We start from the raw sequence: 57,221 nt of genomic DNA on the forward strand, positions 1-57,221 counted from the left end.
GGAGATCGAAGCGTTCTCCATCCCCTCGTGGACGAAGGTCACCGGCTCGCCGGCCTCCTGGAGGGCGAGCGCGTAGACCATGGGGAGGTAGTGGTCCAGCGTCGGCACCGCCAGGGACGCGCTCGGGCCCAGACTCTCGAAGGCCACCAGGTCCCGATGGTTGCCGGAGACCAGGCACTGCCTGACCCGCTCGTCGAACTCCACGGCCCAGGGGTTGGGGGCGGGCGTCCATGTCCCAGTCGATGCGGGCCACAGGTTGTGGACGATGTTCCCGCTCCCCACCACGAGCACCCCCTGCTCCCGCAGGGGCGCGAGCTCCCGGGCGAGGTCGTAGTGGTGTTGCACGGGCTTGGGGTGCCAGTCGTTGAAGGAGTAGTCCAGGCTCAGCTGGAAGACCGGGATTTCGGCCGCGGGGAGAGGTGCCGGAGTACCGACCAGGCCCCGTGGTCCAGGCCCCACTCCCGGTCGCACGCGATGGAGACCCGACGCACGGTCCGGGTGACGCGCTCCGCCACCTCGGGGGCGCCGGGGCTCGGGTACGCGGCGGCGTAAAGCTGCGGGGGGAACCCGTAGAAGTGTGGATGGTGCGCGGCCGCTCCGTGCACGAGACGAAGGTTTCGTCCGTGAGCCAGTGGGCCGAGGCCACCAGGATCGCCCGGGGCCGGGGGAGGCGCCGGCCCCAGGCCGCCAGGCTCCGGGTGAAGGAGATAGATACGTCATGATTTCGAGAATGCCAGCCGAGACGCGTCCTCTGGTGCAGGTCCGGGGGCCATGGTAAGCTGTCATACACATGTCATGCAGGAGGCAAGCCATGGGAGCTAGGACGATCCGTCTGGACGAACACGACGAGCAGGTGCTCGCCGCCGTCAGGGCGCGCACCGGCCTTTCGGTGTCGGAGGCGTTGCGCAGGGGCCTCCTGGCACTGAGCGCCCACCTCGACGAGGATCAGGCCATCACGCCCTATGACGTGTTCCAAGAGCTCGACCCGGGTCCCGGGGGAGAGGCCCTGGCGCCGGGCCGGACTGCCAAGGAAGCGATACGGGCCGTCCTGAAGAAGAAGGCAGGGCGATGATCCTGGTGGACACCGGCCCCATCGTGGCTCTCTTCGACAGGAGGGATCCGGACCATGCGGGCTGCGAAACCTTCCTGCGCGGCATACGAGAGCCCCTGCTCACCACCGTGCCCGTACTCACCGAGGCTTTCCACCTCCTCTCGCCCGGAGGCCGCGCCGCCGTGGCCCTTGCGGAGTTCGTGCGTCGGCGCGGCCTGCGGGTCCACTTCCTCGACGAAGCGGCCTTGGGCCGTGCCTTGGAGCTCATGGACGAGTATGCGGATCGTCCGATGGACCTCGCCGACGCGTCCCTCGTCGTTGCGGCCGAGGCCCATCGGTGCCTCACGGTGTGGACCATCGACCGGGGCGACTTCGCCGCGTACCGCGCCCGAGTTGGCAAAGGGCACAAGGCCTTCTCGGTCGTACGTTGACGGCCGCTCGCGGCCCCGGAGCAACAGATGCCCCTCGAACCCAAGCCGCTGTTTCGCGCCCACATCGTCGAGGCGGCCATGGCCGGTTTCCGCCTGCCGGGAGCTCACCCGTGCCTACTACGACCGCTACGCCGCGCTTCGCCGCGAGCTTCTCGACGGACTCCTGGCGGCCAATCCGACGCTCGCGCCGCTCCTCGTGCTGCGGGCCGCTCAAACCCTGCTGGACCGCGTGCTCTTCTGCGCCTTCAGCGAGGACCGGGGGCTCCTGCCGCCCGACACCCTCAAGGCCGCCTTCGAGCACCGGGATCCCTACAACCCGCGCCCGCTGTGGGAGAACTTCCAGGGCCTCTTCCGGGCCATTGACCAGGGGAGCCGCGCGCTCCTGATCCCGGCCTACAACAGCGGCCTCTTCGCCTTCGATCCGGCGGTGGACGGCCTCACCGTCCCGGACGACCTGTGCGCGCTCTTCCGGGAGCTCGGCGAGTACGACTACGGGAGGCCCGCCGCGGCCGTGAACAAGCCGAATGCCGCCCGCCCCGTGGTGGACGTCGATCTCCTGGGCCGGCTCTTCGAGCGCTCGCTGACCGATCTGGAGGAGCTCCAGGCAGAGCTCGGCGGGACCTACCCCCCACCCCGACCCTCCCCCGCGAGGGGGAGGGGGAAGTCGCGGAGCATCCTCACCCACAACCTCTACGCCGTGGACCTGAACGAAGAGGCCATCGAGCTCTGCCGGCTCTCCATCTGGATCAAGACCGCGAAGCATGGCCGGCCGCTCACCGCGCTCGACCACAACTTCCGGGTGGGCAACAGCCTCGTGGCCGACCCGGCCGCCGACGCACGGGCCTTCGACTGGCACGCCGCGTTTCTCGAGGTCTTCGCCGCGGGCGGTTTCGACGCCGTGGTCGGCAACCCGCCCTACGTGCGCCAGGAGCTCCTGGGGTCCCTCAAGCCCTACCTCGCCAAGAGGTTCACCGCGTATCACGGCATGGCCGACCTCTACGTCTATTTCTACGAGCTCGGCCTGCAGATTCTGCGGCCCGGGGGGCGGCTCGCCTACGTCGTCACCAACAAGTGGCTCAAGGCCGGCTACGGCGAGCCCCTGCGCCGCCACCTCGGCGAGGCCGCCTGGGTCGAGGCGCTCGTGGACCTGGGCCACGCGAAGCAGGTGTTCGAAGACGCCGACGTGTTCCCGAGCCTTCTCGTGGCCCGCAAGCCCGATGCCGGGCCGGAGCCCGAGGAGGTGCGGGTGGCCGTGATCCCCCACGACGAACTTGCGACCGAGGACCTCGGCGTCCAGGTGGAGGCCTGGAGCTTCCCCGTGCCCCGCCGAAGCCTCGGCGCCACGGCCTGGTCCCTGGAACCGCCCGCGGTGGCGACGCTCTTGGAGAAGATCCGGGCGGCCGGTGTGCCCCTGCGGGAGTACGCGGGCGTGAAGCCGCTCTATGGGGTCACGCGCCCTGCCTCGTGGTCGTTCCCGTCAGGAGGCCGGTGGGACGCACACGAAGCCCGCCGTGGCGAAGTGGGCGTCGAAGGCAAAGGCGGTCGAGATCCCTCGCTGGCGCATGAGCGCGAAGCTCACGGCGTCGGTCAGGCTGAAGTCCTGGTCGTCATAGCGCCGCAGGATCTCCTCGGCCTCTCCGTGTAGATCCGGGGTCGCATAGACGGTTTCGATCCTCGGGCTGGCGTGCAGGTGCGTTAGGAACGCGGTCGCAGGGCCGTGCCCAAGCTCCAGACGCAACAGGATGTAGCACTCGGCCACGACCAGATTCGTGGTCACGAGGCGCCGGTGGTCCTTGAGGAGTTGGGGGAGGGCGTTGGCGGCCCGGGCGTGGTGCCGGTCGTCTTCGTCGGCGAGGGCCACCCAGGCCCCCGTGTCCACGAAGAGCTCGGCCGCCATCAGCGCCGCGCGGCCCGCGCCAGGTGCCGATCGTGCTCCGTCGCGAGGTCCGACCGGCCCGAGCGGCCGAGGCCGATCACGTTCAAGGCGGGATCGTCGCCGGGCGGGATCTCGGAGAGGACCAGGTCCACGCCGTGGCGGATGAGCTCGGCCAAGGACTTGTCCTGCCGCGCGGCCAGGGCGCGCAGGGCCTGGTCCTGGTCGGGCCGAAGGTAGATTTGGAGCGGCTTGCCGGTCACAGGGCTCCCTCCATCACGATTGTTGATGTAGGTCTTGTATACGCCGCGGCCTCTTCCGCGTCAACCCGCGGACTCCCCTCCCGGTCTGACGCGCCAACCGCGGTGGGAGCTCCGCTGAGACCTTGGCGGCGACACCTCCTGGCCGCGCGGGAGCTCCGTGGGGTAGACCCCGCCCCAGCGCCCCCTCGCCCCCCTGGCGCGACGGGGCACGCCCCGTCCCCTGGCCGCCGCGCCCTGGTCAGGTGTGGACTTTGGCGCTGCCCGGCTGAGCGGCTCGCGATGCCGTCTTGTTGTAGATCACGGGCATCTGCCCCTTCCACCTGCGCCAGGCGTCGTCGTCGGCAATGAGCTCGGCCATGAAGTGGGCCACGTTCACGCCGCTCGTCTTGCCGGGGTCGAAGATGGCGCTGCGGGTCGGCGACGGATGTACCTCGTACGCGGTGACCCGGTTCTCATCCGTCAAGGTGTCGGGCCGAACCACGACCCACTCGACGGCCGTGTCCTGCGGGCCGATGCCCGTTCGCAGGTACTCCGCGGCCTCCTCGTTGTCCGCGTGGGGAGGCAGCAGCCTGCGAAGGAGCCCGACCAGGCAGGCTTCCCCGAACGAGAGGGGTTCGGGCAGGTCCCGATTCCGGTTGCCGGCCGTGTTCATGAGGACGAATTTGGTTGGCGCCTCTGCCTGGTTTGCCCGGATGGCGCGGCACAGTCGGCGGGTGGCCTCGGTGACGAGCCTTCGGGGGTGGCCGAAGATGCCCCGCCAAGTCAGGTTGTGCCCCAGGCACGAAGCCACCGCCGAACACCCCTCGACGTGCCCCGCCAGCTCCTCGTCGCCGAGGGTCAGGGGGCTTGCCTGGATTGCGGACAGGCGGCCGTGATTCTGGATGGGTTGGGGAAGCCCGTCGGGCGATCGCACGATCGCCTTGACGATTTCTCCACGGTGGAGCAGCTGCTCCACGAGCAGCCGTCCGGTTGCCCCGCTCGCGCCCACCACAAGGATCGCCATCGTGCTCCTCGTCTGCGGACCGCCGCTCTCCGCGTTGAGCGGCCGGGGGTACTGATGCCCGGCCGGCGTACGCCCCCCGGGAGGTGACTACTTCACCATCCCACACCGGCCGGGACGGCCTCGGGGTTTGCGACACGGGTCAAAAGGCGAAGCAGTCGCAGCCCAGCCCCCAGAAATCGCCGTAGCGGGGGGCTCCGGCCCGAAGGCCGTTTGGCAGCCGGTGGGCGGCGTGCCCGCAGCCGTGGGACTGGCACGTGGTGGAGTGCCGGTGGCTGGGAACCGGGATGCCCGCCCGGGCGGCCTTGCGGGTGTCCAGGGGCGCCCCGTAGCCCCCGTACACCTTGACGGGGGACCACTCCGGGAGCACGGGGAGCGGGGCCGGGCCGTGGTTGCGAAACTCCCCGGCGCCGTAGACGACCCTGCCGCCGACGATCGTCAGGACCGACTCGAGCCCCTTGATCCTCTCCTCCGGCACTGAGAAGTAGTCCTCGGTAAGCACGGCGAGATCCGCGAGCTGGCCCGGGGCGATGGCGCCCTTCTTGCCGCTCTCGCCGGAGAACCAGCTGCTGCCCTGGGTGTAGAGCCGCAGGGCCTCTTCCCGGCCGAGCCGGTTCGCCTCGGGGTAGAGCACGGCGCCCCCGGCGGTCTTGCCCGCGACGAGCCAGTAGAGGGAGAGCCAGGGGTTGTAGCTGGAAACCCGGGTCGCGTCGGTGCCCGCCCCCACGGGGATGCCCAGCGCGAGCATGCGGCGCACCGGGGGCGTGCGCTCCGCCGCCTTCGCCCCGTAGCGGGCGAGGAAGTACTCCCCCTGGAAGGCCATGCGGTTCTGGATGGCGATGCCGCCCCCCAGGGCCTTGACGCGCTCCAGGCTCCGGTCGGAGATGGTCTCGCAGTGGTCGAAGAACCAGCTCCCTTCCCGGAAGGGGATCTCCCGGCTCACCTCTTCAAAGACGTCGAGCATGCGGGAGATGCTCTCGTCGTAGGTGGCGTGCAGGCGAAAGGGCCAGCCGTGGGCCGCGAGCACCGAGACGACCTCCTTCAGATCCTTCTCCATGCGGGGCGACAGATCGGGGCGGGGCTCCAGGAAGTCCTCGAAGTCGGCCGCCGAGTAGACGAGCATCTCGCCCGCGCCGTTGCAGCGGTAGAAGTCGTCCCCGGCGCCGGGCGCGGTGAGCTTCATGCAGCGCAGAAAGTCCTCCCGCTCCTCCCGGGGCTTCTGGGTGAAGATGTTGTAAGCCATGCGCACGGTGAGCTCCCCGCGCCGGTGGAGCTCCTCCACGATGGCGTAGTCGTCGGGGTAGATCTGCGAGCCACCGCCCGCGTCCACCAGGCTCGTGAGGCCCAGGCGGTTGAGCTCGCGCAGGAAGTGGCAAGACGAGTTCCTCTGGTGCTCGGGGGGGAGCTTGGGCTGCTTGCCCACGGTGGCGTAGAGGATGCCGGCGTTGGGGCGGGCGATGAGGAGCCCCGTGGGGTTGCCGCTGGCGTCGCGCTGGATCTCGCCCCCGGGAGGGTCCGGCGTGTCCCGGGTGTAGCCGCAGGCCCGTAGCGCCGCCTTGTTCAGGAGGCCCCGGCAGTAGAGGTGGAGGAGGAAGACCGGCGTGTCGGGGGAGACCGCGTTGACCTCCTCCAGGGTGGGCATGCGCCGCTCGGCGAACTGGAACTCGCTCCACCCGCCGATGACCCGCACCCACTGGCCCGGGGGCGTGCGCCGGGCCTGCTCCTGGAGCATGCGCAGGCCGTCGGCGAGGGAGGGCACGCCGTCCCACCGAAGCTCCAGGTTGTAGGAGAGGCCCCCGCGGATCACGTGCATGTGGGAGTCGTTGAGGCCGGGAATGACCCTGCGGCCCCCGAGGTCGATGACCCGGGTCTCGGGCCCCCGGTGGCCCAGGACCTCGGCCTCGGAGCCCACGGCCAGGAACCGGCCGTCCCGGACGGCCAGTGCCGAGGCCTCCGGGCTGCCGGGGGTGAGGGTGGCGATCTTGCCGTTGGTGAGGAGGAGTTCGGCGGTCGCAACGCGCGCGTTCGTCATCTCAGGGCTCCTTTCGGCTCGGCCCCTTCCGCCCCGCGGGGGAGGGATACGGCCAAGAAGTGCGACACGGCCGGCGGCTCGCCCCCCAGGTGGAAGGCCGCCGCCCGCTCCTGGACCGCACGGTCGGCCACGGTGACGCGCTCGTGCTGGCGCAGGTGCCCCAGCCAGGAGTCCACGAGGAAGAGCTCCACGAAGCGGGACGGGTCGGCGGCGTCCTGGACGAGGGACCAGGAGAGCGCCCCCTCCCGTCGGCGCATCCGGCGAAGCTCCGCCATGGCCCGGGCGAACTCCGCGGCCCGCTCGGGCGCTACCCGGTACTCGGTGGTCACCAGGACCGGCCCCCGCTCCCAGCCGGGCTCCCCGGCCACGGCGGGCTCGCCCCAGTGGCCCGACGGCGAGAGGTCCGGCTCCTCCTCGGCCAGGCGAAACCCGCGGGTCGCGAGGACGCCCCCAGCCAGGCCCGCGGCCGCCGCCGCCAGGGCCTCGGGGGTCCCGAACCGCGAGGCCACGGCGCCCCACAGGGCGCTCCCGGCGGCCATGCTCCCGAAGAAGACGGCCAGGTAGACCGAGAGCGCCCTCGCCCGCACCCAGTGGGGCACCGCCCGCTGGGCGGCCACGTTGAGGGACGAGAGCACGGCGATCCAGGCGGCTCCGGCCACCAGGGCCGCCCCGCAGGCGGCGGGGAAGCTGCCGGCGAGGCCGAGCGCCAGGGTGCACGCCGCGAAGACGAGGCTCGCGGCCGCCACCAGGGTATCGGCCGGGAGGCAGCCTCGCAGGCGGGGCAGGAACCCGGCGCCGCCCAGCGCCCCGAGGCCGAGCAGGGCAAGCAGGGTCCCGTAGCCGCCCGGCCCCTGCCCTAGCTCCACCCGCGCCAGGACGGGCAGCAGGGCCATGGTGGCGCTGGCAAAGAGAAAGAACCCGCCCGCCCGCACCAGCACGGCGCGAAGCGGCGGCGAGCCGCGCACGTAGCGAAGCCCCGCGCCCAGGGCCCCGACGAACCGCTCCGCGGGCAGGGGGCCTTCCCTTGGGGGCCGCCGCCACCAAGAGAGAACGCCGAGGACGCCCACGAAGGACAGGGCATTGAGGGCGAAGGCGGGAACGGCACCGGCGGCGGCGAGCACTGCCCCGCCCAGGGCCGGCCCGATGGACCGGGAGACGTTGACGGCGGCGCTGTTCAGGGCGACGGCCGCCCCGAGCTCCTCCCGCGGAACGAGCTCGGGGGTGGTAGCCTGCCAGGCCGGGGCCGTGAGCGCCGCCGTGACGCCCAGGCTGAAGACGAACAGCAGCAGCACCGCCGGCGTCAGGGCCCCGAGGTAGGCGGCCGCGGCCAGGGCCGCCGCGGCCGCCATGGCGGCGGCCTGGACGGCCAGGAGGTAGCGCCGACGGTCCACGATGTCGGCCAGGGCGCCCGCAGGAAGGGCCAGGAGGAACATGGGCGCCGTGGTCGCCGCCTGGACGAGGGCGACCATCATCGGGTCGGGCGTAAGGGAGGTCATCACCCACGCCGCCGCCACGTCGTTCATCCAGGTGCCGACGTTGGAGACGATGGTCGCCGCCCACAGCGCCCGAAACACCGGCCGCCGCAGGGGGGACGGGCCCGACGGCCTCGAAGGGCCCGGAGGGTTCGCCGCAGCCTCGGCCCCGCCGGGGCTCGTCATCGGCCCCCTCCGGTCCTGGCCATGGCCCTACCCGCCGTGGCCGCCGAACATGGTCTTGGCATAGAGCACCCCGAGCCCGTAGGCCCCCGCGTGCTCCCGCACGACCCGCAGCACGGCATCGTAGGTCTCCTGGCGCGCCCAGTCGCGCTGGAGCTCGAGCAGGAACTGCACCCAGGTCACGGGGACCGCTCCGGCCTGGACCATCCGCTGCATGGCCATCTGGTGAGCCTCGGCGGTGGTGGCCCCAGAGGCGTCCGAGACCGCGTACACCTCGTAACCCGCCTCCAGGGCCTGGAGGACGGGAAAGGTCAGGCACACCTCGGTCCACAGCGCCGCCATGACGAGCTTCTTGCGTCCGGTCTTTCGCACGGCGGCCACCACGTTGGCGTCTTCCCAGGCGTTCATGGTGGTCCGGTCGATGGGCTTCTGGTCCGGGAACACCGCCTGGAGCTCCGGGACGAGCGGCCCGCTGAAGCTCTCGGCGGCCACCGTGGTGAGGATCGTCGGCACCTGGAAGACCTTCGCCGCCTTGGCCAGCCCCAGCACGTTGTTCACCAGCGTCTGCCGGTCGTGGGACTGGACACCGAAGAACATCTGGGGCTGGTGATCGATGAGGATCAGCGCGCAGTTGGAGGGGTCGAGAAGACTCTGGCTCTGCTTTCTCGTGTCGGTCATGACGTGCTCCTTTCTGCGAGCGCTTGCTCCGCCGGGGGGCCCGGGGGCCGGCCCCGGCATGGGGAAGAGCTCCACGGTATCACCCCCGAACCCCCTGTCGAGCCGGGTGGCGCCTGCACCCCCGGTGCGCGTCGATTCCCCAACGCGCCCGGGACCTCGCCTTCTCACCGGGAGATCCTGGGCGCCTCAGCCCCGTCCCTTCCGGAACTGCACCGCGATCTCGGCCACCCGCCGGCCGTAGGCCTCGGCCGTGGCCAGGTCGCCGGCGGCGGGCGCCTCGGGGGGGTTCACTTGGAAGCTCGCCGACATGGGGCCGAGAAATGACCCGACGCGGTTGGTGACCTCGGAGCCGGGGCCGGCCACCGAGGCCATGGAGTCGGGCTTGCTCGCGGCCGGAAACATCCCCGTACCCACAAGGAAGTCCTGACCAAGAACCGGATCGCCGTGGCCCGAGACCTCATGGCCGCCGGCAAGCTCTCGGTCACCGAGGCGGCGGGAGCGGTGGGCTACGCCTCCCTCTCCCAGTTCATCAGAACGTTCCGGCAGACTACGGGCCGGCTCCCCTCGGACGTGACGCGCTTCGGCTCGTGAGGGCGCCCCCCGCTCCCGGCCGCGATCGCAGTTACAGGAGCAGTTCCCAGATCCCGTCGGGGGTCCGGCACGCCACACCCACGGAGTGGAGCTCTCCGCTGGGTTCCGCCACCGAGTGGCGAAACTCGCGGCATCGCTCCTCGCCGCCGAGGTCGCGGGTCGGCGTCACCGCGGATCGGGCGCCGGAGCGGGGATCGGTCCACGTGGAGGTCTCGCCCACGGCGTTCTCCTCGAGGGCACGGGCCACGGGAGGATGGGCGACCCCTCGCAACGCCTCACGCTCCTCCGAAACGCCCGCCGCCCAAGCGCGCTCCCTCTCGGGGTCGTACACCACTGCACCTCGCCCTTCTCCGCGGTGCACCCGCGCTCCCCCGGCCCCCCGGTAGGGATCCATCCCTCCGAGCGGACCTGGGTAGACCGGCACCGGTACGTACTGCTCGTAGATCCGCACCTGGACCGGCGACGAGCCGAAGAACTGCGGGCGACTGCCGAAGCGGAAACGCTTCACCGGAGGATGCGTGTCGGGGAACACGTTGTGCCCGCGGAAGAAGTACGGGTGGACGGGGCCTCCGGGAAACCCGTGTCCACGAAGGGCCGGGCCGGTTCCCAACGTCCCGGTCGCCGACCCGAAGGCCAAGCTGCCCTCGAACCTCGCCGCTCCCCGAGGCTCCGGAGCTTCCTCGGCCCACCACGCCCCTTCCCTCCCGAACGCCCCGGTACGCCCTCCCCCGCGCCCTCCGGCCCCTGCCGACGCCGCCAGGGATGCGGCCAGGGCAATCGCGATAACTCTCCAAGTTTTCGTACGCACGTGCCTCACCCCCTTTCCCTGCGTCTGTTCGATGCTCGGCGGGGCTGGCAGGGTTCGCCCTCGGGGTGGTCCTTGAGCGCTTCCAGTTCTCCCGTCTTGGAGAGTCGTGACCGCACTTTCCGCGATTTCCGGATGGCGATCGAGAAGGGCGAGAGTCGATCTCGATCTCGATTCCGATTTGGTCTTGGATGGGGGTCCGTGGTCAGGAACGAAGGCCCGGACAGGTATGCGCGTTGGGCGGTCGGGCGCTGCCAGACGCCCGCAGTCGGGCCCCTCACCCCCGGAAATCAGCCCTCTCGAGGCCGTGCTTTCCCATCTTGTAGCGCAGGAGCTGGCGGGAGAGGCCCAGGCGGCGGGCGGCCGCGGAGACGTTCCCCCGGGTCTCGGCCAGGGCCTCTTCGATGGCGGAGCGCTCCCTGGCCTCCTGCTCGCCGCGCAGGTCCGCCGGGGGCGCCCCGGTGCCTGGAAGCCGCGTGGAAGAACGCACGGGGGCGGCGGGTGCCACGGCAGATTCAGGGCCGAGGGAGGGAGAGCCGGTGCCCCCGGGGCGCCGGGCACGTACGAGATAGGGGGGCAGATCCGCCAGTTGGATGGATCTTCGCTCTCCCACCACGTTCATCGCCCCCTCCACCACATGCTCGAGCTCCCGCACGTTGCCCGGCCAGTCGTAGGTGGAGAAGAGCCCCATCACCTCGTCGGCGATCCGCTCCACTTGCCTGCCGAGCTCGGCGTTGTGCTTTTCCAGGAAGTAGCGGGTGAGGATCGGGATGTCGGTGCGCCGCTCGCGAAGCGGCGGGATGCGCAGGAGCACCACGCCGAGCCGGTAGAAGAGGTCCAGACGCAGGCGCCCGCGCTCGATGGCGGCGTGGGGATCTTCGTTCACCGAGCTCAGCATCTTCACGTCGACCTCGCGCTCCTCCAGCGAACCCACCCGGCGGACCCGACGCTCTTGCACCACGCGCAGGAGCTTGGCCTGGAGGCCGATCGGCATCGAGTTCACCTCGTCGAGGAAGAGGCTTCCCCCGCTCGCTTTCTCCAGGAGCCCCGGCTTGTCCACCGCCCCGGTGAAGGCGCCCTTCACCGTGCCGAAGAGGATGCCCTCCAGGAGGTTCTCCGGGATCGCCGCGCAATTGATGGCCACGTAGGGCTCGGCGCTGCGGGGTCCGTAGTTGTGGATCGCCTGGGCAAAGAGCTCCTTTCCCGTGCCCGTCTCCCCGTGGACCATCACGGGGGAGGGAGTGAGCGCCGCCATCTTGGCCGTCTTCACGCACGCCAGGAATCCAGGGGCAGTGCCCAGGAGGTGGTCGAAGGAAAACCGGGTGCCGCCGCCTGGCGCGGGGCGATCCTCGGGGCGACCCGAGCCGCAGATGGAGGTGATGGTGTTCTCCACCAGGTTGTAGTCGCGCACGAAACAGACCGCGCCCACGAGCCCCTCGCCGGTGAAGAGCGGGAAGACGCTGCACAGGCTGTTGGCGATGCGCCCCGAGCGCGTCCGGTACAAGAGGTGCCGGTTCACGATCGCCTGCCGGGTGCGCAGGCTCTGCATGATGAGGCTGGTGTCGTCGGTGAGGTCGTACACCTCGGTGGTGCGCCGACCCAGCACCTCTGCCGGGGGGGTGCGGTCGATGCGGGCCTGGGTTTCGTTGTAGAACATGATCCGGCCCTCCGCGTCGGTGATGATGACGCCCTCGTCGAAGACGCGGAAGATGTCGAGGTAGTTGACCACCGACCGGAGGAATTTCTCCCGTGCAGCAGTCCCGGCCGATGGAGGCGCGTGCTTGGGCATGGGGTCTCGCAAGACCGTCGGGCAAAGGAAGCGGTTGGCATATACCGTAGCACCCCCCCGGGGGATCGATCCACCTCGGACGGCCGGCCCGCCGCCTCGCGGGAGGAACCACGCGTCCAGTCGGGAGGCAGTCCCCGAGGGACCACATGGTGCGCTCGAGGCCTCATCCACATCGAAATCGGAATCGACCCCGATCGCGATTTCGATTTCGATCGGGCAAGGCATAGGGGCGGCAGCATTCGTTATTCGCTCCAACCGCGCCCGTTTCGGCCCCTGCCGGCGTGCGCCTCTGCCCGCCCGTTGACGGGGATTGGGGTGGGTGTTAGAAGGGCGTCGACCCCGGCGCACCGGGGTGCCTTCGTCCGCCAAGCACGGGAGGTCCGCCATGACGGTCCACACCCGCAAAGCCGCCTGTCTCGCCCTGGCCCTGGCCGCCGCGTTCCTGGCTGCCCTTCCCCGAGGGGCGTTTTCGGACTCCGGGGGGGGCGATTTCGTGGGTTCGGTGATCTTCTCGAAGGGAGCGCAGGTGGTCGCGGAGATTCCGGGAGGGGCCGTGGAACGGGAGCGGATGACGGTGGTGGGGGGCGACCTGCGGCCCAAGGCCTTTGCGGCGGTGGTTCAGCCCCTGGCGGACGGCACGTTCGTGCTGCGCGTGATCGGCTCCGGCTCTGCGGCCGTGGGCGATCGGCTTGCCCGGGAGACGGAGCCGGAGGCAGCGGCCCGGGTCCTCCGGGAGAACCGGGTCGATGGGTATCGGGAGTTCCTGGACCTCTACCCCAAGAGCCCGTATCGGGAGCGCATCGGGCGCGAGATGTTCCGGCTGGCGATGTCGGAGGCGTTCCCGTCTCCCGAAGGCTCGGTGTTTCGGGGAAAGGTGCGCCTGATCGAGAACCTGGGCCGGGAGCTTCCCCTGCGCGGGGCCACCGTGACCCTGGACCGCTTCGTGCTGCCCCCGACGGACGCCGACGGGGGGGTTCGCCTGGAAGGCATTCCGGTGCTGGAAGAACCGGTCACGGTCCGGCTGCGCCTGCGCGATCCGCGGTTCGAGATGGCGTCGGAGGTGGAGGTGGCCCTGCCGGCCGGGACGTCCGCCCAGGTAACGGCCGACGTGCCCGTTCGGGTGGTGCCCGCCGTGCTGGCGGGAAAGGTAGTGGACGGCCGGGGCGCCCCCCTGCCCGGCGCGGAGGTGTGGACTTCGCCCTACACGACCGAGGTGCTCTCCGGCGACGACGGTACGTACCGGATCTTCCGGCGCAAGCTCCTGGCCCCCACGGAAGGCGCCGCCGCCGACGAGCCGCTCTTCGGGGGCGATTTCGAGGTCTACGCCCGCAGAAAGGGGCACGCCGTCGAGCGGGTCTGGGTCTCCGCCGAGAGCCACCGGGAGAACCCGGTGCCCCTCCTCCAGTTGCCGGCCCAAGACCCCCGCCAGGAGGACCTGCCGGACCTCGCCCTGGACCTGCGCCGTCACCTCTGGGTGAGCACGCCGCTCCGGTAAGGAAGGGGTTGCCCTATGCCCGTGCCCCATCTTCTTCCACCGCTTCGATCCATCCGTTGGGCTGAACGGCGAGGTCCAGCATCTGCCCGCCGTCCACCTGCACGAGGGGGCGGAGCCGATCGGGGGCGCCGGCTTCCAGTACGACGGCGGCCCGGCCGTCCCACAGGCGCACGCGCCGGCCGGGCGCCAGGAACTCCAGGAGACCGGCAAACGCGCCCACGCAGATGGGGTGGAGGTACCCCCTGCGCATGTCCTGGAGGAGGGCGTTGAAGGCCACCTCGGCGCTTCGAGCCGGCCGGTAGGGCCGGATGGTGCGCAGGGCGTCGTAGACGTCGGCCACCGAGACGAGCAGGCTCGCCGGGTGGCACGGCCCCGCGGCTGCCGAGGCCGGATATCCCTGCCCGTCGGCGCCCCGGTGGTGCTGGTACGCCACCACGGGCAGGAGGGGGTGCGGACTGCCGAGGCCCAGGAGCATGCGCGCCCCATCCACCGGGTGGCGGTCCATGACGAGGCGCTCCTCGGAGGTGAGGCGTCCGGGCTTGTTGAGGATCTCGGCCGGGACCTTCTCCTTGCCCAGGTCGTGGCACATGCCTGCCAGGGCCACGGCGTTGACCCCTTCTTCCGGCAGGCCCTGGGTCTCGGCCATGGCCGCCGCGAGCACGCACACGTTGAGGGCATGGGTGAAGGTGTACTGGTCGTGGGACTTGAGCTCCCGAATCGGTCGAAAGAGCTCTTCGCCCGCCGCGAGCCGTGTGGCGATGGCGCGCACCATCTCTTCGGCGCGCCGCAGGCTCACGCTCTTGCCCGCCGCGAGCCCCTGGAGGGTCTCCTCCACGCCGGGAAGGAGCGCCAGGTACCCGGCGGCCAGCTCGGCCATCTCCGGGTCGATGCCCGGGGCGTCCAGGGCCAGCACCCCCGCCCGGATGGCGCCCCCCAGGGGGAACTCCGCCCCGGTGACCAGCCGCTCCACCCACTCCTCCAGTTCCTCCGCCCCGGCCCCCGGCTCGACCTGCACCGACTCGTGGCCCCGGGCGCCCATCTCGCGCAGGAGGGCCGCCAGGGCCGGAGGCGGCTCCGCCAGGGTGCAGTCTTCGACCACGAGGTCGTCGCCGAGCCGGGCAATGCGCACGGTGCCCCCCACCCGGGCCAGGCTCGCCGCCGCCTTCTGGGCCGCCGCTCGGATGAGCTCGTTTCCCGCCGGGTAGAGCCGGCGGGACCGGTACAGACCGGCGAGGTCCCGTAGGAACACCCCTACCTCGCTCCTCACGGACTGGCCCATCACGCCACCCCCGTGCCGGCAGCCAGCACCCGCCTGGCCAGCTCCTGCTCCGCAGCCGTCCCCAAGCGGCCGCGGTCCACGTCGACCAGCGCCGCCTGGGCCGCCAGGGTGTCGAGACTCCCGAGCGCCAGCACCGCCTCCCGGCGCACCTTCGGGTGTTCATGGCCAAGAAGCGCGCGCAGCGCCGGCACCACCCGCGCCTCGCCTCGCCGCCCCAGAGCGACGGCGAGATTGCGGGTCACGTACCAGGGAGAGCTGCGCAGCCGCGCCACGATGGCAGGGGTTGCGGCGTGGGAGAACGCGCAGAGCACGTCCACCAGGAATCGCCGCACCGAGATCCGCTCCTCCGCCCCCAGGGCCCGGAGCACCGGGGCAAGGAGCGCTCCTTCGTGGCGGACCGCAAACGCCAGAAACTGGTCGCGGGTGAGGCGGTCCAGATCGCGCAGCCGGCCCGCGACCGCCTGGAACAGGCGCTCAAGAGCCTCCGGCCGGCCGTCGAGGAACCCCGGCAGGTCGGCGTCCACCCTGGCCAGGAGCTCGAGCATCGGTCCGGGCGAGAGCTCCGCGGCGCGCGCCTCGAGGCGCGCGAGCAGCGCCCCCGCCCACCCCTGCGGGTCGTCCGCTGCGAGGCACACGAGCACCCGGTCCAGGTGCCCGGAGGGTTCCTCGTCCAGGTGGAGGATCTCTCCAGACGGCGCCTCCTCGGGGGCCCGGGCGCCGAGCTCCTCCAGGGAGGCGGCATACTCCTCTCCCAGGAAGGGGTCCTCCTTGAGCTCCAGAAGGAAGGCCTCCACCGCCCTCCAGATCTGGTTGACCAGGAGGCCCTGGCGGGCCGACCCCAGGCGGGCCCGCACCATGGGCAGGAGCTCGTCGGCCCCCGCGGGGGGGGCAAACCGGCGAAATACGTCCGCGAGCCGCCGGGTGCTTCGCCCCTCGGCCGCCGCCAGCGCTGCCAAGAGCTCCACGAGGCGCTCCCCCGCCAGGTCCCGGGTGAGGGCGGCCACCGCCGGCCCGTGCAGCCCCCCCGTCCGGTCGGCCTGACCCACCACGGCGGCCAGCTCCCGCGCCGACAGCCCGTCGCCCAGACGACCGATCTCGTCCTCCAGGGCGTCCCTGCGCGCCTCGGGCAGCACTTCCAGCACCTGGGTGAGCCGCTCGCCCAGGCGAACGAGCACCAGGGCCAGGGACACGGCTTCCTCGGGCACCAGGACCCCCCTCGAACCTGCCCCCCCCAGGGGCAGCACCGAGGTCAGGGCATCGGCAATTTCCTCCGCCGCCACCCCTTCTTGCAGCAGCCACTCCCACCCCTCCCGGCCGCGCCCCTCCCTGGAAGCCGTGTCGTGCCCCCCCTCCCGGAAGGTGTCGTGGAGGCGGGCCAGATCCAGGAGGTCGATCCCGATGGTGGGGATGCCCCCCTCGGCGACCGCCCGCCGGAGCTCTTCTCCCTGGAGGGCGGGATCGGCCAGCAGATCGGCGAACCGGAAGACGTGGCCGGGGGTCACCTCCCCGGCCCAGATGAGGCGCAGCACCCTGCGGGCGTGGAGGTGGGCCGCGAGCTGCCCCGCCCGGGTGTTTCGCCCCCCTGCGTAGGCGGCCCCGACCTGGATTTCACCGGGGAGGACGCCCACCTCGAGGGGTTCCGGGAGCTCCCGGTGTACCAGGGCCAGCAGGCGCCCGGCCAGGTCCGTCAGGTACGGATGACCCGGCGGGTACACCCGCACGCCGCGCACCAGGGCCAGGAGGTCCCGGGCAAAGGCCTCGAGGGCAAGGGAGGTGTCGCGGTGGCCTCCCGGCGGGGGGTGGTTAAACGGGCGCATCCCTTTGCGTATCGGCCCAATGGGCAGAGAGGATGAGGGTGGCCGTCGAGCCCGGGCCGGCTTCGCGTAGGCCCGGCACCTGCTTGACGTTCCGGCAAGGTGGGGCTGTACTGGGCTCGTCACGTGACGCCCGGCTTCGACTTCCCCCGGGCGAGAGGAGCCCGCCATGGCCAACAGCATCGTCAACGTGCCCGAGCCCCGAAACGAGCCTCCCCTGACCTACGCGCCGGGTTCCCCCGAGAAGGCGGCCCTCAAGGCAAAGATTGCCGAGCTGGGGGGAAGGGAGGTGGAGATCCCCCTGGCGATCGGGGGCCGCGAGGTGCGCACCGGGCGCCTGGGGGAGTGCCGGGTGCCCCACCGGCACGCCCACCGGCTGGCGGTGTTCCACGAAGGGGCAGCCCCAGAGGTCGCCGCCGCGGTGGAAGCGGCCCTGGCCGCCCGGTCCGAGTGGGCCGCAACGGCCTGGTACGAGCGGGCGGCCATCTTCCTCAAGGCCGCCGATCTCCTGGCAGGGGGGTGGCGGCAGGTCCTCAACGGTGCGACCCTGCTCGGCCAGAGCAAGAGCCCCTTCCAGGCCGAGATCGACGCGGCCTGCGAGCTCATCGACTTCTGGCGCTTCAACGCCTACTTCATGCAGGTGATGTTCGGCCACCAGCCCCGGTCGGCGCCGGGCATCTGGGACCGGGTGGAGCACCGGGCGCTGGAGGGGTTCGTGTTCGCCGTCACCCCCTTCAACTTCACTTCCATCGCGGGCAACCTCCCCACGGCCCCGGCCATGCTGGGCAACGTGGTGGTGTGGAAGCCCTCCCCCAAGGCCATGTTCTCGGCCCACTACCTGATGGAGCTCCTGCGAGCGGCGGGCCTCCCCCCCGGGGTGGTCAACCTGGTCTCGGGCCCGGCCGCCGACATCGCCCAGGCCGCCCTGGCGCGCCCCGAGCTCGCCGGGGTGCACTTCACGGGGAGCACCGCGGTCTTTCGGGGCATGTGGCGCACGGTGGGCGAACACATCGGGCGCTACCGCTCCTACCCCCGGCTCGTGGGAGAGACGGGGGGCAAGGACTTCGTGTTCGCCCACCCCTCGGCGGACCCCGCCGCCCTGGTCACCGCGCTCGTGCGCGGCGCCTTCGAGTACCAGGGGCAGAAGTGCTCCGCCGCCTCCCGGGCGTACGTGCCCGAGAGCCTGTGGCCCGAGGTGCGCCGCCGCCTCCTGGACGACGTGGGGCGCATCCGGATGGGGGACGTGGCCGACTTTCGCACCTTCCTGGGGGCGCTCATCGACGCCGAGGCCTTTGCCAAGGTGAAGGGGTACGTGGAGTACGCGAAGACGGCCGATGGCCTCACGGTGCTGGCCGGGGGCGGGTGCGACGACCGGGAGGGGTACTTCGTGGAACCCACGGTGGTGCTCTCGGCCGATCCCCGGTCCCGGCTCATGGAGGAGGAGATCTTCGGGCCCGTGCTCACGGTGTACGTGTACCGCGACGCCGACCTGGAGGAAGCCCTCACCCTGTGCGACACCACCTCGCCCTACGCGCTCACCGGGTCGGTCTTCGCCACGGACCGCCGGGCCATCGGCCACCTCTCCCGGCGGCTGCGGGACGCGGCAGGCAACTTCTACGTGAACGACAAGCCCACCGGGGCCGTGGTGGGGCAGCAGCCCTTCGGCGGGGCCCGGGCCTCGGGCACCAACGACAAGGCAGGGAGCCTCTGGAACCTCCAGCGCTGGGTCTCCCAGCGCACCATCAAGGAGACCTTCTGCCCCCCCACCCGCTTCGAGTACCCCCACATGCGCGAGGAGTAAGCGGCAGCCCGGTCTAGCGAGGCTGCGCTTCAGACCGTCGAGGCATGGGCGGGCCGGGGGCCTCCCCTGCGGCGGCGCAGGATCCCGTGAGCTCTCGGATGGTCCGTGGCATTCCAGCAAGGCAGGGGAAGGGCATTGCGCGCCCGCTGGGGCGTCGCCAAAGCCGCCTGCCCCGCCTCCGGGGAGGCCCCCGGCCCGCCCCCCGAACCTTGCGCGGCAACCGGTGGATCAAGCGAAGCGGACCCACCATTTCTCGGGCGCGAAACTTGACGCATTGTTCCAGATTCCCGGTCCTCAAGGATTTCTAGCCCGCACCGCCTCGCAGAACCTCGGCCGGGAGGCCGCTGAGGCGGGCGGCGAGGAGGGCGCCCAGCAGATTCTCGGGAAAGGGCTCCTCGAACCGGCCCAGGTCCTCCTCCTCCCCGTCCACGGCCAGGCGCACCCGCCCCCGGCGGAGCCACGCGCCCTGCTCCACCGGGCCCCGGGCCGAGACGAAGAAGGTCCGGCCCGCGTGCTTTCGGGCCAGGGGGCGCAGGCGCGGGTCGTCGGCGTTGAGGATGAGCGCGTCGTCGGGCCGGTGGTTCATGAAGATCCGGCTCTTGATCCGCACGTACTCGGCCAGGGTCCGGTGGCGGTCCAGGTGGGCCTCGGCCAGGTTGAGCATGACGGCCACCCGGGGGCGAAAGCGCACCACGCTCTCCAACTGGAAGCTCGAGACCGCGAGCACGAAGGTCGGCGGCTCCCCGCCCGGACTTCCCCGGTCGGCCGCGAGCACAAGGGTCGCGAGCGGCGTCCCCCGGTTTCCCCCCACCGCCACGGCTCGCCCCCCCTGTCGAAAGAGAGCGCCGATCCGCTCCGCGGTGGTGCGCTTTCCCACGGTTCCGGTCACGGCGACGATGGGGTTCGTGCACAGGGCCGACGCCATCTCCAGGGCGCTCATCACGGGGATGCCCCGGGCGTGGAGCGCCCCGCGGATGGCCGCGCCGGTGGGGACGCCGGGGCTCACCACCACCAGGTCGCAGGGTTCCAGGAACCCGATCGTGTGCCCCCCGGCCTCCAGGTCGTCGGCCGGCAGGCCAATCTCGGGTACGTGCGCCGCCGCGTCCGAGGCCCGCACCCGATGGCCCCGGCTCCGCAGGAGGGCGGCCGCCGCGCGCCCGGTCTCCCCCAACCCCAGCACGCCCACGGTGAGTGGCCCCCCCCGCTCGAAGGGCGGCGGGGCCACATGGCTTCGCAGCTCTTCGAGCACCCGCAGGGACTCGGCCGCCGGCAGGCCGTCCACGGTGGGCTCGCGGCGCCCGGTGACCCCGTCCACGGCGCCGCCGACCTCCACCACCTTTTCGAGGTCGGCAGTCAGCTTGCCGCCCGCGGGCAGGAGATCGCGTCCTTCCAGCACCGAGAGGGCTCCCACCAGGCCCAGGGCCCCCCAGTTGGAGACCCCCGCCACGATGCAGTAGTCCGTGGGGACGACGGTGGCGACGAGCCGGCCGTGGCAGACGGCGGTGCGGGCCGCGGTGAACACGCGGCCCATGCCGACCTCGTTGCCGCCGTCGCCGATGCCGAGGGTGGTGAGGCCCCGGCGGCCCCCCTCCAGGAAGAGCTCGTCCAGGGGTGCCGTGGTCTCGGAGACGTCGGCGCCCCGCATGTTGCGGTAGCGCCCGTCGGCGCCCCGGCCCAGGCGCTCCACGGCGACCAGGTGGGTGGGCCGGCGCTCGTCCAGATAATGGGCGCAGGCGGCCGCCACCTCGGCCGGGCTCCCGTCCAGGACCCGGGGCTCCTCTCCCAGGGCATGGAAGAGGGGTGCGTTGCGCGCGTCGGTGACGAGGTCCACCGGAATGCCCAGCGCCCGGAGCGCTTCCGCCAGGGCGTGGGCCCCGGGGGGGCCGTCGGTCTCGCCGGCGCCGGCCCCGGTTACGAAGAACCCGCTCACGATGGCCGCCCGCCGGGCCAGCCGCAGGGACTGGGCCGCGAGTCGGAGCTGGTCGGCGATGGCCAGGCCGAACACGTTTCGCCCGCCGGGATCGCGGGCGATGAGGTTTTCCATGGAGGCGATGCGCGGATTCATCCGTCTCCCGCGCACCGCGCCGCGACGCCGGCTGCTTCCATGAGGGCCTCGCCGAAGGTGGGGTGGGCGTGGACGGTGCGGGCCAGGGCCTGGGCGCTCGCGCCCAGCTCCACGGCCAGCACGGCCTCGGCCAGGAGGTCCGAGGCCCGGGGCCCGACGATGTGGACCCCCAGCAGGCGGCCGCTGGCCTGGTGGGCCAGCACCTTGACGAACCCCTCCGCCTCCCCCGCGCACCGGGCTCGCCCGTTGCCCCCGAAGGGGTAGACCCCCGAGCAGTAGGCAACTCCCCGGGCCTTCACCTGCTCCTCGGTCAGCCCCACGCTCGCCACCTCGGGGTGGGTGTAGATGACCGAGGGAACGGCGTCGTAGCTCACCTCTCCCGGGAGCCCCGCGAGCCCCTCCACCGCGGCGATCCCCTCGGCCGAAGCCTTGTGGGCCAGCATGGGCCCGTCCACCAGGTCGCCCACCGCGTACACCGTGGGCACGCTCGTGCGATAGGCCGCGTCCACCCGCACCCGCCCCGTCTTGTCGTCCACCCGCACCCCCGCCTCCTCGAGCCCGAGGCCCCGGGTCAAGGGCCGGCGCCCCACCGCCACCAGGAGCCGGTCGAAAAAAAAGCTCTCCTGCTTCCCCTCTTCCCCCTCCACCACGGCCTTCACGCCCCGCGCCGAGGCCTTGGCCTCCACCACCCGGGTCTTCACCCGAAAGGAAAGGCCCTGCTTCTTCAGGCTCCGCTCCAGGGCCCGGCCCACCTGGCCGTCCGCCGTGGAGGCGATCCGGGGCAGGGCCTCGATCACCGTCACCTCCGACCCCAGGCGCGCCCATACCGAGCCGAGTTCCAGCCCGATGTACCCGCCCCCCACGATCCCCAGCCGCTTGGGCACCGCGTCGAAGGCCAGGGCCTCGGTGGAGGTGACGATGCGCTTGCCGTCGGCCGGGAAGGCCCGGACGTCCACCGGCTCGCTCCCCGTAGCCAGGAGGACGGCCTTGGCTTCCAGGGTCGCTGCCCCCTTGCTCCTGCCCTTCCCCCCCGCCGACTCCACCGCCACCCCATTGGGTCCCGCGAGGCGCGCGTTTCCCCGCACGATCTCCACCCCGGCGCGCTCCAGGAGGGTCTGCACGGCGCCCGTGAGGTCGGCCACCACCCGGTCCTTGCGCGCCAGCATGGTCTTGAGGTCCAGGCGGACCTTGCCCACCCCGACCCCGTGCTCCGCCAGCCGCTCTCCGGCCGCGGCGTAGAGCTCGCTCGAGTCGAGCAGCGCCTTGCTCGGGATGCACCCCACCCGCAGGCAGACCCCGCCAAGGCGCTCCTCCCGCTCCACGCAGGCCACTTTCATCCCGAGCTGCGCCGCCCGGGCCGCCGCCACATAGCCCCCCGGGCCCGCGCCGATCACCACCAGGTCGAAGCCGGCCATCTCACACCTCCAGCCAGAGCCGCTCGGGCTCCTCCACCAGGTCCTTGATCCGCACCAGGAACTGCACGGCGTCCCGGCCGTCCACGAGCCGGTGGTCGTAGGTGAGCGCCACGTACATCATGGGGCGCACGATCACCTGGCCGTCGCGCACCACCGGGCGCGGCTCCACCTTGTGGAGGCCGAGAATCGCGCTCTGGGGAGGGTTGAGGATGGGGGTGGAGAGGAGCGAACCGAAGACTCCCCCGTTGGTGATGGAAAAGGTGCCCCCCTCCAGGTCGGAGAGCTCGAGCTTGTTTTCGCGCACCTTGTCGGCGAACCCAGCGATGGCCCGCTCGATGGCGGGGGCGCCCATGGCCTGCGCGTGCCGGAGCACGGGCACCACCAGTCCCCGCTCGGCCCCGATGGCGATGCCCATGTGGACGAAGTCGTGATAGACGACCTCGTCGCCCTCGATGAAGGCGTTGAGCGCCGGGAAGGCGTGCAGCGCCCGCACGGCAGCGAGCACGAAGAACGACGTGATCCCAAGCCCCACCCCGTGCTGGGCCAGAAAGGCCCCCTTGTGCCGCTTGCGGAGCTCCATCACCGCCCCCATGTCCACCTCGTTGAAGGTGGTGAGCATGGCGGTGTCGCGCTTGGCCTCCAGGAGCCGCTCCGCGATGCGCCGGCGGATGGGGCTCAGGGGCTTGCGGGTGACCCCTTCGGGGCCCTCGGCAGCGGCGGGCTTTGGCGTTTCCGGTGCCTTCTTCGCGGGGGTCTTTTGGGCAGGCTCGGCCTGCCCCGAGGGCTCCGGCGCGGCCCGTTTCGCGGGCGGAGCGTCGGGAGCCTTGCCCGCGTGCTCCTCGATATAGAGGCGCACATCTCCCCGGGTGAGCCGCCCCTCCGGCCCCGTGGCGGGGATCTTGGCGGCATCGAGCCCGTGCTCTTCCACGAGCCGCCGCACCGACGGGGCCAGGGCCTCTGGCTTCGGGGGCGCCTCCGCCCGGGGAGGCGCAGGCTCTGCGGCGGCGGCGGGCCTGTCGGACGCGTCAGACCTGTCAGACCTGTCAGACCTGTCGGACTGGTCGGACTTGTCGGACGTGTCGGTCCGACCGGCGCCCCCGCCCTCCGACACGATCTTGCCCACCACGTCGCCGACCGCCACGGTCTGGCCCGCCTTCACCAGGATGCGCAAGGTCCCGGAGGCTTCCGCCGGGACCTCCAGGGTGATCTTGTCGGTCTCCAGGAGGAAGACGGGCTCGTCCACCTTCACCGCCGCGCCGTCGGCGGCGAACCACTCGGCCAGGAGGGCCTCCCGTACCGACTCCCCCACCTCGGGTACCCGAACCTCGGTCTCCATCGCGCGCTCCTCCTCGGGTCTGCAGAAACAGCCAGGGGGCGCCCCCTTCCCACCCCAAATCCAGCCAGGGTGCGGGAGGCGCCCATACTCTTCAGCCTTCTCCCAACGCCTCTCGCACCAAGGCTTCCTGTTCCTGTCGATGCAGGAAGGAAAAACCCGTGGCCGGGCTCGCCGCCGCGGGGCGCCCCACGTAGCCCACCTCTGCACCGCCCTTCGCGCCCCTAGCGCCCGGGGCCCGCAGCCGGGGCGCCACGAAGGCCCAGGCCCCCATGTTGGCCGGCTCCTCCTGCACCCAGCGCCACTCTTTAACGCCGCGCAGGGGCGCCAGGGCCTCTTCCAGGGCCGCCTCCGGGAAGGGGGCGAGCTGCTCCAGGCGCACCAGGGCCACGCCCTTGATCCCGGCCTTCTTCCGGGCGGCCAGGAGGTCATAGTAGATCTTGCCGGTGCACAGGAGCACCCGGCGGGGTTTGCCCCTGACCGGCTGCGGGTCCGGCAGCACCGTGCGGAACCGGCCCTCGGCCAGCTCCGTCAGGGGGGAAACCGCTTCGGGGTGGCGCAGGAGGCTCTTGGGGGTCAGGACCACCAGGGGCTTGCGCCAGGGAGCTTTGGCCTGCCGCCGCAGGAGGTGGAAGTACTGAGCGGGGGTCGTGGGCTGGCACACCTGGAGGTTGTCCTCGGCGAAGAGCTGGAGGAACCGCTCGGGCCGGGCCGTGGAGTGGTCGGGCCCCTGCCCCTCGTAGCCGTGGGGCAGGAGCAGCACGAGCCCGTTGGGCCTTTGCCACTTGGCCTCGGCGCTCGCCACGAACTGGTCGACGATCACCTGGGCCCCGTTGGCGAAGTCGCCGTACTGGGCTTCCCAGAGCACCAGGGTACGGGGCGCCACCGCCGCGTACCCGTACTCGAACCCCACTACGGCCGCCTCGGAAAGCGGGCTGTCGAACACCTGGAACCGCGCCTGTCCCCGCTTCACGTGGTCGAGCGGCACCCAGGGCTCGCCGCTGGCGGTGTCGAACCACACGCAGTGGCGCTGGCTGAAGGTGCCCCGCCGGCTGTCCTCCCCGCTCAGACGCACCGGAACGCCTTCCGACAAGAGGCCCCCGAAGGCCAGGGCCTCGGCCCCGGCCCAGTCCAGCCCCGTCCCCCCCTCCCCCGACTGTGCCGCTTCCACTCTGCGCTCCAGGATCTTCCGCAGCTTGGGATGGAGCGAGAAGCCGTCGGGCACCCGGGCGAGGGCCCGGTGGAGGTCCTGCAGCTCCCCCTCCGGGACGCCCGTGTCCGGTCCGGGCTCCTCCGGCCGGCCTCCCAGGCCCTCCCACCCGTCCCAGGGCTCCGGGGGCGACCAGACGCAGGGCTGGGAGCGCGCCGCCTGGTACGCCTCCTCCAGGGCGGCGTCCACCTCGCGGTTGAGCTCCTCCAGGAGGGCGGCGCCTTCTGCCTCCGGCGCCGCTTCTCGCGCGTAGAGCTCGTGCACCGGGGGGCGGTCGCGAATCCGCTCGTAGAGCAGCGGCTGGGTGAAGTAAGGCTCGTCTCCCTCGTTGTGGCCGTGGCGCCGGTAGCACACCAGGTCCACCACCGCGTCCTTGCCGAACTCCAGGCGGTACGCCAGCGCGAGCCGCGTGGCGAAGAGCACCGCCTCCGGGTTCTCCCCGTGGACGTGGAAGATCGGCACCATGAGCATCTTGGCCAGGTCGGTGGCGTAGCGGGTGGACCGGGCGTTCTCGGGCACCGTGGTGTACCCGATCTGGTTGTTGAGCACGATGTGGAGCGTGCCCCCCGTGGCATACCCGGGCAGGCGCGAGAGATTCAGGGTCTCGGCCACGATGCCCTGCCCCGGGAAGGCCGCGTCGCCGTGGATGAGGAGCGGGAGGACGGCCCGGGGCCCGCCCTCCCCCCGCCGGTCCTGAAGAGCCCGGGCCATGCCCTCCACCACCGGGTTCACCGCCTCCAGGTGGCTCGGGTTCTCGGGGAGTACCACCCGCACGGGCCCCGCCCCGGTCTCGAGGCGGCCCGCGTAGCCGCTGTGATACTTCACATCGCCCCCCCCCGGCAGCTCCTCCGGGTCGTAGGTCGCCTCGAACTGGCAGAAGACCTCCTCGTAGCTCTTCCCGAGCAGGTTCACGTGCACGTTGAGGCGCCCCCGGTGGGCCATCCCGAGCACCACTTCCTCGACTCCCTGCTCGGCGGCCGACCGGAGCAGGTCTCGGAGCTGGGGGATCAGGACCTCTGCTCCTTCCAGGGAGAACCGGGTCTGCCCCAGGTATCGTTTGTGGAGGAAGGCTTCGAACCGGGCAGCCCGGACGAGCCACCGCAGCACCTCCCGGCGCCGGTCGGGCCCCAGGGCGAGCCGGTTGCGCACGGGCTCCATGCGGTCTTGCAGCCAGCGGCGCTCGTCCGGGTCTTGCAGGTGCTGGTACTCCACCCCCACCGCCCGGCAGTAGGTCTCCCGCAGGGCGTCGACCACGGTGCCCAGGGGGACCGCCTCCCCGCCGAGCTCCGGGGCCCAGACCGGCTTCTCCAGGTCTTCCGGCCCGAGCCCGAAGCCTTCCAGATCCAGGAGGGGATGGGAGGTGGGGCAGACGCTGAGGGGATCGAGGCAGGCCAGCAGGTGCCCCAGCTCCCGGTACCGGGCGATCAGGGCGTCCGCCTTGGCCTGGAGTTCGGCCCCGGCGGCCGCCCCCTCGCCCGGCAGGCGTCGGGAGCCGAGCTCGAACCCCTCGAAAAACGCTCGCCACTCGGCGGAGACCCCCTCGGGGTCCGCCCGCCAGCGGGCGTACTGATCGTCGATGTACTGGGCGTTCCCGACCGCGGAAACACGCATGGGGGCTCCTCCGCAGCGATGGATGGGGCCGGCTCAGGGTAGCGGGCCGAACCGGGAAAGCAAGGGCGCCGGAAGTCCTGGGAGCCGAGCGGTTTGAAACGGGACCCCAGGTGGTTACAATGGCGCTTCTTTGTTCCCTCTCTTGCGGAGGAGGCCCGGATGACCCCCCCCTTGGAACCCCTGAGGCTTCGCCGGCGGGTGGACCCCGCCGCATTCCCCTTCGAGACCACCGCCGACATCGAGCCCATGCGCAAGCCCCTGGGGCAGGGGCGGGTTCTGCGGGCCCTGGACTTCGGCATCGGGGTCGAGAGTCAGGGTTACAACATCTTCGTTCTCGGGCAGCCCGGGGCCGGCAAGCGCACCACGGTGCTCGACCTGCTCCAGGAGGCCGCCGCCCACCGCCCCGTGCCCGAGGACTGGGCGTGCGTCTTCAACTTCCAGGACGAGGAGCGCCCCCTGGCCCTGTCGCTGCCGGCCGGGAGCGCCGAGGGTCTGCGCCAGGACATGGAGGCCCTGGTAAAGAGCCTGCTCGCCGAGATTCCCAAGGCGTTCTCGGGGGACGGCTACGAAAAGGAGAAGGCGGCAGCCGTCAAGGCCGCCCAGGAGGAGAAGACCCAGGTCTTCCGGGAGCTCGAAACCGTGGCCAACGCCCACGGGTTCCTGGTGCAGCGAAGCGCCGAAGGACTCGCACTCATCTACACCCACGAGGGCTCCCCCGTGAGCCAGGAAGACTTCGAGAAGCTCCCCGAGGCGGAGCAGGAAGCCGTGCGCAAGGCCCGCGAGGTGCTCCAGTCGAAGCTTCGGGAGACCATCGAGGCGGTCAAGGCCATCGAGCACCGGGCCAAGGAGACGGTGAAGGACTTGGAGCGCCGGATCGCCCTGGCCGCGGTGGGCCACGAGATCGAGGCGCTGGTGCGGAAGTACGCGGCGCTCGCCCGGGTGGTGGAGTACCTCAAGGCCGTGGAAAAAGACGTCATCGACAACCTGGACGAGTTTCGCTCCGGCGGCCAGGAAGGCCCCACCCTGCCCTTTCCCTTTCGGGCGGCCCTCACCGAGAACCGCACCAAGCGCTATCAGGTGAACGTGCTCGTGAACAACAAGGGGCTGGAGGCCTCCCCGGTGGTGCACGAGTCGAACCCCACCTACCACAACCTCATCGGGCGCATCGAGCACCACGTGCAGCTCGGGGCCTTCACCACCGACTTCACCCTGGTCAAGGCGGGCGCCTTCCACCGGGCCAACGGGGGCTACCTGGTGCTCGACGCCCGGGACGTGCTCGTCAACCCCTTCGCCTACGATGCGTTGAAGCGGGTGCTCAAGGAGCGGGAGATCCGCATCGAGGAGATCGGCGAGCAGTTCCGCCTCATCTCCACCACCACACTCAAACCCGAGCCCATCCCCGCGCGGCTCAAGGTGGTGCTCCTGGGCACGCCCTGGATCTACTACCTGCTCCACCACTACGACGAGGACTTCGCCCAGCTCTTCAAGGTCAAGGGCGAGTTCTCCGACGACATGCCCCTTACCGACGAGAACCGGGAGAGCTACGCCTTCCTGGTGGCCCACCACTGCACCGAAGAGGGGCTCCTGCCCTTCCATCGGGATGCGGTGGCCGGGGTGGTGGAGGAGGGCCTGCGCTTCGCCGAGCACCAGGAGCGCCTCGCCAGCCACCACCAGGAGCTGGTGGACCTGGTGCGCGAGGCCCACCACTGGGCACGGGCCGCCGGGGCGCCGGTGGTGGGCGCCGAGCACGTGGCGCGGGCCGTGTCGGAGAAGATCGGGCGCAACAACTATCTGGAAGAGATCATCGGCCGCCTCATCGAGGAGGGCACCATCGTCATCGAGGCCGAGGGCGAGGCCGTGGGCCAGGTGAACGGGCTCTCGGTGTACGACCTGGGGGACTACGCCTTCGGCAAGCCCTCCCGCGTCACGGCCAAGGTCTTCCTGGGCAAGGAGGGGGTGGTCAACATCGAGCGCGAAAGCGAGCTCGGGGGCCGCATCCACAACAAGGGCATGCTCATCCTCCAGGGCTACTTCGGCTCCCGCTACGCCCGGCGTTTCCCCATCGCGTTCGCCGCGACCCTATGTTTCGAGCAGTCCTACGGCGGGGTGGAGGGCGACAGCGCCTCCACGGCCGAGCTGCTGGCCCTGATCTCGGCCCTGGGCGAGGTCCCCCTGCGCCAGGACCTGGCCATCACGGGATCGGTGGACCAGCGGGGCAGCATACAGGCCATCGGGGGCGTGAACCTCAAGATCGAGGGCTTCTACAAGACCTGCGTGGTCAAGGGCCTCACCGGCACCCAAGGGGTCGTCATCCCCCGGGCCAACCTGAAGAACCTCATGCTCGACTCCGAGGTGGTGGCGGCGGTGGAGGCGGGCCGATTCCACGTGTACGCCGTCGCCACCGTGGACGAGGCGCTGGAGCTCTTCACGAGGCTGCCGGCGGGAGCCGAGGACGCCTACGGCAACTACCCCGAAGGCAGCGTCAACGCCAAGGTGATGCGCCGCCTCGAGCGCCTGGCGGAGCTGTGGAAGAAGCTCCACGCGGGGGAGACCGCGTAGCCGGGCCCCATGGAAATCGGTATCGGGATCGGTTCGATAGCGATACCGATAGCGATACCGATCCCGAACGGGTGCAGGGGGTCGGGGAAGGGTTCTCCCTACTGTCGGCACTTTCCGCAGGCCGAGCACCCGGCGCAGGCGTCGAGCTCCTGCCGGCAGCGGGGGCAGATGCGCCAGCCCGGCTGCTCCAGGGGGCAGCGGCAGGAGGGGCAGGCCCGGGGAGACGACGTGGGGCTGGGAACCGGTTTCCGGAAGGGATTTCGCATGGAAGCCCCCGTCCTCAGAGGACGGCCTGGGCCACAAGGCCGCCCACGCCGAAGGCCAGGGCGCAGGCCCCGAGCCAGATGGTGGCCGCCTCGCGCACGCCCCGCTCCTTGAAGAGGATCATGAGGCTCGCGATGCACGGCACGAAAAGCGTGATCGTGACCAGGCTTACCACGGTCTGCCAGGGGCTCAGGGAGAGGTCGGTCAGGCCCGCGGCACCGAAGTCGCGCCGTACCATCCCCATCACGAAGGCCGTGGCGGCCTCCCGGGGAAGCTTGAGCCACCCCTCGGTCAGGGGCGCCAGGGCTCGCTGCCAGGCCCCCAGCCCCCCGCTCACTTGCAGCAGTGAAACCCCGAGGGCGCCTACCACGAACCAGACGTAGGCCTCCTTCATGAAAAAGAAGGTGCGCACGAAGATCTTGCGCGCCACGTTGCCCGGCCGAGGCCAGCGCATGGGGGGCAGGTCGATCAGGAGCGGCGTGCTCTTGCCGGGGATCACCCGGTGGAGCACCGTTCCCACGGCGACCAGGCAGGCGAAGATGACCAGGGCGTACACCGCGGTGTACCTGGCCCCCACCGCGGCCAGCATGCCGACGATGACCCCCAGCTGGGCCGAGCAGGGGATCACGAAGTTCAGGATCGTGGTGGCGATGGTGCGCTCCCGCTGGGAGCCGAGGATGCGGGTGGTAATGGTACCGAGCTGGACGCACCCGAACCCCAGGATCACCGGGATCACGGCGCGGCCGTTGAGCCCCAGGGAGTTCATGAGCCGGTCCAGCAGCGTGGCCAGGCGGGGCAGGTATCCCGAGTCCTCCAGGAGGGAGAGCGCCGTATAGAACCCCATAACCAGGGGCAGCAGAAGCCCCAGCAGGTAGGTCACCGTCATGGTGAGGACGCCGAACTCGCCCACCAGGATCTGTCCCAAAACCGTGGCTTCGGGCACCCACCGCCCCACCACCTCCCGGATCCACGGCTCGTAGTACCCCTGGAGGAGGGTCTCTTCGGTGAGTCCCACCACCTCCCCCGCGATCCACACCCCGATGAGCTCGTAGCAGCCCCACAGGACCAGGAACAGGATGGGGACCCCCGTGAGGGGCTCCAGGCACAGGCGCCCCAGGACGTCCCGCACCCGCGCCGAGCCCTCGGGCCGCACCACCACCCGCTCTACCAGGTCGTTGACCCGCTGCCGGCGCAGGAGATAGACGCGCTCCCGCTCCCCCAGGGGGGCGACCCCGTGGCGCTGGGCCACGACGGCGTCTCCCTCGAGCACGAGGAGCGCTTCCGGGCGCGAGTCCACCCGATCCAGGAGCCGGAGCACCTGGGCCTCCACCTCCGGATGGGCGCGGCCCGGCACCGCCCGTTCCAGGGCCTCGTAGGCCTCCCGGAGGCCCCGGCCCTTCACGGCCGCCGCGGGGATCACCGGCACCCCGAGCTCCTCCGAGAGGCGCGCCGCGTCGACCACGATGCCCGCGGCCTCCGCCTCGTCGCAGAAGTTCAGGGCCACCACGGTGGGCAACCCCATGTCGATCACCTGCAGGGTGAGGAAGAGGTCGCGCTCCAGGTGGGTCGCGTCTACGATGTTCACCACCACGTCGGCGCCCAGGATCACGTCCCGGGCCACCCGCTCCTCGTCATTGAAGGACCCCACCCCGTAGACGCCCGGGGTGTCGAACAGGGCGTCCTCCCCGACCCTTCCCCGGTGCACCTCCACCGTGGTGCCGGGAAAGTTGGAGACCTCCACGTACATGCCGCTCCACGCGCCGAAGAATACGGACTTGCCCACGTTGGGATTGCCGACGAGCACGATCTTCCGCCGCCCCGCCGCCTCTTCGAGGATCGGGGCACAGGCACCGTGGTTCACGCCCTGCTCCCCTCTCCCTCGACCTGTATGGCCCGAGCGAGCTGCCGCCCCACCGCGATCTCCTGCCCCCCGTAGCGCAGCACCAGGGGGCCGAAGGGCAGCTTGGCCTGGCAGCACACCCGGCAGCCGTCGGCGATGCCGAAGCGCAGGAGCTGAACCCGAAGGTCGGCGTCCGGGATGGCCGTCACCCGGGCCCACTCGCCCCGCCGCATATCGCTCAGACACATGTCCTGGCTCCTCTTGTTGAGAACGAATGTCAGGATAATGAGTCGGAGCGCCGGGGTCAACAACAAACTGAGAGCGATTTTCAAGAAAGCGCCGGCTGGCACGAGGCTCGGCTTGACCTCGATCAAGGCCGGCGCCCCACGGGAGGCGTATCTTCCCCCCAGACGACACCACACAGTACACAGGGCACGGAGCCCAAAGCACAGGCACAAGGGAGGCCGCCATGAAGCGCCAGATCATCCGCATCGACGAAGACAAGTGCACAGGCTGCGGCCTGTGCGTCCCCAACTGCGCCGAGGGCAGCCTGGAGATCCGCAACGGAAAGGCTGTGCTCGTCAAAGAGGCCCTGTGCGACGGCCTGGGGGCCTGCCTGGGCCACTGTCCGGAGGGGGCCCTCATCATCGAGGAGCGCGACGCCGAGGCCTTCGACGAACACCTGGTCGAGCAACGGCTGGAGGCACTGGGACGTCCCCCGCTCCACGCGCCCCAGCCGGCGGCGAAACCGCCCGTGGCGGGGGGCTGCCCCTCCGCCCGGCCCCTGAGCCTCGGCGGCGGGTGCCCGTCGGCCCAGGCGGCCACCCTGGGCGCGCGCCGGCCCGCGGCCGCCCCCGGCGGGGCGCAAATCGCTGCGCCAACGCCCTCGGAGCTCTCCCACTGGCCCGTGCAGCTGGGGCTCCTGCCTCCGACGGCGCCCTTCTTCCGCGGGGCCGAGCTCCTGCTCACCGCCGACTGCGTGCCGTTTGCCTACCCGGACTTCCACCAGAACCTGCTGCGGGGCAAGGCAGTCGCGGTGGCATGCCCCAAGCTCGACAACGCCGGAGCCCACTTCCAGAAGCTGATCCAGATCTTCCGGCAGGGAGGGCTCGCCGGGGTCACGGTGGTGCGCATGGAGGTGCCCTGCTGCGGGGGGCTGAGCGCCATGGCCGCGGAAGCCCTCAAGGAGAGCGGCGCGAACATCCCCTACCGGGAGGTGGTGATCGGACGGGACGGCACGGTGGTGGGTGACGGGTGACGGGTGACGGGTGACGGGGGAGACGTGAGACGTGAAATGTGAAACGTGAGACGTGACGGGCGCGGAGTGCCGAGTGACGCGTGAAGCGTGAGGCGGGCGTCGATCCTACTCCAACGAGCAACGGACAACGACCAACGGGCAACCTGCAACGCGCAACCCGCAACGGACCACGGACAACGGACAACGGACAACTACTATTTCCCTTGCGGCTGCCTTGCTTCTTCCGCCTCGCTGCGGCGAAGGTAGAGGGGAGCCAGGGTGGCGGGAACCCCGGCGCGGCCCTCGCGCAGGGCCTCCTCTCCCAGGAGGGCCACCTGCCCCGGGGTCACGTGCCATCGGGAGGGGGGAGCGCAGGAGAGGGCCTCTCCCAGGGCCTCCTCGAACACGGCCCGGTAGGGGCCGAGACCGGATCCCAGGGCCAGGACGGGTCCTCCCGCGGCGGCGGCCCGCGCCCGCCCGGCGAGCTCGGCCGGAGACCACGCGGCCGGGTGGACCGCCACCGCCCCGTCGCGGCCCCGATACGCGGCCCCGTAGACCTGTCGCTTGCGGGCGTCCAGAAGGGGAACGATGAGGCCGGGGAAGGGCATGGCGCCCCGCGCCAGGGCCTCCAGGGTGGAGACCCCCGCCAGCGGTCGACCCAGGGCGAAGGCGATCCCCTTGGCCGTCGCCAGGCCTACCCGGAGCCCGGTAAAGGACCCGGGGCCTATGGTGACCGCCACCGCCTCCAGCTCCCGGCGCTCCACCCCCGCGCCGGCCAGGGCTTCGTCCACCAGCGCGAAGAGCCGCTCCGAGTGGCGGTAGGCCGAGACCTCCACGAACTCCGCCACGAGCTGCCCGTCCACGAGCAGCGCCACTCCGGCGGTGGCGTCGGCGGTGTCGATGGCCAGAAGGGCGCCCACGCCGCCCTCAGCCGGTCACGAGCCGAGCCACATCGTTGTAGATCACGTACGCCATGAGCATGAGGAGGATCATGAGGCCCACCTGCTGGGCCACCTCCCGGTTGCGGATGCTCACCGGGCGCCCCCGCAGGGCCTCGATGCCGAAGAAGAGCACGTGGCCGCCGTCGAGGATGGGGATGGGCAGGAGGTTCAGGACCGCCAGGTTCACCGAGAGGACCGCCACCAGGAAGAGGAAGCTCAGGAGCCCCGCCCGGGCCGTCTCCCCGGCCATCTGGGCAATGGCGATGGGCCCCCCCAGGTTGCGGGGGCTCACCCGCCCCACCACCATCTTCCCCAGCACCTCCACGGTAAGCCAGGTCCAGCGGCCGGTCTCCCGCAGGCCCACCCAGGGCGCTTCCCAGAGGGATGACCGGCGGATCTCCACCTCCCCGGCGGGGCCGATCCCGATCATGGGCCGCTCCACCACCTCTCCCAGGAGGTTGCGCGAGGTGCGCCGGGCGGGGGCGACGGGCACGGAGAGGGCCTCTCCCTCCCGGTCCAGCACGAGGACGATCTCCCTTCCTTCGGAGCCCGCGATGGCCTCGGCCATCTCCTCCCAGGACCCCACCGCCGTACCGTCCACGGCCACCACCCGGTCGCCCGAGCGCACCCCTGCCGCAGCCGCCGGCATGTCGGGCGTGACCTCTCCGACGACGGCCTGCAGGATCGGAGTCCCCAGGAGCCCCAGGAGGGCGAAGACCACCACCGCCAGCGCGAAGTTCATGAAGGGGCCTGCCGCCACCGTGGCCAAACGGTGGGACACGGGCCGGGCGCTGAAGCTGACCCGGGTCTCCTCGGGGGGCAGCTCCTCGTCGGGGTCCTCACCATAGAGCTTGACGTAGCCGCCCAGGGGAATGGCCGAGATCACGTACTCCGTCTCCCCCCGTTTGGTCCCCAGAAGGGTGGGACCGAATCCCAGGGAGAACTTGAGCACCCGGATCCCCAGCCGCTTGGCCACGAGGAAGTGTCCCAGCTCGTGGACGAAGATCAGGATGCCCAGGAGGACGAGAAACGGGATGGTAAAGTGGAAAAAAGACATCAGGTTGCGCTCCTCGCGCCCCTCTCGGCGATCCAGGCCCGCACGAAACTGCGGGCCCAGCGGTCCACCTCCAGGGCGGTGTGGACCGAGTCGAGGGGGCGGGGTGAGTGGGCCTGGAGGGCCGCGTCGACCGCCGCGGGGATTCCAGGAAAGGAAAGGCGGTCCCCCAGGAACGCCTCTACCGCGGCTTCGTTGGCCCCGGAGAGGACCGCCGGCGCCGTGCCCCCGGCCCGCAGGGCGCCGTAGGCGAGGTCCAGGCACGGAAAGGCCTCCCGGTCGGGGGGCTCGAAGGTCAGGGGACCGGCCTGCCACAGGTCGAGGGTCAGGTCGGGCAGGGGCAGGCGCGCCGGGTAGTGGAGCGCGTAGGCGATGGGCCCCCGCATATCGGCCACCCCGAGCTGGGCCAAGAGCGAGCCGTCGATGAACTCCACCAGGGAGTGGACCACGCTCTGGGGGTGGAGGGTCACGTCGATCCGGTCCGCCGGCACCCCGAAGAGCCAGTGGGCCTCGATGACCTCCAGGCCCTTGTTCATCAGGGTCGCCGAGTCTACCGTGATCTTCGGCCCCATGGCCCACCGGGGGTGGGCCAGGGCCTCCTGGACGCCCACCCGGGCGAGGCTGCCCGCGCTGCGCCCGCGGAAGGGGCCGCCGGACGCCGTCAGGATGAGCCGGCGCACCTCCGCGGCATCTCGCCCCTCCAGGGCCTGGAACAGGGCCGAGTGCTCGCTGTCCACCGGCAGGAGGCGGGCGCCGCTGCGGCTCGCCGCCTCCATCACCAACTCGCCCGCCGCGACCAGGGTCTCCTTGTTGGCCACGGCCACGTCCTTGCCCTCGAGCAAGGCCGCGTAGGTCGGGACGAGGCCCGCCGCCCCCACGATGGCGGAGACCACCAGGTCCACCTCGGGAGCCGCGACGGCCCGCACCAGGCCCTCGGTGCCCCAAACCACCTCCGCGCGGCTCTCCAGGAGGCCGGCCAGCCGGCGGGCGTCCGCTTCGGTGGGCACCGACACGAGCGCCGCCCCCGTCTGGGCCACCTGCCGGGCGAGGCGCTCGGGGCGGCTGCTCCCCGCCGCCAGGGAGTGCACCCGGAAGCGGTCCGGAAACCGGCCCACCACGTCCAGGGTGCTCTCGCCGATGGAACCGGTGGAGCCCAGGAGGGCCAGTCCCTTCACGTCACCCACCCAGGCCCAGGATCGCGGCGTAGAGCGGCAGGGTGGGGAGGAAGCCGTCCACCCGGTCGAGCACCCCCCCGTGGCCGGGGAAAAGCGCCCCCGAGTCCTTGACCCCGGCGCACCGCTTGAGCAGGGACTCCAGGAGATCGCCGGTCTGGGCGACCAGGTTCAGGACAGCGCCCCAGAGGAGCCCCGTGCCCAGGGAGTGGGGCACCGGCAGCAGGACCGAGAAGACCCCTGCCACCGCCACCGCGGCCACGAAGCCGCCCGCCGAACCCTCCAGGGTCTTCTTGGGGCTCACCGCGGGCGCCAGCGCCGTCGCCCCCAGGGCCCGGCCGGTGTAGTAGGCGGCGGTATCCCCCGCCCAGACCACGCCGAGAAGAAAGAGCACCGGCGCGATGCCGTAGCGACGCACCCAGATCGCGTGTCCCAGGAACAGGGCCACCAGGAGCCACGCCCCCGCCGCTGCCCCCCAACGGCGCAGGGTGTCGGGCCCCGGCCCCGGCCCGAAGGCCCAAGCCCCCAGGTACACGAGCACTCCCAGGGCCAGGAGCGCCCCCGGCACGGCACCCGACCGGGAGAGGAAGGAGAGCGCGATCACCCCGCCCCACCCGGCCACGAAGAGCTCCTCCAGGGCGTTGGCATCGGGGCAGGCGAGCCGCCGTGCCTCCCACGCCCCGACGCCGGCCACGAGCGCCACGAGCACGCCGAACACCGCCACTCCCCCCAGGAGGAGCACGGCGAGAAACACGGGTCCGAGAACCAGGGCCGTCTTCACGCGGTCGCTCACGGGTCACCTCCGAGCACTTGTTCGGCGGTCAGGCCGAAGCGCCGCTCCCGCCGGGCGAAGTCCGCCAGGGCATCTCGAAACGCATCCTCCCGGAAGTCCGGCCACAGGGCGGCGGTGACGTAGATCTCCGTGTAGGCGATCTGCCAGAGGAGGAAGTTCGAGACCCGCACCTCGCCGCTGGTCCGGATGAGGAGATCGGGGTCGGGCACGTCGGGGGCATAGAGGCACCGCCGAAAGCCCGCTTCGTCGAGGGTTGCGGGATCGGCGCCCTGCGCCAGGAGCTTGCGGATCGCGGAGAGAATTTCGTCGCGCCCGCCGTAGGAGAGCGCCAGGATGAGATCCAGGTCGGCGCACGCCCGGGTCTCTTCCTCGGCCCGGCGCACCGCGGCCAGGCTCCGGGGGGGCAGCCGATCCAGTTCTCCGATGGCCCGCAGGCGCACGCCCTGCCGCTTGAGGGCGGGCACCTCCGCCGCCAGGAAGTAGCGCAGCAGGCCCATGATGGCCTGCACCTCCCGCGCCGGCCGGCCCCAGTTCTCCGACGAGAAGGCATACAGGGTGAGGTAGCGCACCCCGTACTCCCGGGCGGCGCGCACCACGGCGCGCACCGACTCGATACCCGCCCGGTGCCCCCGGTTGCGGTGCCAGCCGCGCTCCCGCGCCCAGCGGCCGTTGCCGTCCATGATGACGGCCACGTGCCGGGGCACCGCGGGCGACGGGAGTTCCGAAAGTTGGGTCATTTCGGGGGCCGATCTCCGAGGGCTCACACCTCGAGGATCTCGGCCTCTTTCTTCTTCAGGAGCTCGTCCGCCTTCTGAACATACTGGTCCGTGACCTTCTGGACCTCGTCCTTGGCACGCCGGGCAGCGTCTTCGGGCAGCGAGTCCTCCCTTTGCAGGGCGTCGAGCTGGGCATTGGCGTCGCGCCGCACGCCCCGCACCGCCACCTTGGCCTCCTCCGTCATCCCCTTGGCGACCTTCACGAGCTCCTTGCGCCGCTCCTCGGTGAGCTTGGGGATGGGAATCCGCACCAGGTTCCCGTCGTTGTTGGGATTCAGATCCATCTGGGACTGGAGGATCGCCCTCTCGATGGCAGGGATCATGGACTTGTCCCAGGGCTGGATCGCGATCAGCCGGGGCTCGGGAATCGAGAGGCTGCCCACCTGATTGAGGGGCGTGGGCGTGCCGTAGTAGTCCACCCGGATGCCGTCGAGCAGGCTCAAGCTGGCCCTGCCGGTGCGCACCCGGGCGAAGTTGCGCTGGAGGGCCTCCAGGGCCTTCTCCATGCTGGACTTGGATTCCTTCAGGACCGCATCGGGACCGCCGGCCATCGCATCAACCTCCTACCTTCGTTCCGATGTCCTCGCCGCAGATCACGCGGCGAGTGTTCCCGGGCTGGGTGAAGTCGTACACCACGATGGGAAGTGCGTTGTCGCGGCACAGGGAGATGGCGGTAGAGTCCATCACCTGGAGGTTGCGCTGCAAGACCTCCAGGTACGAGACCTGGCCGAACCGCACCGCGTCGGGGTGGCGCATGGGGTCCTTGTCGTACACCCCGTCCACCTTCGTCCCCTTGAGGATGGCTTCCGCCCCGATCTCCATCGCGCGCAGGCTCGCGGCCGTGTCGGTGCTGAAGTAGGGGTTGCCGGTGCCGGCCGCGAAGATGACGATCCGCCCCTTTTCCAGATGGCGGATGGCCCGGCGGCGGATGTAGGGCTCGGCCACCTGCTGCATGGTGATGGCCGACATGACCCGGGTGACGGCCCCGAGGCGTTCCAGGCTGTCCTGGAGCGCGAGGCTGTTCATCACCGTGGCGAGCATCCCCATGTAGTCGGCCGTGGACCGGTCCATGCCGCGCACCGAGGCGTTGAGCCCCCGGAAGATGTTGCCCCCGCCGATCACCAGGGCCACCTGTACCCCGAGGTCGCGCACCTCCACCACCTCGGAGGCCACGCGCTCCACCACGTCGGGGGAGATCCCGTACCCCTGGGAACCCATGAGGGCCTCCCCGGAAAACTTGAGGAGAACCCTGCGGTAGGCCGGTTTTCCCGGGGACACGCTCACCCCCCCTTGACCTGGGCGGCCACCTCGGCGGCAAAGTCTCCCGAGCGCTTCTCGAGCCCCTCCCCGAGCTCGAACCGCACGAAGCGGCGCACCCGGATGTTCTCGCCCACCGAGGAGATCCGCGCCTTCACGTAAGCCTCGATCGTGAGGTCCGGATCCTTCACGTAGGGCTGCTCGAGGAAGCAGTTCTCCTTGAAGAACTTCTCCAGCCGCCCCTGCACCATCTTCTCCACCACCTGGGGGGGCTTGCCCGACTCCGCCGCCTGCTCGCTCAGGAACCGGCGCTCCCGCTCCAGCTCGTCGGCGGGCACGGCCTCCCGATCGAGCCAGCGGGGATTCGACGCGGCCACGTGCAGGGCCAGGTTGTTGACGAAATCCCGGAACTCGGGAGTGCGCGCCACGAAGTCGGTCTCGCAGTTGACCTCGACGAGGACGCCGATGCGGCCGCCGCCGTGGATATATGCGTGAACGAGCCCTTCGGAGGCGATCCGGCTCGCCTTCTTCGCCGCATCCGCGAGCCCCTTCTTCCGCAGGAACTCCGCCGCCTTCTCCATGTCGCCCCCCGACTCCTGGAGCGCCTTCTTGCATTCCATCATGCCGGCTCCGGTCTTCTCCCGGAGGTCCTTCACCGCACTGGCCGAGATCGTCATGGCGTCACATCCTCGCGAAAAGAGCTGTCAGGATACAGAAAACGGGGCCGAGCCCTCCGCACGGCACGGCGGCAGGGCTCGGCGGAGTCTGCTCGTGGGGGCCGCCCCTGCACCCGCGTGCGGGAGGCGCAGTCGCCCCGGCTCCCCACCCCGCTGGCCGGCTACGCGTCCTCCTGCACCTCGTAGGTCTCCGTCGCGCCGGCCTCGCCCCCCTCCACGGGAGGCACATACTCTTCGCCCGCTTCCTGGGCGAAGAACTCCTGCTGCCGGCCCTTGCCTTCGAGCACGGCGTCGGCCACCTTGGACGTGAAGAGCTTGATGGAGCGAATGGCGTCGTCGTTGCCGGGGATCGGGTAGTCGATCAACTCCGGATCGCAGTTGGTATCGGCAACGGCCACGATGGGGATGCCCAGGCGGTTGGCCTCGCGCACCGCGATGTCCTCCCGGGCCGGGTCCACGATGAAGACGACCTTGGGCAGGTTCTTCAGGTCCTTGATGCCGCCCAGGGCGCGCTCCGCCTTGGCCTTTTCGCGCTGGATCTTGAGCCCTTCCTTCTTGGGCAGCAGATCCACGGTGCCGTCGCTCAGGATCCGTTCCATCTCCCGGTAGCGCTCGATGCTGCGCTTGATGGTCTGGAAGTTCGTGAGCGTGCCCCCCAGCCAGCGGTGGTTCACGAAGTACTCCCCGCAGCGCAGCGCCTCTTCCTGGATGATATCGGCCGCCTGGCGCTTGGTGCCCACGAAGAGCACTCGCCCGCCCTTGGAGACGGCATCGCGCACCACTTCGTAGGCGCTTCGAAAGAGCTTTACCGTCTGGGACAGGTCCACGATGTGGATCCCGTTGCGCTCCGTGAAGATGTAGCGCTTCATCTTCGGGTTCCACCGGTGGGTCTGGTGGCCGAAGTGGACTCCAGCCTCCAGCATTTCTCGCATCGTCGCTGCTGCCATGGACTTCCTCCGCGTGTGGTTTTGTGCCTCCGCCCCCTTCACCCCGCCTTCCTACGCCGGGACCACCCCAGCGCACCACCGGCAGTCGGGGGGCGTGCGAAATGCCAAGCGCGCATAGGTAGCACAGACCCCGCCGGACGTTCAAGGCAAAACCCCGGCCGCGGGGGCCGTCCCTTGGAATCGCCACGGAGCGTGCGGCCTGGCGCAAGGGCTCCCGGACCCCGACTTGCCACCCAGGTGGTGGATCGTGGCACATTGGAACCCTTGTCAAGGGCCGGCAATCCGGGTAGAGTTCGCCGCGTCATTCGGGAGAGGCGTCTTCTCCATACCACCTACCAGGAGGATGTCCATGAATAAGGCGGAGCTCATCCAGGAGATCGCGACCAAGGCAGGCGTCAAGGTCAAGGAAGCCGAAGACCTTCTGGACGCGTTGATTTCGGCCACAGAGGCCACCCTGGCCAAGGGGGACAAGGTCGCCATCACGGGCTTCGGCACGTTTGCGGTGTCCCACCGCAAGGCCCGCAAGGGGCGCAACCCCCAGACCGGCAAGGAGATCAAGATCCCCGCCAGCAAGACGCCCCGCTTTACCGCCGGCAAGGCGTTGAAGGACTCCCTGAAGTAGCGTCTCCCCGATCCGCGCATGTGAAGAGGGCGGCCCGCCGGGGCCGCCCTCGTTTCGTTTCGTGCCCCGGGATAATCCCGCAGGGAGACCCTGAGGGCCGGAAATCCGGAACCATGCGCCGGCGTCTTCCCCGGCCCTGGTGTATCCGCTTCGCTTGACCCACCCTACGACCGGGATGGAGGCAGCCCCCCACAGGCAATACTTGAACCACCAAGACACAAAGACACGAAAAATGCACACTGATCTTTTCCGGCATCTCCTTTGTGTCTTCGTGCCTTCGTGGTTCGAGGGTTTCGTGCCCTCCGGCGCGCCCAGGCCTCGATGGTCCGAGGCGCAGCCTCGCTAGAGGTGCGGGGCCACCACGTCGATCCGTGCCTCGGCCTTGAGCTCGTCCAGCCGGCGCTGCACGGCCTGATCCAGGGCTTGGGAGGACAGAAAGCCTTCGATCTGCTCCCGAACGTCGTCGAGGCTCTGCTTCGAAGCCTCCTTGCGCTCGGCGAGCCGGATCACGTGGTAGCCGAACCGGGTCTCCACCACCCCGCTCACCTGCCCGGGCTGAAGGGCAAACGCCGCCTCCGAGAACGGCGCCACCATCTGCTCGCGGGTGAAGAAGCCCAGGTCGCCCCCGTCGTCCTTCGAACCCGGATCCTCGGAAAACTCGGCGGCCAATGCGGCGAAGTCCTCGCCCGCGGCACACCGCACCTGGATTTCCCCGGCCTTCTTCCGCGCCGCTTCCTTCTCTTCGGGAGCCGCGTCCGGGGCAGACCGGATCAAGATGTGACTGCAGCGCACCTGCTCTGCGGTGGCGAACTTGTCTTCGTTCTCCTTGTAGAAGGCCGCGATGGCCTCCTCCCCCACCGAGACCTTGGGCGCGATCTCGGCCTCCACGAAGCGGCGCACCGAGGTCTGCCGGCCAATGAGGTCCTTGAGGTCGGCTTCCGTGAGCTGGTCCGATTCCAGGGCCTGCTGGAACACCTCGGGGCTGGGAAAACGCGCCCGGATGGCATCGAACTCGGCGTTCACCTGCTCGGCCAGGTCCTCCACCGGCACCTTGCGGCTCTCCTGGTACAGGAGCTCCCGATCGACCAACTGCTCCAGCACGTCGGCCTTCATCTGCTCGTTGGGCTCGGCGACCCGGCCGTGCATGCCGCCGCTCATCTGGGCGAAGTTGCGCATGTACGCCTTGAGCGCCCGATCGTACTCCGCCCGGGTCACGGGCTGGCCGTTCACCACCGCCACCGGGGCGCCGGGCCCGATCGTCCCGGCCTTCGGGGACTCCGAAACGACTGCCGGGGCGGGGGCTTGTGCCGTCGGCGGGGCAGCAGTCTTCTCGGTCTTGTCCTGGGCACAGGCGGAAGCCGCCAGCGCAAATGCCGCCACCGCGGCCAGGGCCGCGGTCCTCGTCCACATCGCGTGCATGGGAAGTGCTCCTGGGGTTCGGGTGGGGGAAGGCGCAAGGGTAGCAGGACCGGCCGGCCGGGTGCAACGGGTAGCTCGCCCTGGGTAGCGCCACATTGCGGCGCGCATCGCCCCGCAGGGGCCTTCTTTCCCGGAAAGTCCCGTGCTTCTTGGAAGCGCCAGCGACACCTCTCCACCTTTTCTTGAGGGGGTCTCAAGTATTTTTTGGACATTCCGATCAGGAAATGGAACGGACGCGCGGCGCAAGAACGATCCCCACCATGGGGGAGAGCTTCGCCGGTCCCCATCGCGGGGGGGAAAGGAGTCTCTCCCCATGGCGTCGCAACGAGCCCCCACGAAGGTCGCCACCAAGTTCGCCCTGATCCTCGGCGGAACCGTCCTCGTCTTCTTCCTGGCATTCGCGGCCTTCATCGCCCGCAAGGTGAGCACCGAGGCCGAGGACCGCGCCCGGGCGGAGCTGACCAACCAGGTCGCCATCCTTCTCGGGATGGTGGAGGTCTACGACCGCAGCCTCCGCAACGAGGTCGAGCGGCTCATGGGCGTCCTCCAGGCGAGCTTTCCCCAGCCCTTCACCATCGAGCCCGGCTCCCGCGTGGCCCTGGGGGACCTCCAGGTTCCGGTCTTGCTGCACGCAGCAGGGGCGGTCAACCTGGACTTCCGTGAGGTCGACCGCTTCACCGCCATGGCGGGAGCGGTCGCCACCGTCTTCGTGAAGACCGCAGACGACTTCGCTCGGATCAGCACGAGCTTGAAGAAGCAAGACGGCTCCCGGGCCGTGGGCACGCTCCTGGGAAAGGCGCACCCGGCGTACGAGGGCCTGATGCGGGGCGAACCCTACACCGGCAAGGCTCGCCTGTTCGGGCGCGACTACATGACCCGCTACGCGCCGTTCCTCGGGCCGGACAAGAAGGTCATCGGGGTCTTGTTCCTGGGTCTCGACTTCACCGAAGGCCTCGCGGCGCTCCAGGACCGGCTGCGCACCCTGCGCTTCGGAATCACGGGTAACGCCTACGTCCTCGACGCAAGCAACGGGTCCGGCAGGGGCTCGTTCCTGGTCCACCCCTCCCAGGAGGGCAAGGCCTTTTCGGCCTGGGCCGAGGCCGGCGCCGGAGAGCAGTTGCTGGCAGCCCCGAGCGGCACCGCGTCCTACGCCTGCGCCGACGGAACCCGGCGGATCGACGCCTTCCAGGCATACCCACCCTGGGGATGGGTGCTGGGGTGCGGCGCCGAGCAAGCCGAGCTCACCGCCGGGGCGCGGGGCGTGCGCAACGCGGTCGGTGCCGCGGGAGTCGGGGTGATGGCGGTGTTGACGGTCCTGCTCCACCTGGCGTCGCGGCGGTGGATCGGCACGCCGCTGAGCGCGGCGCTCGCGTTCGCCACCGGGCTCGCCGCCGGAAACCTCAAGGATCGCCTTCCGGTTCGAAGCCGGGACGAGCTGGGGCAACTCGCCGAGGCCTTGAACGGGATGGCCGAGACGCTGCGTCACACCATCGGCCAACTGGGCAACGCGAGCGCCGAGCTCGCGTCGATGTCCGTAGAGCTCTCGGCCAGCACGGCCCAGATCGCCAGCAGCAACGAGGAGGTCTCCGCCCAGTCCCACGTCTTCGCCACCGCCGTGGAAGAGATGAGCGTCACGGTCGACTCGACGGCCGACAACACCCGCCGGGTCAGCGAGGCCGCCGCCGATGCCCGCCGGGTTGCCCTGGAGGGCTCGGGGGTGATCTCCCAGGCGGTGGAAGCCCTGGGCTCCATCGCCGGCGAGGTGAGCCAGGCGGCGGAAACGGTCCTGGCCCTGGGCACCGAGTCCGAGCGGGTGGGAGCCGTGGTGGAGGTCATCGAGGACATCGCCGACCAGACCAATCTTCTGGCCCTCAACGCCGCCATCGAAGCTGCCCGGGCCGGAGAGCACGGCCGCGGCTTCGCCGTGGTGGCGGACGAGGTGCGAAAGCTCGCGGAGAAGACCATGCGGGCCACCCAGGAGATCTCGAAGACGGTGGGCTCGGCGCAAGCCCGAAGCCGGGGCGCGGCGGAGGCGATGGCCCGCACCCAGGAGATCGCCCGCCGAGGGACCGAGCTGGGGGCCAAGGCCGGACAAGCCGTGGCAGCCATCGAGGACCGGGTCGTCCAGGCGTCGGACCAGACCGAGCAGATCGCCTCGGCCGCTACCCAACTGAGCACGACGATCCGCAGCCTGGCCGGAAACACGGATCAGGTGTCCCAGGGCGTGTCGCAAAACAGCGGCGCGGTCGCCGAGATCGCCCGCACCGCGGACGCCGTGGCCCGAAAGGCGGAAGACCTCCAGGCGCTGACCACGCGCTTCCGGGTCTGACCCCGGGTGGTGGGCGTTCGCACCGAGAGAGCGTCGGGCTGACCCAGAATCCACCGCGACCCAAGGGGGCGGGGCCCGGGAGCCCTGGAGCGCAGCCCCGTGCCGCCTCGACCGGCCCGCGGCAGCCCGGCGAAATCGGTGCGGCTCGGCGCGCCGTCTCCCTTGGTGACGCTCCTTCCGAACGTCGCGGATTGCGGGGCGGAGCGCAGGGGCTCCCGGGCCCCGCTCGCCACTCAGGTGGTGGTTCGGGCCGACCGTCGGGCGTGGACCGGCCCCGAACCGGGGTGCTACTGTGAGGGGCCCACTCCCCTACGACTGTCTTCCGAGCACATGGCCACGAACCCACGCCTTCGCACCGTAACCCTCCAGATCTCTGCCCTGGCCGACGGGGGGATGGCCCTCGGCCACCTGGAGGGGAAGGTGGTGTTCGTGCCCCTGGGGGCCCCCGGGGATCGGGTGGAGGCGGCCATCGTCCGGGAAAAGCCCCGTTACGCACAGGCCCGCCTGCTGCGGGTCCTCGAGCCGTCGCCCGACCGGCGCGAGCCCCCTTGCCCCCACTTCGGGGTTTGCGGCGGGTGCCAGTGGCAGCACGTCTCTTACGGCGCGCAACTCGCGGGCAAGGCCGAGAGCTTCCGGGGTTTCCTCGAATCGCGTCTCGGCAGCCTCGCCCCCGGCCTCTTTCGCCCTGCCCTGGCCGCCCCGAGGCAGTGGGGCTACCGGAACCGCGCCGGCCTCAAGGTGCGTGCGGCCGGCGGGCGGGTGCTCCTGGGCTATTTCGCCCGGGGAACCCACCGGCTCGTCCCCATCGCGCGATGCCCGATCCTGGAGCCCTCGCTGCAAGCGTTCCTGCCGAAACTGGGAGACTTCCTCCAGGGCTTCCCACCGGCCCGGGGGGCGCTGCCCCAGGTGGACCTCCAGGTCGACGGAAAGGGGGGGCTCTGGACGATCTTCCACCTGCTGCGGGAACCCACCGGGAAGGAGCGGGAAGACCTGGGGAGATTTGCGGCGGCGGCGGGGGCGACGGGGGCCTGCCTCCAACTGGGGCGCAAGCACACCCTGGAGCCCCTGGGGTCCGAGGCGGAACAGCGCCGGATGCCCTTCCCCCTGCGCGCAGGGGGGCGGGACCTCGCCCTGGGCGTCTCGACCGGGGGCTTCGCCCAGGCAAACACCGCCGTGAACCAGGCGCTGGTGGACGAGGTGGTCTCACTGGGGGGTCTCTACGGGGGCCGGGACGCCCTCGACCTTTACTGCGGCGCCGGGAACTTCACCCTGCCCCTGGCACTCGCGGCCCGCTCGGTCGTCGGCATCGAGGGGTATCCGCCCGCCGCGAAGGACGCTGCGGCCAACGCCGCGGCCAACGGCTTGGGCAACGTGCGCGTCTTCCCCTCCGGAGCCGACGAGGGGCTGCGGAGGCTGGCGGCCGAAGGGTTTCGTCCCGAGTTCGCCCTCCTCGATCCGCCCCGAGAGGGAGCGCTCGAGGCTATCCCCCTTCTGGCGGATCTGGCCCCCGCCCACATCCTCTATGTCTCTTGTGCCCCGCCTACCCTTGCGCGGGACCTGGGGCTCCTGCGCGCCCGGGGCTACCGGCCCGAGTGGATCGTGCCCGCCGACATGTTCCCCCAGACGAGCCACCTGGAATCGGCCACGCTGCTGCGGCGCGGATGATCGGTGCCAGGAGGAGGGTCGGAGGCCTTTTGACAGGCCCCGGCGGGGTGCGTACTATGGCGCACTCCCATCCACCCGGCCGGAGGCGGCAGCACACCCATGCCCAGAGAAAAGGTCCTGATCGTCGACGACGAGTATCTGATCCGCTGGTCCTTGAGCGAGAACCTCAAGGAGGAGGGGCTCAAGTGCCTCACCGCCGAGACAGGGGAACAGGCCGTCGAGCTCTTCCGGTCCGAGCTGCCCGACGTGGTGATCCTCGACATCAAGCTCCCGGGAATCAGCGGCATCGAGGTGCTCGAGCGCATCAAGGAGGTGGAGCGCGACGTACCGGTCATCATGGTCACGGCCACGAGCCAGGTGGACGTGGCGGTAAAGGCCATGAAGCTCGGGGCCTACGACTACATCAGCAAGCCCTTCGATCTGACCGAGATCCGCACCAAGGTCCGCAACGCCCTGGAGAAGACCCAGCTCCAGCGCGAGGTCCACTACTTCCGCTCCCGCCAGGCCGAGAGCCACGGCTTCGACCGCATCATCGGCACCTGCCCCAAGATGCGCGAAGTCGTGGACATGGCCCGGCGCATCGCCCAGTCCGCCTCCACCACGGTGCTCCTCATGGGCGACAGCGGCACGGGCAAGGATCTCCTCGCCCAGGCCATCCACTACGAGAGCGCCCGGCGCGACCGCCCCTTCATGCCCATCAACTGCACGGCGCTGCCCGAGGAGCTCCTGGAGAGCGAGCTCATGGGCCACGAGAAGGGCGCCTTCACCGACGCCAAGAAGACCAAGAAGGGGCTCTTCGAGCTGGCGGACGGCGGCACGATCTTCCTGGACGAGATCGGGGACATGAAGATCGGGCTCCAGTCGAAGATCCTGCGCTTCCTGGAGGACCGCACCTTCAAGAGAGTGGGGGGAAAAGAGGACATCGAGGTGGACGTGCGGATCATCGCCGCCACCAACCGGGATCTGGAGGCCGCCATCGAGGACCGGTCCTTCCGGGAGGACCTCTACTACCGGCTGAGCGTCATCCCCATCACCCTGCCTCCCCTGCGGGAGCGCCGGGAAGACATCCTGCCCCTGGCCCGCCACTTCCTCGAGGGCTTCAACCGGGACTTCAAGACCTCGTTTCGGGGCCTGACCACGGACGCGGAGCACCTCCTCCTGCGCTACGACTGGCCGGGAAACATCCGGGAGCTCCGCAACGTGTTGGAGCGGGCCGTGATCCTCTCCTCGGGGGAAACCATCGACGTGGAGAGCCTGCCCTGGAAGATCAAGGGCGAACGCAAGCGGGAAGCCAAGGCCGGGGAGCCCGGGGTGGTGGTCCTGCCCGACACGGGCCTCGACATCGACGACGTGGAGCGGGAGCTCATCGTCCAGGCCCTGGCCAAGACCGACCAGAACCAGACCCGGGCCGCGCGGCTCCTGGGCCTCACCCGCGACGCCCTGCGCTACCGCATGAAGAAGTACGACCTGCTGTGAGCCCACGCCTCGGACACCCGTGTATCCGCGGGGCGCCGCGCCCCGGGGGGCGTCCGTTCGGCGCCCCCCGGAGGTCTTCGGGGGAGCGGTCCTGAATGGAGCCGCTCCTCCGGGTCCTGCCCGTCTTCGCGGTCATCCTGCTCGGTCTCGCGGGAAAGCGGCTCGGCCTGCTCCCCGACAGCTTCCAGGACCCGGCCAACCGGCTGGCCTACTACCTGGCGGTGCCGGCGCTGATCTTCCTCACCGTGGCCGCCGCCCCCTTCCGCGAGGTGTTTCGGCCCGACTGGATTGGAGCAGCCCTGGCGGCCACTATCCTGTGCTGGCTCGCGGCGCTGGCCCTGTCCCGGGCGCTCGGCCTCGCCCCCGGGAGCCGCGCCACCTTCGCCCAGGCCTCGATCCACTCGAACCTGGGCTACATCGGACTCGCCATCGCCTACTACGGGCTGGGGGACCGGGGGCTCCAGGTGGCCGGCGTCTTCGCGGCGTTCTTCATGCTGCTCAACAACGCCCTGTCGGTGGTGGCCCTGAGCCGGTACGGGCGGTCTGCACCGGGGCCGGCGGCGCTCGCGGGCCGGGTGGTCTTCCAACCGGTAATCCTGGCGAGCCTCGCGGGCCTGGCCTGGAGCTGGTTTCGCCTGCCCCTGCCGGGGCTCGCGGCCGAGACCCTGCGCATCCTGGGGAGCATGGGGCTTCCCCTGGCGCTGCTCCTCATCGGCGCCGGCCTGAGCCTGGACACCCTGCGCCACCCCTTGCCCGTGGGCGCGGCGGTCCTCCTGAAGAACCTGGCGCTGCCCGCCCTGGGGGCCCTCTTTCTCACCCTGGCGGGGGCCCGGGGCCTGGAACGCGCCGCTGCGGTGGTACTGCTGGGCTCCCCCTCCGCCACCCTCACCCTGGTCATGGCCCGGGAGATGGGGGGCGACGCGGGACTCGGTGCCGCGGCGGTCACCGCCAGCACGCTGGCGAGCGCCGCCACCCTCACCCTGTGCCTCGCGCTGGCCGGAGCGTGACCGAGGCGGCCTGGAGGGACGATCCGTGACCACCGCCCGCAGGCTTCCGGCCGAGTGGGAACCCCAGGACGGCGTCCTGCTCGCCTGGCCCCACGCGGCTACCGACTGGGCGCCCGTGCTCCCCCGGGTGGAGCCGGTCTTCGCGGAGCTCGCGGCGCGCATCGCCGAGGCCGGGATCGTCCTGGTGGCGGCGGCGGACCCCGCCCGCGCCGAGCGCGCCCTGGCCCACGCCCGGGTACCCCGGGACCGGGTGCGCCTCTACCCGGTGCCCACCAACGACACCTGGGCCCGGGACTTCGGGCCGCTCACGGTGGAGGAGGACGGGCGCCCCCGGCTCCTGGACTTCGGGTTCAACGGGTGGGGCCTCAAGTTCGCCGCGGACCGGGACAACCGGGTCACCCGGCGGCTCCACGAGCTCGGGGCCTTCGGCGCCACGCCCCTGGAGACCGTGGGGCTGGTGCTCGAGGGCGGGAGCATCGAGAGCGATGGCGCCGGGACGATCCTCACCACCCGGGAGTGCCTGCTCGGCCCCAATCGCAACCCGCACCTGGACCGGGCCGGGGTGGAGACCGCCCTGGGGCGCCACCTGGGGGCCGAGCGGGTGCTCTGGCTCGAGCACGGCCGCCTGGAGGGAGACGATACCGACGCCCACGTGGACACCCTGGTGCGCCTTGCGCCGGACGATACCCTGCTCTACGTGGCCTGCGACGATCCGGCGGACGGCCACTTCGCCGCCCTGGAGGCCCTGGCGGACGAGGTCCGCGCCCTGCGCACCCGCCGGGGCAGGCCCTACCGGCTCGTTCCCCTGCCCTGGCCCCGGCCTTGCTACGACGGGGAGGGGCACCGGCTGCCGGCCACCTACGCCAACTATCTGGCGATCGACGGCGCCGTTCTGGTCCCCACCTACGGAGACCCGAAGGACGCCGAGGCCCTGGATGCCGTGGCGGAGGGGTTTCCCGGCCGCCGCGTCATCGGCGTCGACTGCGCCCCCCTCATCCTCCAGCACGGGTCGCTGCACTGCGTGACGATGCAGCTGCCCCGGGGAGTGCTCCCGTGACCCAAACTGTCCCACCCTCCCCTCCCCTGTCCGTGGGCCTCGTCCAGCAGCGGTGCGGCGCAACCCGCGAGGAGAACCTGCGGCACTCCGAAGACGGCATCCGCGCCGCCGCGGGCCACGGCGCCCGGCTGGTGGTGCTTCCCGAACTCCACGCCGGCCCGTATCTGTGCCAGACGGAGGACGTGGCGCGCTTCGACGAGGCGGAGCCCGTCCCGGGCCCCACGACGGCGCGCCTGGGGGCCCTGGCCCGGGAGCTCGGGGTGGTGTTGGTGGCCTCGCTGTTCGAGCGGCGGGCTCCGGGCCTGTACCACAATACCGCCGCGGTGCTGGAGGCCGACGGGTCCCTGGCGGGGACCTATCGGAAGATGCACATCCCCGACGATCCCGGCTACTACGAAAAGTTCTACTTCACTCCCGGAGATCAGGGATTCTCGCCGGTGCAGACCTCGGTGGGAACCCTGGGGGTGCTGGTCTGCTGGGACCAGTGGTACCCCGAGGCCGCGCGCCTCATGGCGCTGGCCGGAGCCCAGCTCCTCGTCTACCCCACGGCCATCGGCTGGGACCCTCGCGATGCCGACGACGAGCGGGCCCGCCAGCGCGACGCCTGGATCACCATCCAACGCAGCCACGCCGTCGCCAACGGGGTCCCGGTGGTCGCCGCCAACCGGGTGGGCTTCGAGGCGAGTCCGGCAAACCGGGATGAGGGCATCCTCTTCTGGGGCTCGAGCTTTGCCGCCGGGTGCCAGGGAGAGTTCCTGGGGCTGGCGGGCTGCGACGACCAGGAGGTCCTGGTGACGGAGCTCGACCTCTCCCGCACCGACGCGGTGCGCCGCATCTGGCCCTTCCTCCGGGACCGGAGGATCGACGCCTACGCAGATCTCCTGCGGCGGTATCGGGACTGACGAGAAGGGAGGCCCCCGGCCCGCCCACCGGGGCGGCCTGAGACGAAGCTTCTCTAGCCCTCGGCCATGTCAGCGGGGCGCATACCTACCCGGAGCGCCCCCCAGTGCCTGCCGCCAACCCGGATCGGCAGGGAGAGGTCGTTCATGACCTCGCCGGTGTCGCGCGCGTAGGTCTGGAGCAGGAGCGAGGTCTCGTTGCGCGCCGCGCGGATGCCGGTCGGGTCGTCGAACTTCCTCCGGTCCCGGCTGTTCACCAGGTCGACCTGCCGGTCTCCCGTGACGGCGTGCGAGTACTTGCCGTTGTGGGTCGGGGCGTAGCCGTTGCGGTCCACGCACAGGGCGAAGGCGGCGCCCCGGATGTCGGCGAGCGCCTCGTCGTAGAGGGGTTGGAGCTCCCGCTGAAAGACGGGGGCGAACGCGGTGGCGTACTTGGGGGGATCGGTGCCGGGGACGGGCGCGTAGCGCTGGTCGAAGACGTCCACACCGCGACTCCAGAGCTCCTCGATCTTCGCCTGCATCCGGTCGCGGTGGCTCCGAGCCTTGCTGATCCCCTCCTCGAACGCGCCCCGGCCGACCCGAAACTGGGATACGAGCGACTGGAGCTCCTCCGTGACGCGGTTGAGGGACCGGGAAGACGTGCCGCACGCCTCCATGCGTCCGGCCACCTCCCTGCTCAACGTCCCGATGCGGGTCACGTTCTGGTGGGCCTGGAGGTTGGTGGCCGCCAGTTGTTCCATGGCCGTGGCCACCTGCGCCAGACGCGCGCTGGAGGCCTCCACGTCGCCCACCATGGCCTCGAACTCCCGGGCCGACTTCTCGACCACCTGTCGGGTCCGCCCCGACTCCGAGCTGATGGTGACCGTATCCTGGAGCACCTCCGCCGCCTGGGTCGCCATATTCTGGATGTTGCGCGATATGTCACCCGCCGCCGATTTGACCTTGTCGGCCAGCTTGCGCACCTCCTCGGCCACCACCGCGAAGCCGCGCCCCGCCTCGCCGGCCCGTGCGGCCTCGATGGCCGCGTTCAGGGCGAGGAGGTTCGTCTGGTCCGAGATGTCCGCGATCAAGCTCACGATCGCGCCGGTCTCGTGGGACGTGGCGTTGAGATGCTCCACCGCGGCCCGGAACGTGGAAAGCCTCTCGGTCACCGTGCCCAGGTCCTGAGAGGCCGCCTGGAGCTCTCGGAAGGAGCTGCGCACCGTCTCGAGGGTGCGGACCGTGGCATCCGCCATGTGCTGGAGCCGGGTGGAGGAATCCTCGATGGCCTTGGTGGACTCATGGCTGCCCTGCACGATCGTCTCGGCCAGGTGGTCCTGTTCCCCCACCTTCCCCGCGGAGTCCGCCACGCGCCGGCCCACCTGGGCCGACTCGACGGCGATCGTCATCCCCATGGTGCGTATTTCCGAGATCAAGCTCCGAAGCTGTTCGGCAAACGCGTTGTAGGCGGAGGCCAGGGTCCCGATCTCGTCGCAGGTGATCACGGGAATGCTGGCGGACAGATCGCCGCCGCCCCTGGCCAGCTCCTGCAAGTGTGCGATGCTCACCCGGATCGGCCTCACGATGAGGAAGCGAAGAAAGAAGAAGGCAAACGTCGCCGCGGCGAGGGAGACGGCGTAGATCGCGAGGGTGAGGAGCAGGTACCCGTCGAGAAAGGACTGCACCTGGGAGACGGCCTCCGCGTCCACCCCCCGGCAAAGCAGCAGGGCAGGCACGCCCTCGCGGCACCGATAGAAGACGAGCACGCACGCCCCCTGAAGGAGGACGAGGAAGAAGAGGTTTCCCGCGAGCTTTCGGCTCAGGGTCTGGAAGAAGCGGCTCTCGACGGCGTCGTACATCTTCTTGAGCAGCTGCATGTGGCGGGGTCCCCTGGATGGCGAAGGATGGGCGGTGGTCGGGGCACTTCCTCCTCATCGGCAGGAAGCGGTTGGTCCATAAGCCCGATCGGGAATACACCCTGCGCTGTGACCCCCGGCAGCCGGCTTCTTGACCGGGGAACGCCGTGCTTGCTAGCCTCCCTGCGGCAAACGGCAGTTGAGACGACGCCCCGCGGCCCCGCCGCGACGAACCCATCCCCGGAGCTGCCGTGAAGCGCATGCTCTCCCCCAGCCCCTCGGCGCTCTTCGCGGTGGTGGTCCTGGCGGCTCTCCTCCTCATGGGGTGGCTCCTGTGGGCCACCGCGGCCCTGCGCAGCGAGGCCCGGGAGCGCTTCTTCGAGCAGTACAACCGCCAGCAGCTCATCCTCGCCCAGCAGGCGGCCCGAACCATCGAAGAGGTCTTCGCCACCTTCCGCAGCAACCTGGGTCTGGTGGCGGGGCTCTTCGACGGCGGCGAGGTGGACCGGGACACCGCCGCCCGGGCGGCCGGCAGCCTCGCCCGCATCTACCAGAGCCTGCGCGGCACGCCGCTCATCGACCTGGTGGTGTTCGACCGGGAGGGGACCGTGGTGGCCATCGAGCCCCCGGACGAGTACACGCTCGGCCGCAACTACGCCTGGCGGGAGTACTTCGCCTGGGCCCGCGACCGCGGCCGCCCCGGCGAGATGCACCTCTCCCCCTTCATGCGCATGGAAGGCGGGCAGCACCGGGGGCAGAAGGCCCTGATCGTGGCCGAGGGCATCTACGGGGCCGACGGGTCGTTCCAGGGGGCAACGACCTTCACCCTGAGCTTCGACGAACTGGCTCGCCAGCACGTGCTCTCCCTGCGCATCGGGCAAGACGGCTACGCGTGGCTCGTGGACAGCCAGGGGGAGACGGTGCTGGTGGATCCCAGGGGGGCCGTGGGCGGCCAGGGTTTCGACGAGGCCTTTCTCCCCCGCTGGCCCAAGCTCCACGCCCTCCTCTCCTCCACCCGGGACGGCCGGCCCGGGATGGACTGGTACGATTTCGTGGACCCCGCGGACCCTGGGGCCGAGGTCCGAAAGCTCGTGGGCTACGCTCCGGTGCGGCTGGAGGAGCGCCTGTGGACCCTGGGGGTGTGCACCCCGGTCCGGGAGGTGGAGGCGCTCCTGTCGTCGCTCCTTCGGCGCCAGGAGCTCCTGGCCGCCGGCGCCGTGGCCGCGGTGCTCGCGGGCGCCGTGCTCCTGAGCGGGCTCCTCCTCACCTGGAACCGGTCGCTCTCCCGGGAGGTGGCTTCCCGCACCCGGGACCTCACGGAGGCCCGCACCCGCCTGGAAGTGACCTTCGACGAGCTCCTGGCCGCGCGAAAGCTCGGCGCGGTGGGAAACCTGGCCCTGGGGCTCGCCCACGAGATCCGAAACCCCCTGTCCTCGATCCGGATGAACGTCCAGATGATCCGCAAGAAGGTGCCGGGAGAGGCCTCGTTGCAGGAGCACTTCGGGATCGTGGAAGCCGAGATCCTGCGGCTCAACCGGCTCCTCAACGACCTCATGGGGCTCGCCCGCCCCCGGGCTCTGCGCCTGGAGGCGGTGGACCTGGGGCCCCTGGCGGAGAAGGTGCTCGCCCTCGCCCAGGGGCGCCTGGAGGCGGGGGGGGTGCGGGTGGAGCGCAGGCTCGAGGGCGCGGGAGCACCCGTGGTCTGCGACCCGGAGCAGATCGAGCAGGTCCTGTGGAACCTGGTCCTCAACGCCGTGGAGGCCATGGAGCGAAACGTGGGCCGCCGGGTGCTCACGGTGGCCGTGCGGCGCTCCGGGGGCTGGGCCGCCCTCTCGGTGACGGACACCGGGCCGGGAATCCCCGAAGCCGACCGGAGCAAGCTCTTCGATCCCTTCTTCTCGACCAAGGCCGGGGGCGGGGGCCTGGGGCTCTCCATCGTGGAGAGCATCGTGCTCCACCACGGGGGCCACGTGGCGGTGGAGAGCGCGCCCGGCGCCGGCGCGACCTTCACCCTCACCCTTCCCGCCGAGGGGCGGGACTTCGACGCAGAGCCCGTGAAAGAAACGTCGCGAGCAGACCGGAGTGCGAGGCGCGCGTGAGCGAGCGACGAGACATATCTCTGAGATAGGCGAGGAGCGAGGGAATGCGCAACGAAACAATCCGGTCGCGCAGCAGATGGTTTCGCGAGCTCGGAGCGACTCGATGAAGACCGTACTGGTGGTCGACGACGACCAGGCCATCCGCCGCACCCTGGAGCTCCACCTGCGGGAGGAGGGGTTCGCCGTGGAGACGGCCGCCGACGGCGAGGAGGGGGTGCGAAAGGCGCTGCGGCCCGAGACGAGCCTGGTGCTCCTGGATCTGCGCCTCCCGAAGCTGCCGGGCTTCGACGTGCTCCAGCGGCTGCGCCGGGAGCGACCGGCCCTGCCGGTGGTGGTGGTCACGGCCTACGACGACATGCAGACCGCCATCGAGGCCATCCGCCACGGCGCCGTGGACCACCTGGGCAAGCCCCTGGACCTGGAGGAGCTCGACGAGGTCATCCGCCGAGCCCTGGAGGTGACCGGGCTCGCCCAGACCGGCTTCGCCTTCTGCGAGACCCCCGACGCGGAGTACCGCGACCACGCCATCGTCGGGCGCAGCCGGGCGATGAAGCGGGTGTACAAGGCGATCGGCGCCGTGGCGGACTCCAAGACCACCGTGCTCCTCCAGGGGGAGAGCGGCACGGGCAAGGAGCTCGTGGCCCGGGCCATCCACTTCAACAGCCCGTTTGCCGCCCGGCCCTTCGTGGCGGTGGCGTGCTCGGCGCTGGCCCCGTCGGTGCTCGAGAGCGAGCTCTTCGGCCACGAGCGCGGCGCCTTTACCGGGGCCTATGCGGCCAAGCCGGGCAAGTTCGAGCTCGCCCAGGGAGGAACGCTCTTCCTCGACGAGATCTCCGAGGTCTCCCCCGACATCCAGGTCAAGCTCCTGCGCTTCCTCCAGGAACGGGAGTTCGAGCGGGTCGGCGGTATCGAGACAATTCGGTCCGACGTGCGGGTGGTGGCCGCCACCAACCGGGACCTCTCCGCCCTGGTCTCGGAGGGGCGCTTCCGGCAGGACCTCTACTACCGCCTGCGGGTGGTGGCCATCGAGCTCCCGCCCCTGCGAGAGCGCCGGGAGGACCTGCCGCTCCTCGTGAAGTTCTTCCTGGAGAAGATCGGCCGCGAGGTGGGCAAGATCGTGGACGTGGTCCCCGAGGAGGCCATGCGCCGCCTGGCGGGGCACCCATGGCCCGGCAACGTGCGCGAGCTCGAAAACGCCCTGCGCCGTGCCATCCTCCTCTCCCCGGGGGGCGTGCTGGTGCCCGAGACCCTCCAGCTCGACGACTCCCTCGAGGCCAACCGCCTGCCGCTGCTGGTCAAGACCCTCCAGGAGGTGGAGAAGGAGCACATCGAGAACGTGCTGCGCTTCACCGGCTACGAGAAGAAGCGCGCCGCCCAGATCCTCGACATCTCCCGCCCCACCCTGGACAAGCGCATCCGCGACTACGGCATCCGCCTGCGACCGGCCTGAGCCCCCGCCGGTTCTCCCACGGCGCGGCGCCGGGGAACCGATCGCCCCCGGGCCCGCCCCCCAAGGGCCGGCGGCCGAGACCGCTTCCACCAGGCCCCCTCGGCCTGCCGGGCACCCTTCTTTACACGCACCCTCGTTTCTTTACACGGCCGCCTACCATGAATAGAACGCTCTTTGAAACAATCCCGGCACAAATCCTTTGCGGACGGGCATTACCATCGAATCTGAAGGGGACTCTCCACCTTCCGCGGGCTTGGCCCCTCCCTTGCATACCGTCGTTTGCTCACGAGCCACCCCCCTCGCAAAGGAGACCGAGCATGAACAAGCTGCGCACCGCCTCCCTGGGTCTGGCGGTTTCGGCCGCCATCGCCTGTGCCGCCGGCCCCGCCGCCGCGGCAGAGCCCATCAAGCTCGGGGCACCTCTCGCTACCGCCTTCCTCTACGGTTGGGCTGCCGAACGGGGCATCCGGCTGGCCGTGGACGAGATCAACGCCGCGGGCGGCGTGAAGGTAGGGGGGGAGACGCGGCCGATGTCGGTGGAGGTCATCGACACCCGCGACCTGGAGCCCGGCGTCCCCGTCGACGACGCCATCAAGGCGGTAGAGCGCCTCATCCTCCAGCGCAAGGTGGACTTCCTCGTGGGCGGCCCCGTGCGCTCCGAGGCGGCGCTCGCGGTGCTCGACCTCCTGAGCCAGCACAAGAAGGTCTCCATCGTCTCCACCGGGGTGCTCTCTCCCGCCTACCACAAAGCGGTGGAGAAGGACTACGAGAAGTACAAGTACGCCTTCCGCATCTCGAGCGAGATCGTGACCCTGGCCCAGGACCTGCTCCAGGTGTTCGACAAGCTGCGCGCCGACCACAAGCTCGAGCGGGTCTTCATCATGGTGCAGGACGTGGCCCACGCCCGCGGCGCCGGGTCCCTGGTGGAGAAGCTCCTCAAGGAGAAGGGCTTCCAGGTGGTGGGGCACGAGATCTACCCCACGGGGAACACGGACTTCGCCCCGGGGCTTTTGAAGTCGCGCAAAGAGAACGCACAGGTCCTCTTCATCTGGATGGACATGCCCGAGAGCGCCATCCTCATGAAGCAGTGGAAGAGCTTCCGCCTCACGAGCCTTCCCCTGGGCTTCATGTCGGCGGGCGAGCAGCCGGGCTTCTGGAAGGCCTCCGACGGCAACGCCGAGTACGCGGTGGTCAACCTGGTCAACGGCGGCAACGCCCCGGCCCAGATCACCCCCTGGACCATGAAGTTCGCCCAGGCCTACGAGAAGCGCTGGGGTCTGGAGCCCGAGGGCTACGGCGCGAGCTCCAGCTACATGGCAGTCTACGCCCTCAAGGACGCCATCGAGCGGGCCGGCACCCTTGCCCCCGACGCCGTCGTGAAGGCCCTGGAGGAGATCGACCTCATGGGCGTCTATGGCCGCATCCGGTTCGACCCCAAGACCCACCAGGTGATCCCCTCCACCGACCCCAAGGAGGGCGCCGTGGGGTCCTTCGTCCAGTGGCAGGACGGCAAGCGGGTGGTCTTCTGGCCCGAGGCCGGCGCGGTGGGGCAGCTCCAGCTGCCGCCGTGGATGAAGTAAGGCGGTTGCGGGTTGCCCGTGGTCCGTTGCCCGTTGGAGTTGGGGGACCGGCGAGCTGAAGGCTCTCCGGTCCCC

Annotated in this window: 45 protein-coding genes and 2 pseudogenes; 18 read left to right on the plus strand and 29 right to left on the minus strand. The window is 70.8% G+C overall.

Features of this window, described 5'->3' with window-relative positions:
* The coding region (locus AB1578_02455; GenBank protein MEW6486759.1) for a class III extradiol ring-cleavage dioxygenase at positions 1–459 on the minus strand (459 nt) is incomplete at its 3' end.
* 352 nt (positions 460–811) lie between these two features.
* Between AB1578_02455 and AB1578_02460 the strand changes: the two genes are divergently transcribed.
* From AB1578_02460 to AB1578_02470, 3 genes and pseudogenes are all read left to right on the plus strand, one after another.
* Positions 812–1,072, plus strand: coding sequence for a hypothetical protein (locus tag AB1578_02460; protein MEW6486760.1), 261 nt, complete (start codon positions 812–814; stop codon positions 1,070–1,072).
* Entirely contained in the window at positions 1,069–1,482 is a 414-nt protein-coding gene (locus tag AB1578_02465) for a PIN domain-containing protein (GenBank protein ID MEW6486761.1), read from the plus strand. Before AB1578_02460 ends, AB1578_02465 begins: the two co-directional genes overlap by 4 nt.
* A gap of 541 nt (positions 1,483–2,023) precedes the next feature.
* Positions 2,024–2,692, plus strand: a pseudogene (locus tag AB1578_02470) (Eco57I restriction-modification methylase domain-containing protein).
* 267 nt (positions 2,693–2,959) lie between these two features.
* Here the strand turns inward: AB1578_02470 and AB1578_02475 are convergent.
* The 7 genes from AB1578_02475 to AB1578_02505 all read right to left on the minus strand — a co-directional run bounded on the left by AB1578_02475 (position 2,960) and on the right by AB1578_02505 (position 9,385).
* Positions 2,960–3,379 carry a PIN domain-containing protein gene (locus tag AB1578_02475; GenBank protein ID MEW6486762.1) on the minus strand — a complete coding sequence of 140 codons (420 nt, stop codon included), beginning with the start codon at positions 3,377–3,379 and terminating at the stop codon, positions 2,960–2,962.
* Positions 3,379–3,618, minus strand: a complete 240-nt coding sequence (locus AB1578_02480; protein ID MEW6486763.1) for a CopG family transcriptional regulator — start codon at positions 3,616–3,618, stop codon at positions 3,379–3,381. Before AB1578_02480 ends, AB1578_02475 begins: the two co-directional genes overlap by 1 nt.
* Before the next feature lie 238 nt (positions 3,619–3,856).
* Positions 3,857–4,621, minus strand: coding sequence for an NAD(P)-binding oxidoreductase (locus AB1578_02485; protein ID MEW6486764.1), 765 nt, complete (start codon positions 4,619–4,621; stop codon positions 3,857–3,859).
* Between the two features lie 139 nt (positions 4,622–4,760).
* Positions 4,761–6,650, minus strand: coding sequence for an amidohydrolase (locus AB1578_02490; GenBank protein MEW6486765.1), 1,890 nt, complete (start codon positions 6,648–6,650; stop codon positions 4,761–4,763).
* On the minus strand, positions 6,647–8,308 hold the full coding sequence (locus tag AB1578_02495) for an MFS transporter (GenBank protein MEW6486766.1): 1,662 nt from the start codon (positions 8,306–8,308) through the stop codon (positions 6,647–6,649). The genes AB1578_02490 and AB1578_02495 overlap by 4 nt, the downstream gene beginning before the upstream one ends.
* A 27-nt stretch (positions 8,309–8,335) precedes the next feature.
* Positions 8,336–8,983, minus strand: coding sequence for a hydrolase (locus tag AB1578_02500; GenBank protein ID MEW6486767.1), 648 nt, complete (start codon positions 8,981–8,983; stop codon positions 8,336–8,338).
* A 186-nt stretch (positions 8,984–9,169) separates the two neighbouring features.
* Complete coding sequence (locus AB1578_02505) at positions 9,170–9,385, minus strand: hypothetical protein (protein MEW6486768.1); 216 nt, start codon at positions 9,383–9,385, stop codon at positions 9,170–9,172.
* Between the two features lie 18 nt (positions 9,386–9,403).
* Here AB1578_02505 and AB1578_02510 point away from each other — a divergent pair.
* Positions 9,404–9,574: pseudogene (locus AB1578_02510) on the plus strand (helix-turn-helix domain-containing protein).
* A 31-nt stretch (positions 9,575–9,605) separates the two neighbouring features.
* On the opposite strand, the gene AB1578_02515 reads toward AB1578_02510, so the two are convergent.
* Together AB1578_02515 and AB1578_02520 are read right to left on the minus strand one after the other, a co-directional pair.
* Positions 9,606–10,082, minus strand: coding sequence for an RT0821/Lpp0805 family surface protein (locus AB1578_02515; GenBank protein MEW6486769.1), 477 nt, complete (start codon positions 10,080–10,082; stop codon positions 9,606–9,608).
* A gap of 574 nt (positions 10,083–10,656) precedes the next feature.
* Positions 10,657–12,168, minus strand: a complete 1,512-nt coding sequence (locus AB1578_02520; GenBank protein MEW6486770.1) for a sigma 54-interacting transcriptional regulator — start codon at positions 12,166–12,168, stop codon at positions 10,657–10,659.
* Positions 12,169–12,553: 385 nt separating this feature from the next.
* Between AB1578_02520 and AB1578_02525 the strand changes: the two genes are divergently transcribed.
* Positions 12,554–13,663, plus strand: a complete 1,110-nt coding sequence (locus AB1578_02525; protein MEW6486771.1) for a hypothetical protein — start codon at positions 12,554–12,556, stop codon at positions 13,661–13,663.
* Positions 13,664–13,676: 13 nt separating this feature from the next.
* On the opposite strand, the gene AB1578_02530 is transcribed toward AB1578_02525, so the two are convergent.
* A complete protein-coding gene (locus AB1578_02530) occupies positions 13,677–14,912 on the minus strand; it encodes an HD domain-containing phosphohydrolase (protein ID MEW6486772.1) in 1,236 nt (411 codons plus the stop codon).
* Between the two features lie 29 nt (positions 14,913–14,941).
* Positions 14,942–16,759 carry a HEAT repeat domain-containing protein gene (locus AB1578_02535; GenBank protein MEW6486773.1) on the minus strand — a complete coding sequence of 606 codons (1,818 nt, stop codon included), beginning with the start codon at positions 16,757–16,759 and terminating at the stop codon, positions 14,942–14,944.
* 166 nt (positions 16,760–16,925) lie between these two features.
* Here AB1578_02535 and pruA point away from each other — a divergent pair, with 166 nt between their 5' ends.
* The gene (pruA, locus tag AB1578_02540; GenBank protein MEW6486774.1) at positions 16,926–18,557 is read left to right on the plus strand and encodes an L-glutamate gamma-semialdehyde dehydrogenase; all 1,632 of its coding nucleotides are present in this window, start codon (positions 16,926–16,928) and stop codon (positions 18,555–18,557) included.
* Between the two features lie 304 nt (positions 18,558–18,861).
* On the opposite strand, the gene AB1578_02545 is transcribed toward pruA, so the two are convergent.
* The 4 genes from AB1578_02545 to AB1578_02560 form a co-directional block, all read right to left on the minus strand.
* Complete coding sequence (locus AB1578_02545) at positions 18,862–20,622, minus strand: glutamate cyclase domain-containing protein (GenBank protein MEW6486775.1); 1,761 nt, start codon at positions 20,620–20,622, stop codon at positions 18,862–18,864.
* On the minus strand, positions 20,619–22,037 hold the full coding sequence (gene lpdA / locus AB1578_02550; protein ID MEW6486776.1) for a dihydrolipoyl dehydrogenase: 1,419 nt from the start codon (positions 22,035–22,037) through the stop codon (positions 20,619–20,621). Before lpdA ends, AB1578_02545 begins: the two co-directional genes overlap by 4 nt.
* Position 22,038: 1 nt before the next feature.
* Positions 22,039–23,373, minus strand: a complete 1,335-nt coding sequence (gene odhB / locus AB1578_02555; GenBank protein ID MEW6486777.1) for a 2-oxoglutarate dehydrogenase complex dihydrolipoyllysine-residue succinyltransferase — start codon at positions 23,371–23,373, stop codon at positions 22,039–22,041.
* Positions 23,374–23,464: 91 nt separating this feature from the next.
* Positions 23,465–26,191: a 2-oxoglutarate dehydrogenase E1 component gene (locus AB1578_02560; GenBank protein ID MEW6486778.1), complete on the minus strand. Its 2,727-nt coding sequence runs from the start codon at positions 26,189–26,191 to the stop codon at positions 23,465–23,467.
* Positions 26,192–26,350: 159 nt separating this feature from the next.
* Here AB1578_02560 and AB1578_02565 point away from each other — a divergent pair, with 159 nt between their 5' ends.
* Complete coding sequence (locus tag AB1578_02565) at positions 26,351–28,750, plus strand: ATP-binding protein (protein MEW6486779.1); 2,400 nt, start codon at positions 26,351–26,353, stop codon at positions 28,748–28,750.
* A gap of 280 nt (positions 28,751–29,030) precedes the next feature.
* Here AB1578_02565 and feoB read toward each other — a convergent pair whose 3' ends face one another.
* The gene (gene feoB / locus AB1578_02570; protein ID MEW6486780.1) at positions 29,031–30,875 is read right to left on the minus strand and encodes a ferrous iron transport protein B; all 1,845 of its coding nucleotides are present in this window, start codon (positions 30,873–30,875) and stop codon (positions 29,031–29,033) included.
* The gene (locus AB1578_02575) at positions 30,872–31,102 is read right to left on the minus strand and encodes a ferrous iron transport protein A (protein ID MEW6486781.1); all 231 of its coding nucleotides are present in this window, start codon (positions 31,100–31,102) and stop codon (positions 30,872–30,874) included. The genes feoB and AB1578_02575 overlap by 4 nt, the downstream gene beginning before the upstream one ends.
* 221 nt (positions 31,103–31,323) lie before the next feature.
* Here AB1578_02575 and AB1578_02580 point away from each other — a divergent pair, with 221 nt between their 5' ends.
* The gene (locus AB1578_02580; GenBank protein ID MEW6486782.1) at positions 31,324–32,112 is read left to right on the plus strand and encodes a 4Fe-4S binding protein; all 789 of its coding nucleotides are present in this window, start codon (positions 31,324–31,326) and stop codon (positions 32,110–32,112) included.
* A 194-nt stretch (positions 32,113–32,306) separates the two neighbouring features.
* On the opposite strand, the gene tsaB is transcribed toward AB1578_02580, so the two are convergent.
* The 9 genes from tsaB to rpsB all read right to left on the minus strand — a co-directional run bounded on the left by tsaB (position 32,307) and on the right by rpsB (position 39,708).
* Positions 32,307–33,011: a tRNA (adenosine(37)-N6)-threonylcarbamoyltransferase complex dimerization subunit type 1 TsaB gene (tsaB, locus tag AB1578_02585; protein ID MEW6486783.1), complete on the minus strand. Its 705-nt coding sequence runs from the start codon at positions 33,009–33,011 to the stop codon at positions 32,307–32,309.
* 7 nt (positions 33,012–33,018) lie between these two features.
* Complete coding sequence (gene rseP / locus AB1578_02590) at positions 33,019–34,089, minus strand: RIP metalloprotease RseP (protein ID MEW6486784.1); 1,071 nt, start codon at positions 34,087–34,089, stop codon at positions 33,019–33,021.
* Entirely contained in the window at positions 34,089–35,261 is a 1,173-nt protein-coding gene (locus AB1578_02595) for a 1-deoxy-D-xylulose-5-phosphate reductoisomerase (protein MEW6486785.1), read from the minus strand. Before AB1578_02595 ends, rseP begins: the two co-directional genes overlap by 1 nt.
* Before the next feature lies 1 nt (position 35,262).
* Positions 35,263–36,051, minus strand: a complete 789-nt coding sequence (locus tag AB1578_02600; protein MEW6486786.1) for a phosphatidate cytidylyltransferase — start codon at positions 36,049–36,051, stop codon at positions 35,263–35,265.
* Positions 36,048–36,788 carry a polyprenyl diphosphate synthase gene (gene uppS / locus AB1578_02605; protein MEW6486787.1) on the minus strand — a complete coding sequence of 247 codons (741 nt, stop codon included), beginning with the start codon at positions 36,786–36,788 and terminating at the stop codon, positions 36,048–36,050. Before uppS ends, AB1578_02600 begins: the two co-directional genes overlap by 4 nt.
* Before the next feature lie 23 nt (positions 36,789–36,811).
* A complete protein-coding gene (frr, locus tag AB1578_02610; protein MEW6486788.1) occupies positions 36,812–37,378 on the minus strand; it encodes a ribosome recycling factor in 567 nt (188 codons plus the stop codon).
* Positions 37,379–37,382: 4 nt separating this feature from the next.
* Positions 37,383–38,105, minus strand: a complete 723-nt coding sequence (gene pyrH / locus AB1578_02615; GenBank protein ID MEW6486789.1) for a UMP kinase — start codon at positions 38,103–38,105, stop codon at positions 37,383–37,385.
* A gap of 2 nt (positions 38,106–38,107) precedes the next feature.
* A complete protein-coding gene (gene tsf, locus AB1578_02620; protein MEW6486790.1) occupies positions 38,108–38,761 on the minus strand; it encodes a translation elongation factor Ts in 654 nt (217 codons plus the stop codon).
* A gap of 161 nt (positions 38,762–38,922) precedes the next feature.
* Positions 38,923–39,708 carry a 30S ribosomal protein S2 gene (rpsB, locus tag AB1578_02625; protein ID MEW6486791.1) on the minus strand — a complete coding sequence of 262 codons (786 nt, stop codon included), beginning with the start codon at positions 39,706–39,708 and terminating at the stop codon, positions 38,923–38,925.
* Between the two features lie 349 nt (positions 39,709–40,057).
* Between rpsB and AB1578_02630 the strand changes: the two genes are divergently transcribed.
* Positions 40,058–40,330 (plus strand): HU family DNA-binding protein, encoded by a 273-nt coding sequence (locus AB1578_02630; GenBank protein MEW6486792.1) that lies wholly within the window; start codon positions 40,058–40,060, stop codon positions 40,328–40,330.
* A gap of 342 nt (positions 40,331–40,672) precedes the next feature.
* Here the strand turns inward: AB1578_02630 and AB1578_02635 are convergent, their stop codons facing one another.
* A complete protein-coding gene (locus AB1578_02635; protein MEW6486793.1) occupies positions 40,673–41,749 on the minus strand; it encodes a peptidylprolyl isomerase in 1,077 nt (358 codons plus the stop codon).
* A 313-nt stretch (positions 41,750–42,062) separates the two neighbouring features.
* Between AB1578_02635 and AB1578_02640 the strand changes: the two genes are divergently transcribed.
* The 6 genes from AB1578_02640 to AB1578_02665 all read left to right on the plus strand — a co-directional run bounded on the left by AB1578_02640 (position 42,063) and on the right by AB1578_02665 (position 50,185).
* Positions 42,063–44,078, plus strand: a complete 2,016-nt coding sequence (locus AB1578_02640) for a methyl-accepting chemotaxis protein (GenBank protein ID MEW6486794.1) — start codon at positions 42,063–42,065, stop codon at positions 44,076–44,078.
* A 330-nt stretch (positions 44,079–44,408) separates the two neighbouring features.
* Positions 44,409–45,743 (plus strand): class I SAM-dependent RNA methyltransferase, encoded by a 1,335-nt coding sequence (locus AB1578_02645; protein ID MEW6486795.1) that lies wholly within the window; start codon positions 44,409–44,411, stop codon positions 45,741–45,743.
* A 99-nt stretch (positions 45,744–45,842) separates the two neighbouring features.
* Complete coding sequence (locus AB1578_02650; GenBank protein MEW6486796.1) at positions 45,843–47,219, plus strand: sigma-54 dependent transcriptional regulator; 1,377 nt, start codon at positions 45,843–45,845, stop codon at positions 47,217–47,219.
* Between the two features lie 95 nt (positions 47,220–47,314).
* Positions 47,315–48,226, plus strand: a complete 912-nt coding sequence (locus tag AB1578_02655) for an AEC family transporter (GenBank protein ID MEW6486797.1) — start codon at positions 47,315–47,317, stop codon at positions 48,224–48,226.
* 25 nt (positions 48,227–48,251) lie between these two features.
* Complete coding sequence (locus tag AB1578_02660; GenBank protein ID MEW6486798.1) at positions 48,252–49,283, plus strand: agmatine deiminase family protein; 1,032 nt, start codon at positions 48,252–48,254, stop codon at positions 49,281–49,283.
* A complete protein-coding gene (locus AB1578_02665) occupies positions 49,280–50,185 on the plus strand; it encodes a carbon-nitrogen hydrolase (GenBank protein ID MEW6486799.1) in 906 nt (301 codons plus the stop codon). Before AB1578_02660 ends, AB1578_02665 begins: the two co-directional genes overlap by 4 nt.
* 53 nt (positions 50,186–50,238) lie before the next feature.
* Here AB1578_02665 and AB1578_02670 read toward each other — a convergent pair whose 3' ends face one another.
* Positions 50,239–52,038 carry a methyl-accepting chemotaxis protein gene (locus tag AB1578_02670; GenBank protein MEW6486800.1) on the minus strand — a complete coding sequence of 600 codons (1,800 nt, stop codon included), beginning with the start codon at positions 52,036–52,038 and terminating at the stop codon, positions 50,239–50,241.
* A 239-nt stretch (positions 52,039–52,277) separates the two neighbouring features.
* On the opposite strand from AB1578_02670, the gene AB1578_02675 reads away from it, so the two are divergent.
* The 3 genes from AB1578_02675 to AB1578_02685 all read left to right on the plus strand — a co-directional run bounded on the left by AB1578_02675 (position 52,278) and on the right by AB1578_02685 (position 57,146).
* A complete protein-coding gene (locus tag AB1578_02675) occupies positions 52,278–54,116 on the plus strand; it encodes an ATP-binding protein (GenBank protein ID MEW6486801.1) in 1,839 nt (612 codons plus the stop codon).
* A 103-nt stretch (positions 54,117–54,219) separates the two neighbouring features.
* Positions 54,220–55,566, plus strand: coding sequence for a sigma-54 dependent transcriptional regulator (locus AB1578_02680; protein MEW6486802.1), 1,347 nt, complete (start codon positions 54,220–54,222; stop codon positions 55,564–55,566).
* A gap of 317 nt (positions 55,567–55,883) precedes the next feature.
* Positions 55,884–57,146: an ABC transporter substrate-binding protein gene (locus AB1578_02685; GenBank protein ID MEW6486803.1), complete on the plus strand. Its 1,263-nt coding sequence runs from the start codon at positions 55,884–55,886 to the stop codon at positions 57,144–57,146.
* Positions 57,147–57,221 lie beyond the last annotated feature (75 nt).

This window comes from Thermodesulfobacteriota bacterium (assembly GCA_040756475.1).
Lineage (GTDB): Bacteria > Desulfobacterota > Deferrisomatia > Deferrisomatales > JACRMM01 > JBFLZB01.

Coding starts and splice junctions, on each gene's coding strand:
- AB1578_02460 (MEW6486760.1), top strand. CDS start 812: ATGGGAGCTAGGACGATCCGTCTGGACGAACACGACGAGCAGGTGCTC.
- AB1578_02465 (MEW6486761.1), top strand. CDS start 1,069: ATGATCCTGGTGGACACCGGCCCCATCGTGGCTCTCTTCGACAGGAGG.
- AB1578_02475 (MEW6486762.1), bottom strand. CDS start 3,379: ATGGCGGCCGAGCTCTTCGTGGACACGGGGGCCTGGGTGGCCCTCGCC.
- AB1578_02485 (MEW6486764.1), bottom strand. CDS start 4,621: ATGGCGATCCTTGTGGTGGGCGCGAGCGGGGCAACCGGACGGCTGCTC.
- AB1578_02490 (MEW6486765.1), bottom strand. CDS start 6,650: ATGACGAACGCGCGCGTTGCGACCGCCGAACTCCTCCTCACCAACGGC.
- AB1578_02495 (MEW6486766.1), bottom strand. CDS start 8,308: ATGACGAGCCCCGGCGGGGCCGAGGCTGCGGCGAACCCTCCGGGCCCT.
- AB1578_02500 (MEW6486767.1), bottom strand. CDS start 8,983: ATGACCGACACGAGAAAGCAGAGCCAGAGTCTTCTCGACCCCTCCAAC.
- AB1578_02505 (MEW6486768.1), bottom strand. CDS start 9,385: ATGTTTCCGGCCGCGAGCAAGCCCGACTCCATGGCCTCGGTGGCCGGC.
- AB1578_02520 (MEW6486770.1), bottom strand. CDS start 12,168: ATGCCCAAGCACGCGCCTCCATCGGCCGGGACTGCTGCACGGGAGAAA.
- AB1578_02525 (MEW6486771.1), top strand. CDS start 12,554: ATGACGGTCCACACCCGCAAAGCCGCCTGTCTCGCCCTGGCCCTGGCC.
- AB1578_02535 (MEW6486773.1), bottom strand. CDS start 16,759: ATGCGCCCGTTTAACCACCCCCCGCCGGGAGGCCACCGCGACACCTCC.
- pruA (MEW6486774.1), top strand. CDS start 16,926: ATGGCCAACAGCATCGTCAACGTGCCCGAGCCCCGAAACGAGCCTCCC.
- AB1578_02545 (MEW6486775.1), bottom strand. CDS start 20,622: ATGAATCCGCGCATCGCCTCCATGGAAAACCTCATCGCCCGCGATCCC.
- lpdA (MEW6486776.1), bottom strand. CDS start 22,037: ATGGCCGGCTTCGACCTGGTGGTGATCGGCGCGGGCCCGGGGGGCTAT.
- odhB (MEW6486777.1), bottom strand. CDS start 23,373: ATGGAGACCGAGGTTCGGGTACCCGAGGTGGGGGAGTCGGTACGGGAG.
- AB1578_02560 (MEW6486778.1), bottom strand. CDS start 26,191: ATGCGTGTTTCCGCGGTCGGGAACGCCCAGTACATCGACGATCAGTAC.
- AB1578_02565 (MEW6486779.1), top strand. CDS start 26,351: ATGACCCCCCCCTTGGAACCCCTGAGGCTTCGCCGGCGGGTGGACCCC.
- AB1578_02575 (MEW6486781.1), bottom strand. CDS start 31,102: ATGTGTCTGAGCGATATGCGGCGGGGCGAGTGGGCCCGGGTGACGGCC.
- AB1578_02580 (MEW6486782.1), top strand. CDS start 31,324: ATGAAGCGCCAGATCATCCGCATCGACGAAGACAAGTGCACAGGCTGC.
- rseP (MEW6486784.1), bottom strand. CDS start 34,089: ATGTCTTTTTTCCACTTTACCATCCCGTTTCTCGTCCTCCTGGGCATC.
- uppS (MEW6486787.1), bottom strand. CDS start 36,788: ATGACCCAACTTTCGGAACTCCCGTCGCCCGCGGTGCCCCGGCACGTG.
- frr (MEW6486788.1), bottom strand. CDS start 37,378: ATGGCCGGCGGTCCCGATGCGGTCCTGAAGGAATCCAAGTCCAGCATG.
- tsf (MEW6486790.1), bottom strand. CDS start 38,761: ATGACGATCTCGGCCAGTGCGGTGAAGGACCTCCGGGAGAAGACCGGA.
- rpsB (MEW6486791.1), bottom strand. CDS start 39,708: ATGGCAGCAGCGACGATGCGAGAAATGCTGGAGGCTGGAGTCCACTTC.
- AB1578_02630 (MEW6486792.1), top strand. CDS start 40,058: ATGAATAAGGCGGAGCTCATCCAGGAGATCGCGACCAAGGCAGGCGTC.
- AB1578_02635 (MEW6486793.1), bottom strand. CDS start 41,749: ATGCACGCGATGTGGACGAGGACCGCGGCCCTGGCCGCGGTGGCGGCA.
- AB1578_02640 (MEW6486794.1), top strand. CDS start 42,063: ATGGCGTCGCAACGAGCCCCCACGAAGGTCGCCACCAAGTTCGCCCTG.
- AB1578_02645 (MEW6486795.1), top strand. CDS start 44,409: ATGGCCACGAACCCACGCCTTCGCACCGTAACCCTCCAGATCTCTGCC.
- AB1578_02650 (MEW6486796.1), top strand. CDS start 45,843: ATGCCCAGAGAAAAGGTCCTGATCGTCGACGACGAGTATCTGATCCGC.
- AB1578_02655 (MEW6486797.1), top strand. CDS start 47,315: ATGGAGCCGCTCCTCCGGGTCCTGCCCGTCTTCGCGGTCATCCTGCTC.
- AB1578_02670 (MEW6486800.1), bottom strand. CDS start 52,038: ATGCAGCTGCTCAAGAAGATGTACGACGCCGTCGAGAGCCGCTTCTTC.
- AB1578_02675 (MEW6486801.1), top strand. CDS start 52,278: ATGCTCTCCCCCAGCCCCTCGGCGCTCTTCGCGGTGGTGGTCCTGGCG.
- AB1578_02680 (MEW6486802.1), top strand. CDS start 54,220: ATGAAGACCGTACTGGTGGTCGACGACGACCAGGCCATCCGCCGCACC.
- AB1578_02685 (MEW6486803.1), top strand. CDS start 55,884: ATGAACAAGCTGCGCACCGCCTCCCTGGGTCTGGCGGTTTCGGCCGCC.